This is a genomic window from Nocardioides sp. NPDC000445, assembly GCF_040300245.1.
GTDB lineage: Bacteria > Actinomycetota > Actinomycetes > Propionibacteriales > Nocardioidaceae > Nocardioides.
The window spans coordinates 1-57354 of sequence record NZ_JBEPDH010000017.1 but is presented as its reverse complement, the minus strand read 5'-3'; the positions used below and the strand labels follow the sequence as shown (position 1 = coordinate 57354).

General features: G+C 70.2%; 52 protein-coding genes (1 of these 52 only partly in view). 32 read left to right on the top strand and 20 right to left on the bottom strand.

Translation table 11 applies throughout. The annotated features are described in order from the left end of the window. On the top strand, positions 1–283 hold the 3' portion of the coding sequence (locus ABT304_RS21640; RefSeq protein WP_350718324.1) for an ATP-dependent DNA helicase. It extends 920 nt beyond the left edge of the window; the window shows 283 of its 1203 coding nt (coding positions 921–1203); its start codon lies off the left edge, out of view; the stop codon is at positions 281–283. A 29-nt stretch (positions 284–312) separates the two neighbouring features. Here ABT304_RS21640 and ABT304_RS21635 read toward each other — a convergent pair whose 3' ends face one another. The 3 genes from ABT304_RS21635 to ABT304_RS21625 all read right to left on the bottom strand — a co-directional run bounded on the left by ABT304_RS21635 (position 313) and on the right by ABT304_RS21625 (position 2039). Then, on the bottom strand, positions 313–900 hold the full coding sequence (locus ABT304_RS21635) for a PIN domain-containing protein (RefSeq protein ID WP_350718322.1): 588 nt from the start codon (positions 898–900) through the stop codon (positions 313–315). Positions 901–912: 12 nt separating this feature from the next. Next, positions 913–1452 (bottom strand): helix-turn-helix domain-containing protein, encoded by a 540-nt coding sequence (locus ABT304_RS21630; protein WP_350718320.1) that lies wholly within the window; start codon positions 1450–1452, stop codon positions 913–915. 62 nt (positions 1453–1514) lie between these two features. Beyond that, positions 1515–2039: a helix-turn-helix domain-containing protein gene (locus ABT304_RS21625; RefSeq protein WP_350718318.1), complete on the bottom strand. Its 525-nt coding sequence runs from the start codon at positions 2037–2039 to the stop codon at positions 1515–1517. Between the two features lie 167 nt (positions 2040–2206). Between ABT304_RS21625 and ABT304_RS21620 the strand changes: the two genes are divergently transcribed. Both ABT304_RS21620 and ABT304_RS21615 read left to right on the top strand, forming a co-directional pair. Beyond that, positions 2207–2458 carry a helix-turn-helix domain-containing protein gene (locus tag ABT304_RS21620; protein WP_350718317.1) on the top strand — a complete coding sequence of 84 codons (252 nt, stop codon included), beginning with the start codon at positions 2207–2209 and terminating at the stop codon, positions 2456–2458. Continuing rightward, positions 2455–3669, top strand: coding sequence for a tyrosine-type recombinase/integrase (locus tag ABT304_RS21615; RefSeq protein ID WP_350718315.1), 1215 nt, complete (start codon positions 2455–2457; stop codon positions 3667–3669). The genes ABT304_RS21620 and ABT304_RS21615 overlap by 4 nt, the downstream gene beginning before the upstream one ends. Before the next feature lie 112 nt (positions 3670–3781). On the opposite strand, the gene glnA is transcribed toward ABT304_RS21615, so the two are convergent. Then, on the bottom strand, positions 3782–5203 hold the full coding sequence (gene glnA, locus ABT304_RS21610; RefSeq protein ID WP_160022394.1) for a type I glutamate--ammonia ligase: 1422 nt from the start codon (positions 5201–5203) through the stop codon (positions 3782–3784). A 212-nt stretch (positions 5204–5415) separates the two neighbouring features. On the opposite strand from glnA, the gene ABT304_RS21605 reads away from it, so the two are divergent. The 3 genes from ABT304_RS21605 to ABT304_RS21595 all read left to right on the top strand — a co-directional run bounded on the left by ABT304_RS21605 (position 5416) and on the right by ABT304_RS21595 (position 7664). Beyond that, positions 5416–5889, top strand: coding sequence for an RDD family protein (locus ABT304_RS21605; RefSeq protein ID WP_350718313.1), 474 nt, complete (start codon positions 5416–5418; stop codon positions 5887–5889). 64 nt (positions 5890–5953) lie between these two features. Continuing rightward, positions 5954–6736 carry an SCO4651 family lipoprotein gene (locus ABT304_RS21600; protein WP_350718312.1) on the top strand — a complete coding sequence of 261 codons (783 nt, stop codon included), beginning with the start codon at positions 5954–5956 and terminating at the stop codon, positions 6734–6736. Between the two features lie 88 nt (positions 6737–6824). Beyond that, positions 6825–7664: a class I SAM-dependent methyltransferase gene (locus ABT304_RS21595; RefSeq protein WP_350718310.1), complete on the top strand. Its 840-nt coding sequence runs from the start codon at positions 6825–6827 to the stop codon at positions 7662–7664. 3 nt (positions 7665–7667) lie between these two features. Here the strand turns inward: ABT304_RS21595 and ABT304_RS21590 are convergent, their stop codons facing one another. The 5 genes from ABT304_RS21590 to ABT304_RS21570 all read right to left on the bottom strand — a co-directional run bounded on the left by ABT304_RS21590 (position 7668) and on the right by ABT304_RS21570 (position 13848). Further along, entirely contained in the window at positions 7668–8378 is a 711-nt protein-coding gene (locus ABT304_RS21590) for a DUF4191 domain-containing protein (RefSeq protein ID WP_350718309.1), read from the bottom strand. 30 nt (positions 8379–8408) lie between these two features. Continuing rightward, a complete protein-coding gene (gene lipA / locus ABT304_RS21585) occupies positions 8409–9356 on the bottom strand; it encodes a lipoyl synthase (protein WP_160022404.1) in 948 nt (315 codons plus the stop codon). A gap of 82 nt (positions 9357–9438) precedes the next feature. Continuing rightward, complete coding sequence (gene lipB / locus ABT304_RS21580; RefSeq protein WP_350718307.1) at positions 9439–10176, bottom strand: lipoyl(octanoyl) transferase LipB; 738 nt, start codon at positions 10174–10176, stop codon at positions 9439–9441. 111 nt (positions 10177–10287) lie between these two features. After that, a complete protein-coding gene (sucB, locus tag ABT304_RS21575; protein WP_350718305.1) occupies positions 10288–12078 on the bottom strand; it encodes a 2-oxoglutarate dehydrogenase, E2 component, dihydrolipoamide succinyltransferase in 1791 nt (596 codons plus the stop codon). 228 nt (positions 12079–12306) lie between these two features. Then, entirely contained in the window at positions 12307–13848 is a 1542-nt protein-coding gene (locus tag ABT304_RS21570; protein WP_350718303.1) for a leucyl aminopeptidase, read from the bottom strand. Positions 13849–13925: 77 nt separating this feature from the next. Here ABT304_RS21570 and gcvT point away from each other — a divergent pair, with 77 nt between their 5' ends. The 9 genes from gcvT (at position 13926) to ABT304_RS21525 (ending at position 21874) form a co-directional block, all read left to right on the top strand. Beyond that, on the top strand, positions 13926–15068 hold the full coding sequence (gene gcvT, locus ABT304_RS21565; protein ID WP_160022414.1) for a glycine cleavage system aminomethyltransferase GcvT: 1143 nt from the start codon (positions 13926–13928) through the stop codon (positions 15066–15068). A 5-nt stretch (positions 15069–15073) separates the two neighbouring features. Then, positions 15074–15331: a hypothetical protein gene (locus tag ABT304_RS21560; RefSeq protein WP_160022416.1), complete on the top strand. Its 258-nt coding sequence runs from the start codon at positions 15074–15076 to the stop codon at positions 15329–15331. 33 nt (positions 15332–15364) lie between these two features. Next, entirely contained in the window at positions 15365–16195 is an 831-nt protein-coding gene (locus ABT304_RS21555; protein ID WP_350718301.1) for a PhzF family phenazine biosynthesis protein, read from the top strand. A 14-nt stretch (positions 16196–16209) separates the two neighbouring features. After that, positions 16210–17004, top strand: coding sequence for a thymidylate synthase (locus ABT304_RS21550; protein WP_350718299.1), 795 nt, complete (start codon positions 16210–16212; stop codon positions 17002–17004). Beyond that, positions 16994–17506, top strand: coding sequence for a dihydrofolate reductase (locus tag ABT304_RS21545; RefSeq protein WP_350718297.1), 513 nt, complete (start codon positions 16994–16996; stop codon positions 17504–17506). The genes ABT304_RS21550 and ABT304_RS21545 overlap by 11 nt, the downstream gene beginning before the upstream one ends. A gap of 180 nt (positions 17507–17686) precedes the next feature. Next, positions 17687–18307 (top strand): hypothetical protein, encoded by a 621-nt coding sequence (locus tag ABT304_RS21540; RefSeq protein WP_350718295.1) that lies wholly within the window; start codon positions 17687–17689, stop codon positions 18305–18307. Between the two features lie 27 nt (positions 18308–18334). Then, a complete protein-coding gene (locus ABT304_RS21535; RefSeq protein WP_350718293.1) occupies positions 18335–19273 on the top strand; it encodes an LLM class F420-dependent oxidoreductase in 939 nt (312 codons plus the stop codon). A 16-nt stretch (positions 19274–19289) separates the two neighbouring features. Continuing rightward, the gene (gene dapA, locus ABT304_RS21530; protein WP_350718291.1) at positions 19290–20177 is read left to right on the top strand and encodes a 4-hydroxy-tetrahydrodipicolinate synthase; all 888 of its coding nucleotides are present in this window, start codon (positions 19290–19292) and stop codon (positions 20175–20177) included. A gap of 11 nt (positions 20178–20188) precedes the next feature. Continuing rightward, entirely contained in the window at positions 20189–21874 is a 1686-nt protein-coding gene (locus ABT304_RS21525) for a ribonuclease J (protein ID WP_350718289.1), read from the top strand. Here ABT304_RS21525 and ABT304_RS21520 read toward each other — a convergent pair. Further along, complete coding sequence (locus tag ABT304_RS21520) at positions 21871–22524, bottom strand: lysoplasmalogenase (RefSeq protein ID WP_350718287.1); 654 nt, start codon at positions 22522–22524, stop codon at positions 21871–21873. The genes ABT304_RS21525 and ABT304_RS21520 overlap by 4 nt on opposite strands. A 76-nt stretch (positions 22525–22600) precedes the next feature. On the opposite strand from ABT304_RS21520, the gene ABT304_RS21515 reads away from it, so the two are divergent. The 4 genes from ABT304_RS21515 (at position 22601) to ABT304_RS21500 (ending at position 29788) form a co-directional block, all read left to right on the top strand. After that, a complete protein-coding gene (locus ABT304_RS21515) occupies positions 22601–25264 on the top strand; it encodes an FtsK/SpoIIIE family DNA translocase (protein WP_201450991.1) in 2664 nt (887 codons plus the stop codon). After that, positions 25261–27174 carry a helix-turn-helix domain-containing protein gene (locus ABT304_RS21510; RefSeq protein WP_350718285.1) on the top strand — a complete coding sequence of 638 codons (1914 nt, stop codon included), beginning with the start codon at positions 25261–25263 and terminating at the stop codon, positions 27172–27174. Before ABT304_RS21515 ends, ABT304_RS21510 begins: the two co-directional genes overlap by 4 nt. Positions 27175–27376: 202 nt before the next feature. Beyond that, positions 27377–28747, top strand: coding sequence for a glycoside hydrolase family 16 protein (locus tag ABT304_RS21505; protein ID WP_350718283.1), 1371 nt, complete (start codon positions 27377–27379; stop codon positions 28745–28747). A gap of 24 nt (positions 28748–28771) precedes the next feature. Continuing rightward, complete coding sequence (locus ABT304_RS21500) at positions 28772–29788, top strand: LacI family DNA-binding transcriptional regulator (RefSeq protein ID WP_350718281.1); 1017 nt, start codon at positions 28772–28774, stop codon at positions 29786–29788. Between the two features lie 9 nt (positions 29789–29797). Here ABT304_RS21500 and ABT304_RS21495 read toward each other — a convergent pair whose 3' ends face one another. Both ABT304_RS21495 and ABT304_RS21490 read right to left on the bottom strand, forming a co-directional pair. Continuing rightward, positions 29798–30523, bottom strand: a complete 726-nt coding sequence (locus tag ABT304_RS21495; RefSeq protein WP_350718279.1) for a response regulator — start codon at positions 30521–30523, stop codon at positions 29798–29800. Beyond that, the gene (locus tag ABT304_RS21490; RefSeq protein ID WP_350718277.1) at positions 30520–32214 is read right to left on the bottom strand and encodes a sensor histidine kinase; all 1695 of its coding nucleotides are present in this window, start codon (positions 32212–32214) and stop codon (positions 30520–30522) included. The genes ABT304_RS21495 and ABT304_RS21490 overlap by 4 nt, the downstream gene beginning before the upstream one ends. Before the next feature lie 102 nt (positions 32215–32316). Between ABT304_RS21490 and ABT304_RS21485 the strand changes: the two genes are divergently transcribed. The 10 genes from ABT304_RS21485 to ABT304_RS21440 all read left to right on the top strand — a co-directional run bounded on the left by ABT304_RS21485 (position 32317) and on the right by ABT304_RS21440 (position 41395). Then, on the top strand, positions 32317–33366 hold the full coding sequence (locus tag ABT304_RS21485; RefSeq protein WP_350718275.1) for a Bug family tripartite tricarboxylate transporter substrate binding protein: 1050 nt from the start codon (positions 32317–32319) through the stop codon (positions 33364–33366). Further along, the gene (locus ABT304_RS21480; protein ID WP_350718273.1) at positions 33363–33893 is read left to right on the top strand and encodes a tripartite tricarboxylate transporter TctB family protein; all 531 of its coding nucleotides are present in this window, start codon (positions 33363–33365) and stop codon (positions 33891–33893) included. Before ABT304_RS21485 ends, ABT304_RS21480 begins: the two co-directional genes overlap by 4 nt. 10 nt (positions 33894–33903) lie before the next feature. Beyond that, on the top strand, positions 33904–35427 hold the full coding sequence (locus ABT304_RS21475; protein ID WP_350718271.1) for a tripartite tricarboxylate transporter permease: 1524 nt from the start codon (positions 33904–33906) through the stop codon (positions 35425–35427). Then, complete coding sequence (locus ABT304_RS21470) at positions 35427–35849, top strand: universal stress protein (protein ID WP_350718269.1); 423 nt, start codon at positions 35427–35429, stop codon at positions 35847–35849. Before ABT304_RS21475 ends, ABT304_RS21470 begins: the two co-directional genes overlap by 1 nt. 106 nt (positions 35850–35955) lie before the next feature. Next, on the top strand, positions 35956–37359 hold the full coding sequence (gene rimO / locus ABT304_RS21465) for a 30S ribosomal protein S12 methylthiotransferase RimO (RefSeq protein WP_350718491.1): 1404 nt from the start codon (positions 35956–35958) through the stop codon (positions 37357–37359). 10 nt (positions 37360–37369) lie between these two features. Then, on the top strand, positions 37370–38011 hold the full coding sequence (gene pgsA / locus ABT304_RS21460; protein ID WP_350718267.1) for a CDP-diacylglycerol--glycerol-3-phosphate 3-phosphatidyltransferase: 642 nt from the start codon (positions 37370–37372) through the stop codon (positions 38009–38011). A gap of 154 nt (positions 38012–38165) precedes the next feature. Further along, complete coding sequence (locus ABT304_RS21455) at positions 38166–40139, top strand: ExeM/NucH family extracellular endonuclease (RefSeq protein ID WP_350718265.1); 1974 nt, start codon at positions 38166–38168, stop codon at positions 40137–40139. Between the two features lie 66 nt (positions 40140–40205). Further along, entirely contained in the window at positions 40206–40691 is a 486-nt protein-coding gene (locus ABT304_RS21450; RefSeq protein ID WP_350718263.1) for a CinA family protein, read from the top strand. A 60-nt stretch (positions 40692–40751) separates the two neighbouring features. After that, positions 40752–41039: a helix-turn-helix domain-containing protein gene (locus ABT304_RS21445; RefSeq protein WP_160022457.1), complete on the top strand. Its 288-nt coding sequence runs from the start codon at positions 40752–40754 to the stop codon at positions 41037–41039. Positions 41040–41152: 113 nt separating this feature from the next. Next, positions 41153–41395: a hypothetical protein gene (locus ABT304_RS21440; RefSeq protein ID WP_160022459.1), complete on the top strand. Its 243-nt coding sequence runs from the start codon at positions 41153–41155 to the stop codon at positions 41393–41395. Here the strand turns inward: ABT304_RS21440 and ABT304_RS21435 are convergent. Next, positions 41392–42144 carry a DNA-formamidopyrimidine glycosylase family protein gene (locus ABT304_RS21435; RefSeq protein ID WP_350718261.1) on the bottom strand — a complete coding sequence of 251 codons (753 nt, stop codon included), beginning with the start codon at positions 42142–42144 and terminating at the stop codon, positions 41392–41394. The two genes, ABT304_RS21440 and ABT304_RS21435, sit on opposite strands and share 4 nt — an antisense overlap. Before the next feature lie 4 nt (positions 42145–42148). Next, the gene (locus ABT304_RS21430) at positions 42149–46852 is read right to left on the bottom strand and encodes an Lhr family helicase (RefSeq protein WP_350718260.1); all 4704 of its coding nucleotides are present in this window, start codon (positions 46850–46852) and stop codon (positions 42149–42151) included. A 49-nt stretch (positions 46853–46901) separates the two neighbouring features. On the opposite strand from ABT304_RS21430, the gene ABT304_RS21425 reads away from it, so the two are divergent. Together ABT304_RS21425 and pdxR are read left to right on the top strand one after the other, a co-directional pair. Beyond that, positions 46902–47474 (top strand): hypothetical protein, encoded by a 573-nt coding sequence (locus tag ABT304_RS21425; protein ID WP_350718258.1) that lies wholly within the window; start codon positions 46902–46904, stop codon positions 47472–47474. Positions 47475–47513: 39 nt separating this feature from the next. Further along, positions 47514–48905, top strand: coding sequence for a MocR-like pyridoxine biosynthesis transcription factor PdxR (pdxR, locus tag ABT304_RS21420; protein WP_350718256.1), 1392 nt, complete (start codon positions 47514–47516; stop codon positions 48903–48905). On the opposite strand, the gene ABT304_RS21415 is transcribed toward pdxR, so the two are convergent. The 5 genes from ABT304_RS21415 to ABT304_RS21395 form a co-directional block, all read right to left on the bottom strand. Next, on the bottom strand, positions 48828–50138 hold the full coding sequence (locus tag ABT304_RS21415; protein ID WP_350718254.1) for an APC family permease: 1311 nt from the start codon (positions 50136–50138) through the stop codon (positions 48828–48830). The two genes, pdxR and ABT304_RS21415, sit on opposite strands and share 78 nt — an antisense overlap. Positions 50139–50223: 85 nt before the next feature. After that, complete coding sequence (locus ABT304_RS21410; RefSeq protein ID WP_350718252.1) at positions 50224–51057, bottom strand: SDR family oxidoreductase; 834 nt, start codon at positions 51055–51057, stop codon at positions 50224–50226. Then, positions 51054–52601 carry a class I adenylate-forming enzyme family protein gene (locus tag ABT304_RS21405; protein WP_350718250.1) on the bottom strand — a complete coding sequence of 516 codons (1548 nt, stop codon included), beginning with the start codon at positions 52599–52601 and terminating at the stop codon, positions 51054–51056. The genes ABT304_RS21410 and ABT304_RS21405 overlap by 4 nt, the downstream gene beginning before the upstream one ends. Continuing rightward, entirely contained in the window at positions 52598–54187 is a 1590-nt protein-coding gene (locus ABT304_RS21400) for a succinic semialdehyde dehydrogenase (RefSeq protein WP_350718248.1), read from the bottom strand. Before ABT304_RS21400 ends, ABT304_RS21405 begins: the two co-directional genes overlap by 4 nt. Before the next feature lie 8 nt (positions 54188–54195). Continuing rightward, on the bottom strand, positions 54196–55536 hold the full coding sequence (locus ABT304_RS21395; RefSeq protein WP_350718247.1) for a cytochrome P450: 1341 nt from the start codon (positions 55534–55536) through the stop codon (positions 54196–54198). A 123-nt stretch (positions 55537–55659) separates the two neighbouring features. Between ABT304_RS21395 and ABT304_RS21390 the strand changes: the two genes are divergently transcribed. Next, a complete protein-coding gene (locus ABT304_RS21390; RefSeq protein ID WP_350718245.1) occupies positions 55660–56823 on the top strand; it encodes an NAD(P)-binding domain-containing protein in 1164 nt (387 codons plus the stop codon). On the opposite strand, the gene ABT304_RS21385 is transcribed toward ABT304_RS21390, so the two are convergent. Next, positions 56733–57152: a pyridoxamine 5'-phosphate oxidase family protein gene (locus tag ABT304_RS21385; RefSeq protein WP_350718243.1), complete on the bottom strand. Its 420-nt coding sequence runs from the start codon at positions 57150–57152 to the stop codon at positions 56733–56735. The genes ABT304_RS21390 and ABT304_RS21385 overlap by 91 nt on opposite strands. Positions 57153–57354 lie beyond the last annotated feature (202 nt).

Genomic DNA, 57354 nt, shown 5'->3' with positions numbered 1-57354 from the left:
CCGCGGACGCGACCACAACATCGCCCACCTCGTCGCCGAGAATCTCGAGGACGCCCGGAACCAGTGGGTCGCAGTCTTCGGGCGCGACCGCGCCGACCTCGGCCCGGCCCACGCTGCGCAACGGGCCGCCGACGATGTCGAGCGTTACGGACCCAACGGGGCTCCGCGCTACGTCGGACGGGCACGTCGGCGGCTCACAAACGACCAGCGAGCCGTCGCGAGACAAGAGCCTCAGTCGCGAACGACGCCGACGCCGGCCAGGGATCCAGGCATCGGGCTCTGACTCGGGGCGCGATCAGATCGACGGCCGGGTCAGCCCGTTGCGCCGGTCAGATGTGGGCGGACCAGTTCGTCGACCTGCTTCATCCCGTACCGGGTAGCCAGGGTGTCGAGGAGATCCAGGCTCGTACGTGATGGGTTGCGGTACCGAGCAGAGATCGCGCGAAGCGCGGCGGCAGCACCGGAGGGATCGTCATCAGCGAGCGTGGCCGCGAACTCCTTCGCCGACAGGGCCGCGATCCCGTCCGGAAGCAGTCGCTCCGGGAAGTGCTTCAGGTTGTCAGTCACGATCACGCTCGCCCCTCCGGCGACGGCAGCGGCGAGCACATGCTCGTCGTCGCGGTCAGGTAGGCCGAAGGTGTCGTCCAGCGGCTCCCAGCCGGTCACCAGGGCGTCGTCGAAGGCTCTGCGCATGGTCGTGACGAGCTGACTGGCAGCCGCCGAGGCAGAGTCAGGTTCGGTGCCGCGCTTCGTCAGCTTGAGCGCCTCGTGATACTCGAGCTCCTCCAGGATCGCCTCGCTCCACAGCGGTCGGTACATCTCGAAGGCGACCATGGAGAGCAGGAAGTCGCGCTGGAGGTTCGGCCACAGCACACTCGTGTCCAGGACAGCTACTCGCACGCAGCGATCCTGTCAGCCCTCGGCGCGAGCTCGGCGTCGGGCACCGACCTCGGCACGTGCGAGGCGCAGTTGCTCAGCGATCGACTCGGGGTCGTCGTCGAGGCTGGGGTCCCCTGCGGAGGTCTCGAAGATCGCCTGCAGTTGTGCCTCGCGACGGCGTGCACGGTAGGCAATGAGGTCGTCGAGCCGGATCATCCGCCGCTTCGTGCCGGGAGTCGATGCCGGCAGGCTGCCGTCATCGATTAGCTTGACCACTGTGGGGCGGCTGACGCCGAGCAGGTCGGCCGCCTGCTGGGTAGTGAGCAACTGATTCTGCGGCGCAACGGTCACGGCCTTGCCAGCGGCCAATGCCTCCACGATCTGAGCGAGCGCACGGTAGACGGGCTCGGGCAGCTCGATGTGGCTCTCGTCGTCGGATCCGAGGGAAAGATGCTGGTCCCCGGCGCCGGTCGAGCGGCGGGACTCGTATGCGTGGATGAAGTCGAGGACATCGGCGAGCCTGTCGGTCGGCGTGGCCGTGTAGGTCTGCTGGTCCAGCGGTTCGGCGGTCATGATGCGCCTCCTTTCGAAGAAAGCGTAACTCGTTTTCGTTTCTTTCGAAAGATGTGTTCGGGTTAGTAGAAGTCCAGTTCGCCACGCGAGGCGGCATCAACCACGGGATCCCATGCTCGTCGGATCCGGGCACGTAGGTCGAGCTCGTCCCACAGGTCGACGAGGAGCGCGCCGTCGACCCAGCGGAAGATCTGGTCGGAGCGACCCCGGCTGAGCACGTTCTGGTAGAGCCCGCGGCGCTCTGCGCGTCGGAGTAGGTTCCACGCCTCCGCCTTGCCGCCATGTGCGTAGTCAGGAAAGCGCACGATGGCGAAGCACATGGGTACCTCGACTCGCCAGAGCCGATCCGGGACATAGAACCCGGATGTCCGGGTCTCCATGACGGCATCGAAACGCACCCGCGTGATCATCCCGAGGTCGTAGTCCGCGGCAAGCATCAGCCGCTCGGTCACCCTGAGCGAGGGCGACTTCAGACCACGTTCGTAAGCAGAAAGAGTCGACTGCGACGTACCCGCCCTACGGGCGAGCTCGGCCTGCGTCAGCCCGCGTGCGCGCCGCGCCTCCTCGATGATCGTCGGCCGATCCATTGGCATCAAATTACCCGATCGGAGATATTTCGGCGTCTTGCTGGCAAGCCTTGCACACCTACCTGCTGAACCAGCTCCCTCCGGCAACGATCAGCCACCATCCTTGATGGCCACTCACGACTGGTCGAACACCTTGGGGAACATTCGCACCACCTCTGGAGGTAGGCATGACCAGCATCAACGTCCCGTTCCCCGAGCGCGACGCCGAAGAGCTCCTCACCCTGACCGAGGCCGCCGAGATCCTCAGGGTCCCGGTCAACACGCTGCGCTGGTGGCGCCAGTTCGGCACCGGCCCGTGCTTCTTCAAGATGGGCCGCCGGCTCGTCACCACCGTCGGCGACATCCGCGGCTACATCCGCCAACAGCGCCTGGCCGACCGGCCCGACATCGTGCCCAACAACAGCGGGCGGCGCGCATGAGCACCCAATACCGCCGCCAGCGCGCAGCCGTGGAGGACCGCTGGCGCAAGCGCGTCAAGGACTCCGGCGGCAACACGATCGAGGTTCCCTCCGCCGTCGCCGGCAAGGTCACCCGCTGGCGAGCCCGGTACGTCGACGGCGCCGGCGAGGAGCACACCGCACACTTCGACCGCAAGGCCGAGGCGCAGACCTGGCTCGACCAGCAGGTCGCCTCCGTCGTACGCGGCGACCACATCGCCCCCAAGGACGCAAAGCTGACGGTGGGGGAGTGGGCCGACCGATGGTTGGCCGGCTACGGCACCCGTCGCAAGTCCACCGTCACCCAGGCCAGGACCCACCTGAAGCTCATCAAGGAGGAGTTCGCCGCGGTGCCGCTCAGCGCGCTCCGCCCCTCCGACGTCCGCGCCTGGACGTCAGTGCTCAAGGCCGAGGGCTACGCCGACTCCTACGTCTACGCGCTCCACTCCCGGCTCTCGCAACTGTTCACCGACGCCGTCCACGACGGCCTGGTCGCGCGCAACCCGTGCTCGCGGCGTACGTCACCAGGGATGGGCAAGCAACGGCCCTTCGTCGCCACCACCGGCCAGGTCTGGGCGCTCTACGGACACTTCCCGGACGGCGTGCGCCCGGCGGTCCTGCTCGGCGCACACGCCGGGCTGCGGCTGGCCGAGGCCGCTGCCCTTCGCCCGGCTGACGTCGACTTCAAGCAGGGCCTCATCAAGCCCGCGATCCAGTGGCCCGAGGATCCGCTGAAGTCGGACATGAGCCAGACGCCGATCCCGATCCCCACCCAGATGGTGCGCGAACTCGCCACCGGCGTGAAGCGGGCCAGAGGACGCAGCATCATGACCGACGAGTGGGGCAACCCGGCCAGCCCCTGGACCATCGAGCGAGCCATGCGCGCCGCACGAGATAACGTCAACGGCTTGCCGGAGGACTTCCGGTTCCACGACCTGCGCCACTACTTCGCCTCACTGCTCATCGCCTCCGGACTCGACGTCAAGATCGTCCAGGCGAGGCTCCGGCACGCCTCGGCGAAGACGACCCTCGACACGTACGGACATCTGTGGCCCGACCGTGACGACACCTCGCGTGCCGCGGTGGCGAAGGTCTACGGCCAGCGACCGGCGACTCGGAGCCGTGATCCGGGGATCCGGCGCGATCCACCGGGCAGGTCGGCAGGGCGTGAACCGCCCGGAATCGGCCGCTGAGGCCCGTCTCCTGCGGAATCCCTGCGGAATTTCACCCTCACAGCCCGAACGACAGTGGCCCCTGAACCTGCATAGATGCAGGTCAGGGGCCACTTACGACTTAGAACGAATTCTAGATGTCGTAGTAGAGCTCGAACTCGTGCGGGTGCGGGCGGAGCTGGATCGGGAGGATCTCGTCGTTGGTCTTGTAGTCGATCCAGGTCTCGATCAGGTCGGGGGTGAAGACGTCGCCCACGGTGAGGAAGTCGTGGTCGCTCTCCAGAGCCGACAGGACGGCACCGAGGGAGGTCGGCACCTGGTTGATCTCGGCCATCTCGTCCGGCGGCAGCTCGTAGATGTCCTTGTCGATCGGAGCGGGCGGCTCGATCTTGTTCTGGATACCGTCGATGCCGGCGAGGAGCAGGGCCGAGAAGGCGAGGTACGGGTTCGAGGACGGGTCCGGGAACCGGGTCTCGACGCGCTTGGCCTTCGGGTTGGTGCCGGTGATCGGGATGCGGACCGCGGCGGAGCGGTTGCGCGAGGAGTAGACCAGCGAGATCGGAGCCTCGAAGCCCGGGACCAGGCGGTGGAAGGAGTTCACGGTCGGGTTGGTGAACGCCAGCACCGACGGAGCGTGCTTCAGGATGCCGCCGATGTACCAGCGGGCCATGTCGGAGAGGCCGCCGTAGCCGGTCTCGTCGTAGAACAGCGGCTCGCCGGCGTTCCAGATCGACTGGTGGACGTGCATGCCCGAGCCGTTGTCACCGAAGACGGGCTTCGGCATGAAGGTGACGGTCTTGCCGGCCTCCCAGGCGGTGTTCTTGACGATGTACTTGAACTTCATGACATCGTCGGCAGCCTTGAGCAGGGTGTCGAACTTGTAGTTGATCTCGGCCTGGCCGGCGGTGCCGACCTCGTGGTGGGCGCGCTCGACGAGCAGGCCGGAGGCCTCGAGGTTCTTGACCATCGTGTCGCGCAGGTCGGCGAAGTGGTCGGTGGGGGAGACCGGGAAGTAGCCGCCCTTGTAGCGGGTCTTGTAGCCCAGGTTGTCCGAGCCGTCGGGGTTCTTGTCGGCACCCGAGTTCCACCAGGCCTCGACGGAGTCGATCTTGTAGAACGACTCGCCCTCGGAGGTGTTGTAGGCGACCTTGTCGAAGATGAAGAACTCCGCCTCGGGGGCGAAGAACGCGGTGTCACCGATGCCGGTCGAGGCGAGGTACGCCAGGGCCTTGCGCGCGATATTGCGCGGGTCGCGAGAGTAGGCCTCCCCGGTGATCGGGTCGTGCACGAAGTACATCAGCGCGAGGGTCTTCGCGGCGCGGAACGGGTCGATGTACGCAGTCGTGACGTCCGGGTAGAGCGCCATGTCGGACTCGTTGATCGTCTGGAAACCACGGATCGACGAACCGTCGAAGGCCATCGGCTCCAGGTTGAACGACGACACCGGCACCGTGAAGTGCTGCTGGACGCCAGGCAGGTCGACGAAACGGATGTCGACGAACTCGACCCCCTCGTCAGAGATGAACTTCAAGAGCTCGTCGTCAGTGCTGAACATCAATCCTCCTTGGCTCACCCGGGCGGGAAGAGCCAGATAGGTCTCTCGCGATCGAGGCCGGACCCTCATGGATCCGACCGTGCCACGCAAATTACGAAGGGACGGTTGCGCAGGAGTGTCGCAAATGTTTCAGGCGTGTAACAGGTTGTGTGATTTGATCGGCAACCATCCCGGATCTCACCCCTCAAGACGTTGCCGCCTACGCTTACGACGTGACCAGTTCCGCCACTCCTGCGACGCCCACTCTGCCTTATGACACCGCGAGCTGGGGCAGGCGCGTCCTCGCACTCTTCATCGACTGGCTCGCGTCGTCGCTGGTGGCGTCGGTCTTCCTCGGCGTACGGGCGCTGCCGTTCGGGTCGCTGCTCGCCGGTGTCGACCCGCGGCCGACCGACAACCTGTGGATCCTGGTCGTCTTCATCGTGCAGACGGCGGTCTTCACCACGCTCGGCGGCGGCTCCTTCGGCAAGCTCGTCACCCGGCTGCGTACGGTGCGGGTGACGGCGGGTGAGCCGGACGCACGCCCGCTCGATCCGCTGCGGAGCATCGCCCGTCAGATCCTGGTCGTCCTCGTCGTACCGCCGCTGGTCTTCCGTCCCGACCGGCGCGGGCTCCACGATCTGGCGGCGGGTACGGCGACCGTCACGCTTCAGACCTATCGACACGTGTTTCGCCGGCTTGGTTGAGCAGCTTCCGAGGGTAAGTTTGACAGGTCAGCCGCAAGCAGCGGCAAACACGAAGGGAAGCTCAATGACGCTCAACCGTACTCTCGGGCCACGTGGCCTCTGGCGCCGCGCCGCTGTGGCAGGCGTGCTGGCCGTATCGCTCTCGGGCCTGGTGGCCTGCGGTGGCGGTGGTGGGGCCGGCGGTGCCAGCGAGGGTGACTCGGTCTCGGCCGAGGAGATGACCGAGGTGATGAAGAAGGCGACCGACATCGACACCGCCCACTTCACCACGAAGATGGACGCGAAGGCGTCGGGTCAGACGGTCTCGATGACCGGCGAGGGCGACATCCAGAAGGAGCCGCCGGCACAGCACTCCACCATGAAGATGAGTGGTGGCTCGATGAACATGGATCTGGAGACGATCCTTGTCGACGAGAAGATCTACATCAAGGGCATGATGGGCGACTCGTGGATGACCGCGAGCGCCGACGACCTCGCCAAGATGGGCGGGGCCAGCCTGGAGTCGATGAGCAACCCGCTCGCGTTCTTCGAGGGCATGGAGGAGTCGATCAAGTCCTCCAAGTTCGAGGGCGAGGAGAAACTGGACGGCACCGACACCAAGCACTACAGCTTCACCGTCGACTCCGCCGGGCTCGCCGAGAGCCTCGGTTCCAACAGCACCAGCGGTATGCCCAAGACGATCGACCAGGACATCTGGGTCGACGGCGACGGTCTGCTCCGCAAGGCAGAGGTCGGCATGGGCGAGATGGGCACCGTCGAGATGGTGCTGTCCAAGCACGGCGAGGACGTGACCATCGAGGCACCGCCGGCCGACCAGGTCACCGACATGCCGAGCATGGCCGGCTGACAGCCGGTTCGTAGGCAGCAGGGCCGGTCCCGAACGGGGCCGGCCCTTTGTCGTTTTCGGCGCACGGCATTCGTGGGACCGTGCTCGCATGACTCTCGACCCCGAAATCACCCGGCAGATCGAGGCCAACCGGGCCAACTGGGACGCGCGTACGCCGATCCACCTCGCCAGCGCCTTCTACGGCATCGACGGGTCGCGGCCCGCCGAGTCGTGGTTCGCCGACTACGAGTGGAGCGACCTCGGTGAGCTGTCCGGCCGTGAGGTCGTGCATCTGCAGTGTCATCTCGGCACCGAGACGGTGGCGTTCGCGCAGCGGGGTGCGGTGACGTACGGGCTGGACATCTCGGCCGAGGCGGTGGCCGCGGCGCGCCGGATCGCCGCCGAGCGTGGCTTGGCCGTCGACTACCACGAGGCCGACGTCCACGACGCCGTCGAGGTCCTGGGCGCCGGCCGGTTCGACGTCGTCTACACCGGCAAGGGCGCGGTCTGCTACCTGCCCGACATCGACCTGTGGGCCCGGGTCGTCCACGATCTGCTCAAGCCCGGCGGGTTCCTCTACCTGGCCGAGTTCCACCCGCTCCTCGACGCCCTCGGTGAGGTGCCGGAGCCCGGTCGGGAGGACTCCCTCGAGCTGCGCCACGACTACCTCTCGGGCCGCGGCGCGATCGCCAAGGACTCGACCCACACCTACACCGACGGCCCGGCGCTGAGCACCGCCACGACGGCGTACGAGTGGCGTCACGGGGTCGGCGAGGTCGTCACCGCCCTCGCCGGAGCGGGCCTGCGGATCGAGGTCGTCCGCGAGGACGAGCGGCTGCCGTGGCCTCGCTTCCCGTCCATGGTGGCGGGGGAGGACGGCTGGTTCAGGCTGCCCGAGCAGGCGCCCCGGATCCCGCTCCTCTACGCGATCCGGGCACGCCGGCTGTGACGATCAGCGGCCGCGGAGGTTGCCGCGCATGCCCTTCATCGAGGTCGGGACGGGGCCCTTCGGGATCGGCATGGTGCCGCGGGTGGCGTCGACGGCCTTGAGGCGGTTGAGGATGTCGGTGATCTCGGGGCCGGAGACGTTGCGACCGATCTTGGTGACGTGCTTGGTCAGCTGCGGCAGCGGCACCTCGTCCTCACCGTTTCCGGCGACGACGGTCGTGATCGGCACCTCGGACAGTACGCGGGCGTGGGTGCGCTTGGTGCTGGCCAGCAGCGAGCGGACCTTGCTCGGGCTGTTGCCCTCGCCGACGAGGACGACTCCCGGAGGACCGACCACGCGGTGGACCAGCGTCTGGCTGCGCGGCTCGACGCCGACCGCCTGGGTGACGGTCCAGCCGCGGCGGAGCATGGTCAGGGCGGCGTAGCCGCCACCGACCTGGCCCTCGAGCCGGGCGTACATCACCTTCTGCGCGCGCCGCGAGAAGACCACCATCGCGGCGAGAAGGCCGGCCAGCAGGGCGCCGACGATCGTGAAGATCCAGGAGAAGATGCCCTCGCCGGGCAGGAACCAGAAGATCACGCCGGCGACCGCGGCGACGACCACGAAGATCGAGCCGAGGATGAGGCCGATCTTGGGGTCTGACTGCTTGGTGAGCTTGTAGGTCTCCACCATCTGCTGGCGGCGACTCATGGTGCTCGGGTCGGTCTGGGACATCTTCCTCTTTCAGTTCTCGTACGCAGGGACTCAGGAAGCCACGGAGGAGGCGTCGCGCGCCTCGATCGCCTGACGGTACAGCCGACCGGCGCGGTAGGACGAACGAACGAGCGGACCGGACATGACGCCGGAGAAACCGATCTCCTCGGCCTCGGCCTGGAGCTCGATGAACTCCTCAGGCTTGACCCAACGCTCGACGGGGTGGTGACGCACGCTCGGGCGCAGGTACTGCGTGATCGTGATCAGCTCGCAGCCGGCCGCGTGCAGGTCGCGCAGCGCCTCGGAGACCTCTTCGCGGGTCTCGCCCATGCCGAGGATCAGGTTGGACTTGGTGACCAGGCCGAAGTCGCGGGCCTGGGTGATCACGTCGAGGCTGCGCTCGTAGCGGAACGCGGGACGGATCCGCTTGAAGATCCGCGGGACGGTCTCGACGTTGTGCGCGAGCACCTCGGGACGGGACTCGAAGACCTCCTGGAGGAGCTCCGGGATGCCGTTGAAGTCGGGGATGAGGTTCTCGACGCCGGTCTCGGGGTTGAGCTCGTGGATCTGCTTGACGGTCTCGGCGTAGAGCCAGGCACCGCCGTCGGCGAGGTCGTCACGGGCGACACCGGTGATGGTGGCGTACTTCAGGCCCATGGTCTGTACGGACTCGGCCACGCGGCGGGGCTCGTCGCGGTCGAGGTCGGTCGGCTTGCCGGTGTCGATCTGGCAGAAGTCGCAGCGCCGGGTGCACTGGTCGCCACCGATGAGGAAGGTGGCCTCGCGGTCCTCCCAGCACTCGAAGATGTTGGGGCAGCCGGCCTCCTGGCACACCGTGTGCAGGCCCTCGGACTTCACCAGCGCGGTGAGCTCCTTGTATTCGGGCCCCATCTTCGCTTTGGTCTTGATCCACTCCGGTTTGCGTTCGATCGGAGTCTGCGCGTTGCGGACCTCGAGACGGAGGAGCTTGCGACCTTCTGGGGCAGGAGCTTGAGTCACCCCACAAGGGTACGCCGCGTGGTGGTGGAACCTCGAAGGCAGGCGGCTACTGGTCGGTCACACCGATCGTCGCCGCCGCCGCTCAGCCCAGGCTGGGGGAGAGCAGCGGAACCCGCGGAGTCTTCGCGGGGTCGGGCTTCGCCTCGAGGCTCGGGCCCTGCTCGTAGTCGCGCCAGGAGAGCATCTCCGCGATCTGCGCGTGGAGCACCGGCATCGCCTCGGCGTTGCCGATCTGCCGCCCGGCCTCGATCGAGAGGGTGGTGACCCCGGCGTCGGAGATACCGCACGGCACGAACCGCTCGTACCAGCCCAGGTCGACGTCGCAGTTGAGCGCGATGCCGTGCATGGTCACGTGCTGGCTGACCCGCAGCCCGATCGCTCCGACCTTGCGCTCCAGGCGGCGTACGCCGTCGGGGGTCTCGCCCGCGGGCAGCCACACCCCGCTGCGGCCCGGGACGCGGTAGGCGGTGACGCCGAACTCGGCGCAGGTGCGGATCATCGCCTGCTCCAGGCGGCGTACGAAGTCGACGACCTTGACCTTCTCCGGCAGCCGCACGATCGGGTAGGCGACGATCTGGCCGGGGCCGTGGAAGGTCACCTCGCCGCCGCGGTCGACGTCGATCACCGGGGCTCCGCCGGGATCAGCGGGCCGGTCCTCCGGCTTCGTACGCTTCCCCGCGGTGTAGGTCGGCGGGTGCTCGAGCAGCAGCACCGTGTCGGGCTCTTCGCGGTCGACCACGCGCTGATGGATCTGCTTCTGTAGCTCCCAGGCGTCCAGGTAGTCGATCGTCCCGACCTCAACGAAGCGCAGCTCAGTCACACCGAGATCGTACGCCCCGGGCGGAGCCGGACGGGCAGTGCCACCTCCGCCGGAGGTCATCCGAAATGGCAGACGCCCCGGAGCCAGCGACTCCGGGGCGTCTTCTCATTCTCAGAGCTCGAACTGAGCAGCCTCGAGGCGCTTCTTGACGTCCTGGAGGAAGCGGCCGGCGTCGGCGCCGTCGACCAGGCGGTGGTCGTAGGTCAGCGCGACGTTGACCATGTAGCGCACCGCGATCGTCTCGCCGAGGTCCGGGTCGTCGATGACGACCGGACGCTTCACGACAGCACCCGGGCCGAGGATGGCGACCTGCGGCTGGTTGATGATCGGGGTGTCGAAGAGCGCACCGAACGAACCCAGGTTGGTGATCGTGAAGGTGCCGCCGGAGAGCTCGTCCGGGGTGATCTTGTTGTTGCGGGTGCGGTCGGCGACGTCCGCGATCTTCTTCGCGATGCCGGCGATCGAGAGGTCGCCCGCGTCCTTGACGACGGGGGTCAGCAGACCCTTCTCGGTGTCGACGGCGAAGGCGATGTTCTCGCGGTCGTAGTAGGTGACCGTGCCGGCCTCGATGTCGATCCCGGCGTTGAGCTTCGGGTGCACCTTGAGCGCGTCGATCGCGGCCTTGGCGAAGAACGGCAGGTAGGTCAGCTTGACGCCCTCGCGCTGCAGGAACCCGGCCTTGTTGGCCTCACGGAGGCGGGCGATGTTGGTGACATCGACCTCCATGACCTGGGTCAGCTGCGCAGCGGTGTGCAGCGACTCGGTCATCCGCTCGGCGATCACCTTGCGCAGACGCGAGATCTTCTCGGTGGTGCCACGCAGCGGCGACGGGGCCGCGGGGGCGGCGGAGGCGGCCGGAGCAGCCGAGGCCGCCGGAGCGGCGGCTGCCGGGGCAGCGGCCGGAGCCGACTTCGCGGCAGCCGCCTGGAGGATGTCCTCCTTGCGGATGCGGCCACCGACGCCCGAACCCTGGACGGTGTCGAGGTCGACGTTGTGCTGGGCGGCGAGCTTGCGTACGAGCGGGGTCACGTAGCCGCCGGGCTGGATGGCCGGGGAACCGTCGGTGGACGGCGCGGCGTGAGCCGGGGCCGCAGGAGCGGGAGCGGGCGCGGCCGGGGCGGGCGCGGCAGGAGCCGGAGCGGCCGGAGCCGGCGCGGGTGCGGCGGCGGCCGGAGCGGGCTCGGGCTCCGGGGCAGGAGCAGGCTCGGGGGTGGGCTCCGGGGCCGGGGCGGCGGGCGCGGGCTCAGCGGCCGGAGCGGCGCCGGCGTCACCGACGAGCGCCAGGACGGCGCCGACCTCGACGGTCTCGTCCTCGGCGACCTTGATCTCGAGCAGGGTGCCGGCGACCGGCGAGGGGATCTCGGTGTCGACCTTGTCGGTGGAGACCTCGAGCAGCGCGTCGTCGACGGCGACCGTGTCGCCGACCTGCTTGAGCCAGCGGGTGACGGTGCCCTCGGTGACCGACTCGCCCAGCGCGGGGAGAGCGACCTCGGTGGCGTTGCCGCCGGCGGCGGGCGCCGGAGCGGCAGGCGCGGCGGGCTCGGCGGGAGCCTCGGGCTCGGCCGGAGCGGCCGGAGCCTCGGGCTCGGCGGCGGGGGCGGCAGCCTCGGGCTCGGCCGCGGGCGCGGCGGGCTCCGCGGGAGCGTCATCCGCGCCGGCCTCGTCGGCAGCGCCGATGATGGCGAGCAGGCCACCGACCTCGACGGTGTCGTCCTCGGACGCCTTGATCTCGAGCACGGTGCCGGCGACCGGCGAGGGGATCTCGGTGTCGACCTTGTCGGTGGAGACCTCCAGCAGGGCCTCGTCGACCGCAACCGTGTCGCCGACCTGCTTGAGCCAGCGGGTGACGGTGCCCTCGGTGACGGACTCGCCGAGTGCCGGGAGAGTTACTTCGGTGGCCATGGGTTCCTTCGTTCTACGTCTGTTCGTTGCTCTACTTGTATGTCCGGACACGCGCGTCGCCACGACCGAGCCCGAGGGCTCGGCGAGGAGACTCCGTGAGAGAAAGGCGCATCGGTCTGGGTCGACACCTGCCCGACGCACTCATGATGCCGCCGGACGGGCGGCCAAGGGCGTCGATCACGGAGCCCATCTTGTCACTACCCCCGCAGCGCTGTGTCAACCGGACCACTACTGATCGGTAGCCATCTCGCGTACGTAGTCCACCAGTGTTGCCACCGCCACACCCGTGCCTCCGGGAGTGAGATGGCCCGAGGCGCCACCACTGTTGAAAGAGGGTCCGGCGATGTCGAGATGGGCCCAGGGGAGACCGCCGGTGAACTCGCGCAGGAAGGCGGCGGCGTACAGCCCACCGCCCCAGCGGATCCAGTCGTGCTGGTTGAGGTCGGCCACCTTGGAAGAACGGATTCGCTCGTCCATCCATTCCGGGATGGGCATCGGCCACATCTGCTCGCCGGCGACGTCGGCGGCGGCGAGAACACGGTCGACGACGTCCTCGGAGCCGAGTACGCCGCTGACCCGGTCACCCAGCGCCATCACCATGTGACCGGTGAGGGTGGCGACGTCGATGATCAGGTCCGGCGAGACCTCGGTGGCCCGCACGAGGGCGTCGGCGAGGATCATCCGGCCTTCGGCGTCCATGTTGGAGACCTCGACGGTCGTGCCGCCGTAGTGGGTGACCACGTCACCGGGGCGGTACGACGAGCCGGAGACCATGTTCTCCGCCATCGGCACGAACGCGGAGACCTTCACCGGCAACCCGAGGCGGGCGATCGCGAAGGTCGCCTGGGCCACCGCGGCAGCACCGGCCATGTCCGACTTCATCGTGGACATCGAGCTGCCCGGTTTGATGGTGAGGCCGCCGGAGTCGAAGGTGATCCCCTTGCCGACCAGCGCGATGTGGCCGCGCGCGTCGTCGGGGGAGTAGGTGAGCTCGACCAGACGCGGCTTGGCCGCCGATCCCATGCCCACCGCGAGGATTCCGCCGCAGCCGAGCTCGGCGAGCTGCTTCTCGTCGTACACGGTCGTCTCGACGCCCTCGACCAGCTCGGCCACGTGCGCGATGGCGTCGGCGAACGCCGGGGGAGTCAGGTCGGCCGGTGGGATGTTGACCCACTCGCGGGTGCCGGCGACCGCCTGGGCGAGGACCTGCGCCTCCTCGAAGGCGGTGACCGCATCCGTACGCCGCGCGATCGCGCTCAGGATCGCGACATCGCTCGGCCCGTTGCTGTCCCCGCCCGACTTGCCGCCGTTCGACTTGGCTGCGCTCGACTTGTACGTCGTGTAGGTGTAGCCGCCGAGGACATAGCCCTCGGTGACGGCACGCACCAGCTCGGGCGTGTCGGCGGGAAGGGAAACGGCGACGGAGGTCGCGTTGGGGACCGAGCGAGCGGCGGCGCCGGCGGCGCGGCGCACGGCATCGGCCGAGTAGGTCCCGTCCGCACCGGCCTTGCCGAGCCCGACCAGCACGAGGAGCTGGGCGCCGATCTCGCTCCCGGCCGGGAGGCGAGTGACCTCGCCGGCCTTGCCACTGACACCGAGGGTGGCGAGCATCCCGCGCCACCGGCGACCGTAGGCGGCCTTGACGTCCTCCGCGCCGGCGGTCACCTCGACAGCCTTCGCGCCCTGGCCGATGCCGACGACGACCGCCTCGGCACGGGTCTTGGCAGGAGAGGCGGTACGCAGCGTGTAGGTGATGTCAGGCAGGGTCACGCCGTGCAGTCTAGGTGTGGCGCGCCCAGACGGGGCGCCGACCGGGCAGTGTCGGCCTGGTGCGATAAGTTCGCGGTATGGCTGAAGAGACCTCCACGGGGGGCGGGTCGGAGCTGCTCCAGTCCCCTCTGCACGAAAACCACGTCGGGCTCGGCGCGAAGTTCGGTGAGTTCGGCGGCTGGTCGATGCCGCTGGAGTATTCCGGCGTCATCAAGGAGCACACGGCGGTCCGTGAAGCCGTCGGGGTCTTCGACGTCAGCCACCTGGGCAAGGTCATGATCAGCGGGCCGGGTGCGGCCGACTTCGTCAACGCGTCCTTCACCAACGACCTCAACCGGATCAAGCCGGGCAAGGCCCAGTACACGCTGTGCTGCGACGAGGAGACCGGCGGCATCGTCGACGACCTGATCGCCTACTACCGCGACGACGAGCACGTCCTGATCGTTCCCAACGCCGCCAACACCCCGGAGGTCGTGCGTCGGCTCCAGGAGGCGGCCCCCGAGGGGATCAACCTCGCCGACCACCACCGCGACTACGCGGTGCTCGCCGTCCAGGGGCCCAAGTCCGACGAGCTGCTCGAGGCGGTCGGGCTGCCGGCCGGTCACGAGTACATGTCCTTCGTGGAGGCGGCCGCTCCCGACGTACTCGGTGACGAGATCGGCGTGGTCGTGTGCCGCTCCGGCTACTCGGGTGAGCGCGGCTACGAGCTGATCGTCGCCAACGAAGCCGCCGCCGCGCTCTGGGACGCGCTGCTGTCCCGGGGCGAGGAGCTCGGCGCGGTGCCGTGCGGCCTCGGCGCCCGCGACACCCTGCGTACGGAGATGGGCTACCCGCTCCACGGCCAGGACATCGCCCTGGACGTCACTCCCAACGAGGCCGGCCTCGGCTGGGCCGTCGGCTGGAAGAAGGACGCCTTCTGGGGCCGCGACAAGCTGGTCGCCGAGAAGGAGGCCGGCCCGAAGCGCGTCCTGCGCGGCATCGTCGCCGTCGGACGAGGTATCCCACGCCCACACATGACCGCGTCGCTGACCGCCGACGTGCCGGTCGGCGAGGTCACCTCCGGCACCTTCTCGCCCACGCTGAAGAAGGGCGTCGGCCTGGTGCTCGTCTCGACCACGGTCAACCCGGAGGCCGAGATCGGCATCGACGTACGCGGCCGCCGCGAGATCTTCCAGCTCACCAAGCCGCCCTTCGTCCCCTCGCACGTGCGGGAGGGGTGAGCAACGTGAGCATTCCCGACGTCCCCTCCGTCTTCAAGCAGCCGTCGGCGGCCGACCGGCCGTGGTGGTGGCAGCTCGTCGACGCCTCGGGCGCCGAGGTGCCGGTCGACGGCGACCTCGCCGGCCAGCGCTTCGCCAACCAGAGCGACGCCGAGTCGTGGGTGGGCGAGGTCTGGCAGGACCTCTTGGACGCGGGCGTGGCCGCGGTGGTGCTCTTCGAGCACGACCGGCAGGTCTACGGCCCGATGAAGCTGACCGCCTGAGGCTTCTCTCCGGTCGTGGCTAGGCTCTCGCGCGTGACTGCCTACGAGTTCCGCCAGGTCGACGTCTTCACCAACGAGCCGCTGCTGGGCAACCCGGTCGCCGTCGTACACGGCGCCGACGGTCTCACCGACGAGCAGATGGCTGCCTTCGCGCGGTGGACCAACCTGTCCGAGACCACGTTCCTGCTGACGCCGACGGACCCGGCTGCCGACTACCGGCTGCGGATCTTCACGGTCAGCGGCGAGCTGCCGTTCGCGGGCCACCCGACGGTCGGGTCGGCGCACGCGTGGCTGGAGGCGGGCGGGAAGCCGAAGGGCGCCAGCCTGGTGCAGGAGTGCGGCGTCGGTCTGGTCGAGCTGCGCCGTGAGGAGCGGATCGCCTTCGCTGCGCCTGAGCTGATCCGGGGCGGCGAGGTCGACGAGGAGACGCTGGGAGCCATCGCGAAGGGGCTGCAGATCTCCCGCGACGACATCCAGGGCGCGCGGTGGTGCGACAACGGGCCGGGCTGGGTCGGGGTGATGCTCGCCGATGCGGAGGCCGTACTGGCCGTGACGCCCGACCACGCCGCTCTGGGGAGTCACAAGGTCGGCCTCGTCGGGCGCTACCCCGAGGGCAGCGAGTGCGCGGTCGAGGTCCGGGCGTACTTCCCGGCCGACGGCGTCGCCTTCGAGGACCCGGTCACCGGGTCGCTCAACGCCGCGCTGGGGCAGTGGCTGGCCGGGTCGGAGCTACCGGAGGCGTACGTCGCTTCTCAGGGCACCATCCTGAAGCGGAGGGGACGCGTGCACGTCGAGCGGGTCGAGGACCAGGTGTGGGTGGGCGGAGACACACTGACCACCATCCATGGGACGGTGGAGCTCTGACCTAGGCTGGGGCCGTGCAGTCCTACCTCGATCTGTTGACCCGCATCCTCGACGAGGGCGTGGAGAAGTCCGACCGCACCGGGACGGGCACGATCAGCGTCTTCGGTCACCAGACCCGCTACGACCTCAGCGAGGGTTTCCCGCTGCTGACGACGAAGAAGGTCCACACCCGCTCGGTCTTCGGCGAGCTGCTCTGGTTCCTGCGCGGCGACACCAACGTGCGCTGGCTCCAGGAGCGCGGCATCACGATCTGGGACGAGTGGGCCGACGAGAACGGCGACCTGGGCCCCGTCTACGGCTACCAGTGGCGCTCCTGGCCAACTCCCGACGGGCGCCACGTCGACCAGATCTCCAAGATCATCGACCAGATCCGCACCGACCCCGACAGCCGCCGCCACGTCATCACCGCCTGGAACCCGGCCGACATCGACGACATGGCGCTGCCGCCGTGCCACACGCTGTGCCAGTTCTACGTCGCCGACGGCAAGCTGAGCCTGCAGCTCTACCAGCGTTCCGCTGACGTGTTCCTGGGGGTGCCGTTCAACATCGCCTCCTACGCCCTGCTGACCCACATGGTCGCTCACGTGACCGGGCTCGAGGTCGGTGACTTCGTGCACACGCTCGGCGACGCCCATCTCTACAGCAACCACCTCGAGCAGGCCCGTCTCCAGCTCACCCGCGAGCCCAGGCCGCTGCCGACGCTGCGGCTCAACCCGGACGTCAAGGACATCGACGCGTTCGAGCTCGAGGACATCACGCTGGAGGGCTACGACCCTGCCCCCGCCATCAAGGCTCCCGTTGCCGTCTGAGGCCGGTTCGGGGCGCGTCGTGATGGTCGCGGCCGTCGCCGACAACGGCGTCATCGGCAACGGCCCCGACATCCCCTGGAAGATCCCCGGCGAGCAGGCCGAGTTCAAGGCGATCACGATGGGCCACACGCTCGTCATGGGCCGCACCACCTTCGAGTCCATCGGCCGCCCCCTCCGGGGCCGCACGACGGTCGTCCTGACCACCGACGAGAACTGGGCGTACGACGGTGTCCTGGTCGCCCACGACATCGAATCCGCCCTCGCCCTGGCCGCGAAGGAGCAGGGCGACATCGTCATCGCCGGGGGAGCGCAGGTCTATGCGGCCGCCCTCCCGTACGCCACCGAGCAGGTCATCACCCGGGTCCACCTGACCCCGGAGGGCGACGTCCTCTACCCGGACTTCGACGAGACGGAATGGGTCGAGACGAAGCGTGAGCCCCACGAGGCGTACGACCGCGTCTTTCTCAGTCGTGTCGAGCTCCGGGCATCGACGACGTCTTGATGCGCAAGCGCCTCGGCTAGCGGCAGGGCAGGGCGATCTCGTCCGCTATGACTGAGGATCCGAGCTTGTGAAGCATTCACAAGCTCGGATCCTCAGCCATAGCCGCCCGATCGCGGGTTGCTGCGACCCGGCCGATCCGGTCTGATCATCGATGTCGGTGCTCACACGTACGTTCGGCACATGTGGATCACTACGACCGAGGCCGTGCTCCGACTGGCCGACGTGCACCTGTTGGGCGAGGCCCAGGCGAAGCGGGTGCTGCGCGCGGGGCTGGCCGGGCCGCGGCACCGGGTCGGGTCGGCGTACTTCTACGAGAACGAACGGTTCGAGGAGCTGCTCGCGCGGCCGAGGTGCAGCGACGAGGTGCTCGACCGGTGGCGACCGTTCATCGCGCGGATCGGGCGCCAGCGAACTCTCGACCTGAAGGCGACATGGGTGGAGCAGGCCGCCGTGGTGGCAGGAGACTGGCACCTGCCCCTACTGACGGCCTTCCAGATCGCCGCCCGCAAGCCGCTTCCGCTCGTGGCGACGCTCGGGGCCTGGGCGGTCTTCACCGCCGACCTCGTCGGCCTCAAACGATCAGACTTGCGGCTCGAACCGCCAGGGGACTGGGCGGCAGACTTCACCAACACCTGGCTCCCGATCGAGAACGGGCCGGCCTGGACGATGTGGGGAGCGCCCGTGACGACAGCGCCGCGAGCCGATCCGCTGAGTGCCCACTACCAGGCGCAGGTCATGGCCGAACGAGAGCGCCGTGAGCTGAGCTCCACAGCCCGCCTTCGCTCCCTGACGCGCGAGTAGGTGTCTCGCCCCTCTAAGGTAAACGGCATGGAGCTGCGCATCTTCACCGAGCCCCAGCAGGGGGCGTCCTACGCCGACATCCTCGCTGTCGCCAAGAAGGCCGAGGAGCTGGGATTCGGGGCGTTCTTCCGCTCCGACCACTACCTGAAGATGGGCTCGGTCGACGGACTGCCCGGACCGAGCGACGCGTGGACGACGCTCGCCGGCCTGGCCCGCGACACGAGCACGATCCGGCTCGGCACCCTGGTCACCTCGGCGACCTTCCGCCTCCCGGGTGTGCTGGCCATCCAGGCTGCCAACGTCGACGACATGTCCGAGGGCCGGGTCGAGCTCGGCCTGGGAGCGGGCTGGTTCGAGGAAGAGCACGAGGCGTACGGGATCCCGTTCCCGGCCCTGGGGGAGCGGTTCGACCGGCTGGAGGAGCAGCTCGAGATCATCACCGGTCTGTGGGCGACCGAGCCGGGGGAGACCTTCGACTTCAACGGGAAGCACTACACGATCAAGGAGAGCCCGGGCCTGCCGAAGCCGGTCCAGACCCGTGGCCACGCCGGCTCGATCCCGGTGATCGTGGGCGGTGGCGGCAAGAAGCGTACGCCGACGCTGGCCGCGACCTTCGCCGACGAGTTCAACGCAGCGTTCGTCTCCGTCGAGGAGTCCCAGGCGCTGTTCGAGAACGTCGGGCGCTTCGTCGAGGCAGCCGGCCGGGACGACTCGATCATCTACTCCGCCGCCCAGGTGCTCTGCGTCGGCCGCGACGAGGACGAGATCGCCCGCCGGGCGCAGGCGATCGGCCGCGAGCCCGCCGAGCTGCGTGAGAACGGTCTGGCGGGCACCCCAGACGAGGTGGTCGCCAAGATCAAGCGGTTCGAGGACGCCGGCGCGACCCGCATCTACCTCCAGGTGCTCGACCTGAGCGATCTCGACCATCTCGCACTCGTAGCCGACGAGGTCATGCAGCGCGTCTGACGATAGTCTGTACGCCATGACTGATGCTCCCTTCGGCACCGTGCTCTCCGCACTCGTCACGATGTTCAACGACGATGGCTCGGTCGACCTGGAGCAGACCCAGAAAGTCGCCAAGCACCTGGTCGATCACGGCCACGACGGCATCGTCGTCTCCGGCACCACCGGCGAGTCGCCGACCACCACTCCTGCCGAGGACGGCGAGATCCTGGCCGCGGTCAAGGACGCCGTCGGCGACCGCGCCAAGATCGTGGCCGGCATCGGCACCAACGACACCCGCACCACCGTCGAGCTCGCCAAGCAGGCGGCGTCGATCGGCGCCGACGGCCTGCTGCTGGTGACGCCCTACTACAACAAGCCGGGCGAGCGCGGCATCCGCGAGCACTTCCGCACCGTGGTCTCCGCGACCGACACCCCGGTCATCCTCTACGACGTCCCCGGCCGCACCGGCTCCCCGATCACCCTCGACACCTACCGCGAGGCGATCACCTGGGACACCGTCGTCGCGGTCAAGGAGGCCGCCGGCGACTTCCCGCGCGGCACCAGGCTGCTCGACCTCGGCTACTCGATCTACTCCGGTGACGACGCGCTCACCCTCGCCTGGCTGGCGCACGGCGCCGTCGGCGTGATCAGCGTCGCCGCCCACGTGCTCGGCGACCAGACGCGGACGATGATCGACGCCTTCGCGGCGAGCGACATCGAGACCGCCCGCAAGACTTATGCGCGGATGCTCCCCGCGATCGACGCCATCATGGGCGTCCCGAACTACGGAGCCACCACTGCCAAGGCCGCACTCGAGCTGACCGGCGTGATCGACAACCGCAACGTACGAGGGCCGCTGGTGGCTCTCGACAGCGACGAGGTCGAGGCGCTGCGAGCCGGGCTGGAGGCCTCTGGCCTTCTCTAGAAGGAACGCCTTTGTCTCACCCACACCCGGAGCTGACCGAACCCGGCAAGCTCCCCAAGGGCGGCCTGCGGGTCACCCCTCTCGGCGGCCTCGGCGAGGTCGGCCGCAACATGACCGTTTTCGAATACGACGGCCGGCTGCTGATCGTCGACTGCGGTGTGCTCTTCCCCGAGGAGCAGCAGCCCGGCGTCGACCTGATCCTGCCCGACTTCGGCCCGATCCGTGACCGCCTCGGTGACATCGAGGCGCTGGTCCTGACCCACGGTCACGAGGACCACATCGGCGCGACGCCCTACCTGCTCCGCGAGCGTCAGAACATCCCGCTGGTCGGCTCCGAGCTGACCCTGGCCCTGCTCGGCTCCAAGCTGCGCGAGCACCGCCTGCGCGAGACCGTCCAGCACAAGGTACGCGAGGGCGACACGATCTCCTTCGGGCCGTTCGAGCTCGAGTTCGTGGCGGTCAACCACTCCATCCCGGACGCGCTCGCGGTCGCGATCCGCACCGGCGCCGGTCTCGTGCTGCACACCGGCGACTTCAAGATGGACCAGCTGCCGCTGGACGGCCGGATCACCGACCTGCGCGCGTTCGCCCGGCTCGGCGAGGAGGGTGTGGACCTGTTCCTCACCGACTCCACCAACGCCGAGGTCCCCGGTTTCACGACCGCCGAGAAGAAGATCGCCCCGGCGATCGAGCAGGTCTTCCGCGAGTCCGACCAGCGCATCATCGTGGCCTGCTTCGCCTCGCACGTGCACCGCGTCCAGCAGGTGCTCGACAGCGCGGTCGCGCACGGCCGCAAGGTGGCGTACGTCGGTCGCTCGATGGTCCGCAACATGCAGATCGCCTCCGACCTGGGCTACCTGCACGTGCCCGAGGACGTCATCGTCGACGCCAAGGAGCTCGCCGAGCTGCCGCCGGAGCGGGTCGTCATGGTCTCGACCGGCTCGCAGGGCGAGCCGATGTCGGCGCTGTCGCGGATCGCGAACGGCACCCACAACTTCGTCCACATCGAGCCGGGCGACACCGTCCTGCTCGCCTCGAGCCTGATCCCCGGCAACGAGAACTCGGTCTACCGGGTGATCAACGGCCTCGCCCGCCTCGGCGCCAACGTGGTCCACAAGGGCAACGCCCTGGTGCACGTCTCCGGCCACGCCAGCGCCGGCGAGCTGCTCTACTGCTACAACATCGTCCGCCCGCGCAACGTGATGCCCGTCCACGGCGAGGTGCGCCACCTGCTCGCCAACGGCGACCTGGCCCGCCAGACCGGCGTCGAGAGCGTCGTCTACGCCGAGGACGGCGTGGTCGTCGACCTGATCGACGGCAAGGCCGAGATCGCGGGCAAGGTCGAGTGTGGCTACGTCTTCGTCGACGGCACCACCGTCGGCGACGTCACCGAGTCCGAGCTCAAGGACCGCCGCATCCTCTCCGAGGAGGGCTTCGTCTCGATCATCGTCGTGGTCGACTCGGTCAACGGCACCGTCGCCAGCGGCCCCGAGATCCACGCCCGCGGCCACGTGTGGCCGGACAATGCCTTCGAGCCGATCAAGCAGCCGATCGTCAAGGCGGTCAACCGGGCCATCTCGGAGGGTGCGACCGACACCTACCAGCTGCAGCAGGCCATCCGGCGTACGTTCGGGCGCTGGGTCTCCAGCACCCACCGTCGCCGCCCGATGATCGTCCCGGTCGTCATCGAGGCCTAGAGCGCCAGCAGCACGCCAGCCGTGATCAGCGCCTGGCCGACGTGATAGGTCACCATGATCTGCACGTTGGTCAGGCGCGGCGGCTCGTTGCCGTGCTCGGCGAGGTTGATCCCGATCAGGGTGTCGCTGACGACGAAGATCAGCGCGCCCACGGCGATCCACACGCTCCCGGTCATCCAGCCGAGCACGAGCATGGTGGCGATCACCAGCGAGTACGCCGCCAGGGCCGCAGCCGTCGGCACACCGCCCATCTGACGGGCGCCCCCGAGCACCCGGCCCATCGGGATCGCCAGCACGACCGCGACCACGATTCCGGCCCAGGACCACGCGGGGGTCTCCAGACCGAGGGCGAGGAAGGTCACGGCGTACGCCAGATGGCCGACGAAGAAGAACCCCACCCCGCCGAGGAAGCGCCGGGTGGAAGCTCCGATCATCGAGATGTCGCCGAGCATCCCGAAGAAGAGCGCGACGATCAGCCACCACGCTGCCGGCTCGCCGTCGCTGACGAGCCCCACCAACACCATCAGCCCCACCATCACCAGGGGCTTGGTGACGTAGTGGATCCGCCGCCAGCCGAACCACACGCAGGTCCAGTCCGCCACGGCGTCGGCGGCGGTGAAAAGGGCGATGAGGACTGCGAGGCTCTGCATGGCGGCAAACTACACCGATGCAACACACCCCCATGGGGTCCCGGAGCCAGGCCGCTCGGTCAAATACCCTGCTTGTATGGCGACCCGTACGTCTTCCCCGCCGGGTTCGCGGAGCTCGACCACCAACAAGAGCACCCGTCCCCGGAGTACGACCACGACAAAGCGAGCAACGGCCACGAGCCGGGCCCGCTCCAAGGCAACGCCGGCCAAACGCCGCCCTGCCGCGAAGAAGAAGACGACGAACCGTACGCCACCCCGTGCCGTGCGCAACGGGCCGAGCCCGATCGCGGTCCTCTTCGATGCCATCTTCTCGACCATCGCGAGCCTGTGGCTGGCGATCGCCGGGGGAGTGGCGGCCATCTTCCGCGTCGGCGGCCAGGCCGCCAGTGACCTCGAGCCGGAGCACCGGCGCGACGGCGCCGGCCTGTTCCTGATCGGCCTCTCCGTCCTCGTCGCCGCCGGCGTCTGGTTCCAGCTCGGCGGACAGTTCTTCGACGTCGTACGCATCGCCGTGGCCGGCGTCGTCGGCAAGGTCGGCTGGCTGGTGCCGGTCGGGCTCGTCGTCGCCGGTGCCCGGCTGATGCGCGACCCGGTCAACGCCGCTCCGGTCGGCCGGCTCGCGATCGGCTGGGCCGCGTTCCTGATGGCCACGCTCGGCATCATCCAGATCGCCAACGGCAACCCGCAGCCCACCTCGGGCGACAGCACCGAGCTGCAGTGGGCCGGCGGTGCGATCGGCTACGTCGTGGCCAGCCTGCTGCTCGACGTGCTGCGTTCGACGGCCGTGGTCGTCGTACTCCTGTCCCTTCTGGTCGTCTTCGGGATCCTGGTGATCACCGGGACCCCGCTCTACCAGGTGCCGAGTCGCCTGGTGGAGCTGCGCGATCGGGCGCTCGGCCTGACACCGCCCGAGGAGATGAGCGAGAGCGGCACCAACATCCGGCGGGTGCGCCGGGGCAACAAGCTCTTCGCCGACGACGACACCTTCGACCCGGAGGGCTTCGAGCCCTACGAGACGCCGCTCCTCGAGGAGGAGAAGCCGAAGAAGAAGCGCAAGAAGGACGGGCTCGACATCGCGCTCGCCCTCGACGAGGACCCGGACGCCGACACCCAGCCCGACGAGGCCGTGCCCAGCGATGCGGCAGGCCTCATGCCCGCGGTCTCCGACGGGGCACCGAGGCCCGGTCAGAAGCGCGGCCCCAAGGGCGACCTCGAGCCGCCGCCGCACGCCGAGCTGCCGCAGCGGGTCGAGCAGCTGATGCTCGCCGGCGACGTCGCCTACACGCTCCCGGGCAGCGACCTGCTCAAGCCCGGCTCGCCGCACAAGGCCCGCTCCAAGGCCTCCGACGACATCGTCAGCCGGCTCCAGGCGGTGCTCGAGGAGTTCAACATCGATGCCGCGGTCACCGGCTACACCCGTGGCCCGACGGTCACCCGCTACATCGTGGAGCTCGGCGCCGGCGTGAAGGTCGAGAAGATCACCGGCATCCAGAAGAACATCGCCTACGCGGTGGCCTCCGCCGACGTACGCATCCTCTCGCCGATCCCCGGCAAGTCGGCCGTCGGTGTGGAGATCCCGAACATCGACAAGGAGATCGTCACCCTCGGCGACGTACTCCGCTCCAACGCCGCGCGCGGCGACCACCACCCGATGATCACCGGTGTCGGCAAGGACGTCGAGGGCGGCTTCGTCGTCGCCAACCTCGCCAAGATGCCCCACCTGTTGGTCGCGGGTGCGACCGGTTCGGGTAAGTCGTCCTTCATCAACTCGATGATCACCTCGGTGCTGATGCGGGCCACACCCGACGAGGTGCGGATGATCATGGTCGACCCCAAGCGGGTCGAGCTCAACTCCTACGAGGGCGTGCCGCACCTGATCACGCCGATCATCACCAACCCGAAGAAGGCCGCCGAGGCGCTGGCCTGGGTCGTACGCGAGATGGACATGCGCTACGACGACCTGGCCAACTTCGGCTTCCGCCACGTCGACGACTTCAACAAGGCCGTCCGTGCCGGGAAGGTGCAGCTCCCGCCCGACTCCGAGCGGGTCCTGTCGCCCTACCCCTACCTGCTGGTCATCGTCGACGAGCTCGCCGACCTGATGATGGTCGCCCCGCGCGACGTCGAGGACGCGGTCGTACGCATCACCCAGCTCGCCCGTGCCGCCGGCATCCACCTGGTGCTGGCGACGCAGCGGCCCTCGGTCGACGTGGTCACGGGTCTGATCAAGGCCAACGTGCCCTCGCGACTCGCCTTCGCGACCTCGTCGCTGGCCGACTCGCGCGTCATCCTCGACCAGCCCGGTGCGGAGAAGCTGGTCGGCCAGGGTGACGGGCTGTTCCTGCCGATGGGCTCCTCCAAGCCGATCCGTGTGCAGGGCTCTTGGGTCTCCGAGTCGGAGGTCAACGCGGTCGTCAAGAGCGTCAAGGGCCAGCTGGAGCCGTCCTACCGCGACGACGTGACCGCCCCGGCGGAGTCGAAGCGCGTCCTGGACGACGACATCGGCGACGACATGGACCTGGTCATCCAGGCGATCGAGCTGATCGTCTCGACCCAGTTCGGATCGACCTCGATGCTGCAGCGCAAGCTCCGCGTCGGGTTCGCCAAGGCCGGCCGCCTGATGGATATCCTCGAGTCGCGCGGGGTTGTCGGTCCCTCCGAGGGCTCCAAGGCACGCGACGTACTCGTCAAGCCGGACGAGATCGACGGCGTCATCGCAACGATCCAGGGGGAGATGTGAGCGAGAATTCACCGGCGGTCGAGACCGTCGACCCTGCCGAGACCGTCGAGAGCCACGACGTCGACGTCGTCGAGGTACGCCGCAACGGCCGCCTCGCGCTGGTGGTGGCGCTCGCGTCGCTGCTCGTCGGCATCGCCTTCGTGCTGCGCGGCGGCATCGAGGGCTATCTGGTCGGCCTGATCCTGCTCGTCGTCGCGGCGGTGCAGGGCTGGACGGCCTGGGACTCCCGGATGCCGCTGCTGCTCGTCGATGAGCAGGGCGTACGCCTCCGCTTCGGCCAGACCTGGCAGGGCATCCCGTGGTCGAAGATCGAGTCCGTCGAGCACACCCCGCGTCCGGACGGGATCGAGCGGTTTTGGAAGGACGGCCGCATCGGCGTGCTGCTGCACGACGAGGACGAGGTGCTCGAGGAGCTATCGCCGACCGCCCGGCGCCAGGCGATGCTGACCGAGCGCCTCTACGGCCTCCCGTTCTCGCTCCCGCTCGGCCTCTCCACCCGCGTCCTGGGCGCCGGTGACGACGTCACCGAGGCCATCGCGATCGTCGCCGCCGACGGCGTCGAGGTCGTCGAGATCGACCCCGCGCTCGACGTGGAGGAGCCGGAGACGGACACCGACGAGAGCGCCGAGGACCACCCTGCCGATGCCGCCTCGGACGACGGTGACACCGCGGTCCGTCCGCCCCTCTCCGAGCGGGTCGGAGACACCAACCCCCGGATGCTCCGGGTCTTGGACGAGCCTGATATCAATGCCGCAGACGTGGTGGACGAGGCGGAGCAGGACCAGGTGGACCGGGACACTGAGACGACCGCGCACAGCGCGGAACAGGACGAGGCGACGCCGAAGACCGACCCCGAGCCTGAGCCCGAAGTGAATCTCGTGGCAGAGGCGAAGGCGGAGCCGGTCGCGCCGCTGCGCGAGCCCTCGACGGCGGTCCGGGTGGACGTACGCTACGTGCCCGAGGAGCCCCAGGAGACCATCGCCATCCACGGCGCGAACGCGCTCCAGCTGGACCTGGCCGAGGCGGCGTTCGCCGACGTGGACGTCCAGGACTCGGATGTCGACGAGGACCTCGACGAGGACCTCGAGGACTCCGAGCCCGAGGGCGTACGTGCGATCGCGGTGCCCGACGAAGGCGTCAAGGCGCTGGCTATCGACGGCGTCGACGACGAGCCCACCGAGGTGGTGCCGGCCAAGGTCCCCGAGATCGGTGCCGAGATCGCCGCGGCCCGCCGCCGGCTCGCCCTGGACATGGACGGCCTGGCCGAGTGGACCCGGATCCGTCCGCACGTCATCGAGGCGATCGAGGTCGACGACTTCGGCCCCTGCGGCGGCGACTTCTACGCCCGTGGCCACCTGCGTACGCTGGCGCGCGTCCTCGGCATCGAGGTCGCGCCGCTGCTGCGCACCTATGACGAGAAGTACGCCTCCGGCCCGGTCAGCCCGCGCGCCGTCTTCGAGGCCGAGCTCGCCCACAGCGCCGCGATCCGTCCGGTCCGGCGTATGCGTGGCGGTCCGTCCTGGTCGGTCCTGGTCGCCGCGGTGATGGCGGTCATCCTGGTCTGGTCGGTCGCGCGCCTGGTCATCGACGGCACCCAGCACGAGCCCGAGGCCGGAGCGATCCAGCTCGACGGCTCCGCCGGCACCGACAGCCCCTACGGCAAGTCCTCGCCCGTACCGGTGACCATCTCCGCCGCCGGTGGCGGTGCCCACGTGGTCGTCCGCGACCCGCGCGGCAAGGTGGTCTTCAGCGGTGACCTCGCCTTCGGCGAGTCCAAGGAGCTCCAGGTCACCCCGCCCCTGCGCGTACAGACCTCCGACGGTTCCCTCAAGGTCGCTGTCGGCGACGGCAAGGCCAAGGCCCTCGGCAAGACCGGCGAGGCCGCTCAGCGCACCTACACCGCCAACTAACACACACCGTCCCCGCCGAGTCGGCTCGTCATGACGAGCCGACTCGGCGCTGTTTTCGGTCAGAACGCGCCGACTCGGCGGGGTTGTTAAAGAGATCGGGATTTGGTGACGCGGGTCACATCGGGTTTGGGACCATGACATTCGAGAGAGCGCTCTCACGAGTCGCCAGACTCATCGCTCATTCATCGGGAAGCGAGTCATCATGAGAAGTCTCAAGGCATTAGGGGCCGCTGTGATCGCGGCCGGCGTGGTCGCCGTGGCGATCCCACTGACATCCTTCGGACAGGCGTCGGAGGCGTCGGAGCCGGGCACCCCGGCCGGCTGGACGAAGGTGTGGAGCGACGACTTCACCGGCGCGGCCGGGTCGCGGATCAACACCAACAACTGGATGTACGACATCGGCCACAGCTACCCCGGCGGCGCGGCCAACTGGGGCACGGGGGAGATCGCCTACCACAGCGACAGCACCCAGAACGTCTACCAGGACGGCAACGGCAACCTGGTCATCAAGCCGATCCGCGACGGCGCCGGCAACTGGACCTCCGGGCGCATCGAGACCACCCGTACCGACTTCCAGCCGCCCTCCGGCGGAGTGCTCCGCGTCGAGGGACGCATCCAGATGCCGAACGTCACCGGCGCCGCGGCGCAGGGCATCTGGCCGGCGTTCTGGATGCTCGGCGAGCCCTTCCGCGGCAACTACTGGAACTGGCCGGGCATCGGCGAGATCGACATCATGGAGAACGTCAACGGCGCCAACCAGGTCTGGGGCACGCTGCACTGCGGCACCTCGCCCGGCGGTCCGTGCAACGAGACCACCGGCCTCGGCGGGACGCTCCAGGGCTGCCCGGGCTCGACCTGCCAGTCGTCGTTCCACACCTACGCGATGGAGTGGGACCGCAGCACCAGTCCGCAGCAGATCCGGTTCTACGTCGACAACACGCTCTACCACACGGTCCGCTCGGACCAGGTCGACGCGACGACCTGGAACAACGCGACTAACCACGGCTTCTTCATCATCCTCAACGTCGCGATCGGCGGCGGCTGGCCCGGCAACCCGACCTCGGCGACCGCCTCCGGGGTGCCCATGCTGGTCGACTACGTCGCGGTCTACTCCAAGGGCGGCGGCACCACCGAGCCGACCGACCCGCCGGCCCCTGGCAGCCGGGACGCCTACTCCACCATCCAGGCCGAGTCCTACAACGCCCAGAGCGGCACCCAGATGGAGGCGACGACCGACACCGGCGGCGGTCAGAACGTCGGCTATCTCAGCAACGGCGACTGGCTCCGCTACGACGGTGTGAACTTCGGTTCCAGCGCCGCGCACACGTTCTCCGCGCGCGTCGCCTCCGGTGCGCCGGCGGGGGTGAGCGGCCTGGTCGAGGTACGCCTCGACAACGTGAACAACGCGCCGATCGGCAGCTTCTCGGTGGCCAACACCGGAGGCTGGCAGAGCTGGCGTACGGTCCCGGGCAGCATCAGCGGGGTGACCGGAACGCACACGGTGTTCCTGCGGTTCGCCAGCGGCCAGCCGGCCGACTTCGTCAACCTCAACTGGTTCACGTTCTCAAGGTGAGCGGTAGGCGATAGGTTTCGATACATGAACGAGACCCCGGCCGGCCGGCCGACGCTGGAGACGGTGGCCCGGGCGGCCGGGGCCTCGCGAGCGACGGTCTCGCGCGTCGTCAACGGCTCCACGACCGTACGTCCCGACGTCGCCGAGAGCATCCGCCAAGCGATCGCCGACCTCGGCTACGTGCCGAACCCGGCGGCGCGGAGCCTGGTGACGCAGCGTACGGACTCCATCGCCCTGATCCTGCCGGAGTCCGCGACCCGGGTCTTCTCCGACGACGCCTTCTTCCCCGGCGTGATCCGCGGTGTCGGCGAGGCGCTGGAGAAGGCGGACAAGCAGCTGGTTCTGCTGCTCGCCTCGACGCAGTCGAGCCACGACCGGATCCTGCGCTACGTGCACGGCCGCACCGTCGACGGCGTCGTGCTGGCCTCGATGCACGGGGCCGACACCCTGCCCGAGGAGCTGCGGGTGGCGGGCGTCCCGGTCGTCACCAGCGGACGGCCGCTGGGTGAGGCGACCGTGCCGTACATCGACGTCGAGCACGCCAGCGGCGTGGAGGCGGCGATGAACCACCTCATCGGTCTCGGCCGGCGCCGGATCGCGACCATCTGCGGGCCGCAGGACATGGTCGCCGGGCGCGAGCGCCTGGCGGGCTACCTCACCGGTCTGCAGGCCTTGCCGGGGGCGGTGCCGCTGGTCGAGGAGGGCGACTTCATGCGCCAGTCGGGCATCGACGCGATGGAGCGGCTGCTGGAGCGCGATCCTGGCATCGACGCCGTCTTCGCGGCCTCCGACCTGATGGCCGACGGCGCCCTGCGTACGCTGCGCCGGCTCGGCCGCCGGGTGCCCGACGACGTGGCGGTGATCGGGTTCGACGACGTCGAGGCGGCCCGGTTCACCGACCCGCCGCTGACGACGGTGCACCAGCCGATCCACGAGATCGGCACCCGCCTCGCCGAGCAGATCCTCCGTCTGGTCGCGGGGGAGGACGTCGAGCCCTCCGTCGTGCTCCCGACGAGGCTGGTGATCCGCGAGTCCGCCTGAGCCGACGGCTCAGGAGTCGCCCGCCCGGTAGCGCCGCTCGGGGCGTCCGGCGGTGCCGTAGTTGAGACGTACGCCGATCCGGCCCGTGCTCGCGAAGTGCTCGAGATAGCGGCGCGCGCTCACCCGGGAGACTCCGATCTCCTCGGCGCACTCGGTGGCGCTGAGCTCGCCGGCGGCCTGCAGTGCGGCCAGTACGGCCCGGGCGGTCTCCGCGCTGAGCCCCTTCGGCAGCCGCTCACGAGTCTCGCGTGCGCCCTGGTGGCTGAAGACCTCGTCGATGCCGGCCTGGACCTCGTCGCGGTGCTCGGCCCCCTCGGCTCCCTCGGCGCGCTGCCCGATCCGGGCGAGCGCCTCGCGGGAGCGGCGTACGTCGTCGAGCCGGGCGGCCAGGTCCTCGAACGGGAACGGCTTGACCACGTAGTGGGCGGCGCCGCCGGCCGCGGCGGCCCGCACCGTGTCGGCCTCGCGGGCGGCGGTGATGACGATGACGTCGGCGTCGTCGCCTCGTCCGCGCAGCCGGCGCAGCAGCTCGATGCCGCTGAAGTCGGGAAGGTGCACGTCGAGCAGCAGCACGTCGGGGGAGAGGCGGGCGGTCTCCTCGAGCGCCTGGGAGCCTGTCGCGGCCACCCCGACGACGCGGAACCCGTCGACGCGCTCGACGAAGCGGGTGTGGATCGAGGCCACCATGAAGTCGTCCTCGACCACGAGCACGGTGAGCTCCGGTGCGGACGTCATCGGGCCTCCTCGGGGGCAGTATCGCCGGGTGGGGCGGCGGGTGGGGTGGTGGGTGGGGCGAGCGGCGCGGCGCCCGGCAGGGTAGCGATGAAGACCGCGCCCGGGCGCTCCGCCGACCCGCTATTCTCCACCTCGACCTCGCCGCCGCGTGCACGGCACACCAGCTGCACCAGCGCGAGCCCGACGCCGCGGCCGCTGGCGTCGCGCGGCTTGGTGCTGAATCCGCGCCGGAAGATCTCGGGCAGACGCTCGGCCGGCACTCCGCCGCCGGTGTCGGAGACGCGGACGGTCACGGTCTGGCCCGCGGCCGTCAGGCGTACGCCGACCCGACCGTCGAGCGGGCCGACCAGCGCGGCCGCGTCGACGGCGTTGTCGACCAGGTTGCCGAGGACGGTGACCACGTCGGCGGAGCCGTCGGGGGTGAGCCGGGGGAGCGAGCTGGTGGCGTCCAGGTCGATGCTCACCCGGCGCTCGGCGGCCAGGCTCGCCTTGGCGATGAGCAGGGCGGCCACCGCAGGGTCGTCGATCCGCGAGGTGATGTGGTCGCTCAGTGCCGCCCGGCGCGCGGTCAGCCCGGTGACGAACTGGCCCACCTCGGCATACTCCTCCAGCTCGAGGAGCCCGGTGATGGTGTGCAGCTGGTTGCTGAACTCATGGGTCTGCGCCCGCAGCGTCTCGGTGACGCTCTCGCGGGCGTTGAGCTCGCTCTGCAGCGCTACCAGCTCGGTGCGGTCGCGCAGCGTGGTGACGGTGCCGGCGGGGCGGCCGTCGTGGTGGACCCGGTTGCGGTTGAGCACGAGCACCCGCTCACCGGCGACCAGCGGTGCGTCGTGCACCTCCTCGGCTCCGCTGAGCAGGGCGAGGGTCTCGGCGGGCAGGTCGAGCTCGTCGAGCCGGTGCCCGGTCGGGTCCGAGGTCAGCCCGAGCAGCTCGCGGGCGCTGTCGCTCATCAGGCTGACCCGCCCGTCGGCGCCGACCGCCAGCACCCCCTCGCGGATCGAGCGGAGCAGGCCCTCGCGGTGGTCGGCGAGGGCGGCGATGTCGCGCGGCTCCAGCCCACGCGTACGTCGCTTGATCAGCCGCGCCAGCAGCCACGACCCGAGCACGCCGAGCGCGAGACCGGCCAGCAGCACGGTGAGGGCGTCGGCCCAGGTGCGGGCGAGGCGCTCGGTCAGCGGCGGATAGTCCTCGGTCACGACGACCACGCCGACCGGACGCGGCGCCTCGGCGTCCGCGCCGGTCGAGCCACCGCCGTAGACCGGGACCTGGGCGGCGATCGCCCGGCGGCCGGCGTCGTCGATGTCGCCGGACCAGGCCCGGCTCGTCTCTCGCCTGCCCAGATCGAGGGTCTCGCCGACCCGGGTGGGGTCGGTGGCGACGAGGACCGTGCCGTCGAGCGCGGTGAGGTAGGCGGTGTCGGCGCCCGCGTCGGCGGCCCGGGTCTGCAGGTAGAAGCCCAGGGCCTGCCGGTCGGGGGCGCTGCTGGTCAGCCCGTCCTGGATGGCCGCGATGCCGGCCAGGCTCTCCGCGGCGGCGCGCAGCCGGTCCTCGCGGGAGTCACGGAAGTCGGCGTCGCTCTGCCGCAGGGAGACGATGCTGGTCGCCACGACGACGAGCAGCAGCACCGAGAGCTGCAGCAGCAGCACCTGTCCGGCCAGCGACAGGTGGCGCCGCGGTCGCTGTGGCCACAAGTTACACAACCTCCTTTGGTTGCTGAATGGTGACGGCGGTCACCCCGGACTGTGACCATCGCCACTGACCGTTTCATTCCCCCTGAGTCTGGAGGCCAGCCGTTGTCGACGCCGACATCGCAGTCCCCGCCCCGACCGCCGCTGCCGACGCAGCGGGGCCGGGCAGCGAGCATACGCCGTACCCGCGCCCTCGCCGTCGTGCTCGTGACCTGCCTGCTCGCCGCGGCATCGGCCTGCGGCGTGACCCGTGGCGAGCAGTCCCGTGACCTCGACATGTGGATCCCGAACAGCCCCGGTGGCGGCTACGACCAGACCGGCCGGGCGGCCGTGGGAGTCCTCGACCGCGACAACATGACCGGCGGCGACATCCAGGTGACCAACATCCTGGGCGCCGGTGGCTCCGTCGCGATGTCCCGCCTGATGAGCGAGGAGGGCAACGGCAACCTGCTCATGACCATCGGTCTGGGCGTCGTCGGCTCCACCTACTCCTTCGGCGTGGACGCCCGCCCCCAGGACGCGACCCCGATCGCCCAGCTCATCGAGGAGCAGGAGGGTGTGCTGGTCCCGGCCGACTCGCCCTTCAAGACCATCGACGACCTGGTGAAGGCCTGGGCCGAGGACCCCGAGTCCATCGTGGTCGGCGGCGGCTCCTCACCCGGTGGCCCCGACCACCTCTTCCCGATGCAGCTGGCCGAGGCCGCCGGCATCGACCCGAAGGAGGTCAAGTACGTCCCCTACGACGGTGGTGGTCCGCTCACCAGCGCGCTGCTGGGGAACAAGATCGACGTCGGGTTCTCCGGTCTCGCCGAGTTCGAGGGCCAGGTGGAGGCCGGTGAGCTGCGGGTCCTGGCCGTCTCGGGCGACGAGCGTGGCACCGGAGTCTTCGCCGACGCGCCCACGCTCACCGAGAGCGGCATCGACCTGGTGTTCCTCAACTGGCGCGGCGTACTCGCCCCGCCGGGCATCAGCGACGAGCGCCGGCAGGAGCTGATCGACCTGCTCACCCGGATGCACGACTCGAAGCAGTGGCAGCAGGCGCTGAAGGACAACGGCTGGACCGACGCCTTCGTCACCGGCGACGACTTCGACGACCTGCTGGTCGAGCAGGACCAGCGCGTCGCCTCGACCCTGAAGGAGCTTGATCTGCTGTGAGCGTCCACGAAACCGAAACCCAACCCCCCGAGCCCACGAGTCCCGCGCGCCGGGTCGACGTCGGCCAGTACGGCCTGGCCCTGTTCCTGGTCGTCATCGGGATCTACACCGTCGTCGACGCCACCGGCCTGGACGTCGGCTTCGCCGACCCGGTCGGCCCCCGCGTCTTCCCGTACGTCATCGGCGCCGGCCTCGTCGTCGTCGGTGTGCTGCTGGCGGTCGCCACCGCCCGTGGCTCCCAGCCGGAGCCCGAGGAGGGGGAGGACGTCGACCTGAGCTCGTCGGCCGACTGGCTGACGGTCCTCAAGCTGGTCGCGGTCCTGCTGTTCACGGTCGCGACCGTGAACCTGCTCGGCTGGGCGATCTCGGGCGCGGCGCTGTTCGCCGGCGCCGCCTGGTGCCTCGGCAGCCGAACGCTCGTGCGGGACGTGATCGTCGGGCTCGTCCTCTCGGTCGCCAGCTGGTACGCCTTCTACGTCGGTCTGGGCATCCCGCTCACCCCTGGCGTACTCGACGGGATCCTGTGAGGACTGACTGATGGAGAACTTCGAACTTCTCATGGGTGGGCTCGAGTCCGCCCTGACCCCGATGAACCTGCTCTACGCCGCCATCGGCGTGCTGCTGGGCACCTTCGTCGGCGTGCTGCCCGGCATCGGGCCGGCGATGGCCATCGCGCTGCTGCTGCCGGTGACGTACCGGCTCGAGCCGACCAGCGCGTTCATCATGTTCGCCGGCCTCTACTACGGCGGCATGTACGGCGGCTCCACCACCTCGATCCTGCTGAACACACCGGGGGAGTCCGCCTCGGTGATGACGGCGCTGGAAGGCAACCGGATGGCCAGAGCGGGGCGTGGCGCGCAGGCGCTGGCCACCGCCGCGGTCGGCTCGTTCGTCGCCGGCACCATCGGCACCATCCTGGTGGCCTTCTTCTCACCGGCCCTGGCCGACGTCGCCGTCGAGCTGGGTGCGCCCTCGTACTTCGCGCTGATGGTCCTGGCCCTGGTCATGACCACGACGGTGCTCGGCACCTCGGCCCTGCGTGGCTTCGCCGCGCTGTTCCTCGGCCTGACGATCGGTCTGGTCGGTCTCGACCTCAACACCGGCCAGCCGCGGCTCACCTTCGGTGTGACGCAGCTCGTCGACCGGCTCGACATCGTGGTCGTCGCGGTCGGCATCTTCGCCCTCGGCGAGGCCCTGTGGGTGGCCGCCCACCTGCGCCGACGCCCGGCGCACGTGGTCCCGGTCGGCCGGCCCTGGATGGGACGCGACGACTGGGGTCGCTCCTGGAAGCCGTGGCTGCGCGGCACCGCCTTCGGGTTCCCGTTCGGCGCGCTTCCTGCCGGTGGCGCGGAGATCCCGACGTTCCTCTCGTACCTGACCGAGCGGAAGCTCTCCAAGCGCGGCGACTTCGGCCGTGGCGCGATCGAGGGCGTCGCCGGGCCGGAGGCGGCCAACAACGCCTCCGCCGCCGGGATGTTCGTGCCGATGCTGGCTCTCGGCCTGCCGGTGACGGCCACGGCCGCGGTGATGCTCTCCGCGCTCCAGGGCTACGGCATCACCCCCGGTCCGCAGCTGATGACCGACCACGCCGACCTGGTGTGGACGCTGCTGGCCAGCCTCCTGATCGGCAACACCCTGCTGCTGGTGCTCAACCTGCCGCTGGCGCCGCTGTGGGCCCGGCTGCTGCGGATCCCGAGGCCGCAGCTCTACGCGGGCATCCTGTTCTTCGCCTGCCTGGGTGCGTACGCCACCAACCTGGACCCGTTCGACATCGCGCTGCTGGTCGCCTTTGGCCTGCTCGGGCTGATGATGCGCCGATTCGGACTGCCGGTGCTCCCATTGATCCTGGGTGTCATCCTGGGGCCGTTGATGGAGACCAAGCTGCGGGAGGCGCTGACGATCTCGGGCGGTGACTACACGGCGCTGCTGAGCGAGCCGCTCGCGGTGGTCATCTACGTCCTGATCGCGCTGTTCATCCTGGGCCGGCCGTTCATCGCCCGGGTCCGGGCACGGGCCGAGCAGTCGGCCGAGGTCGAGGACGAGAAGGAGAAGGTGTTGTGATGAGTGAGACCCCCGCAGGTGGCTGGGTGGTCGTGGCGTGGGCGCCCGACGTCTACGGCTCGGTCGCGCTGGACTGGGCGCTGGCCGACGCCGAGCGCCGCGACCGTGGCGTCGTGGTCGTCAACGCCTCCCGGGGCGATGCCCTGGTCGACGACCGCTACGCCCTCGAGGAGCAGGTCGGCGAGCTCGAACGCCGGCTCACCGAGTCGGGCCGGCCGCACGAGATCCGGCAGTCGATCGACCCGGACGTCGCCGGGGCCGTCCTCGATGCCGCCGAGCAGCTCGACGCCAAGCTGGTCGTGGTCGGTCTGCGGCGGCGTACACCGGTCGGCAAGCTGCTGATGGGCAGCGTCGCGCAGCGGATCCTGCTCGGCGCGTCCTGCCCGGTCCTGTCCGTGAAGCCGGGCTCCGTGCCCGACTGATCGCCCCGTCCCGGCGCGAGGGTTCGGTCTCAGGCGGGTGTGCCCGTCATACTTCACGGTGATGAGCACTGCGACCGAACCCTCCGCCGAGACCGACCAGCCCCTCGTGTCCGTCGCCATGGTGACCCTCGGGTGCACCCGCAACGAGGTGGACTCCGAGGAGCTCGCCGGCCGGCTGACGGCGGGAGGCTTCCGGCTGGTCGCCGACCCGGACGAGGCCGACACCGTGGTCGTCAACACTTGCGGCTTCGTCGAGCAGGCGAAGAAGGACTCGGTCGACACGCTGCTCGAGGCCGCCGACCTCAAGGAGACCGGCCGCGCTCAGGCCGTCGTCGCGGTCGGCTGCATGGCCGAGCGCTACGGCAAGGACCTGGCCGCCGAGCTCCCCGAGGCCGACGCGGTGCTCGGCTTCGACGACTACCCCGACATCGCCGCGAAGCTGCGCTCCATCCTCAGCGGCGAGGCCCACCACCCGCACACACCTCAGGACCGGCGCCTGCTGCTCCCGATCTCCCCGGTCGAGCGCGACGCCTCCGCCATCTCGGTCCCCGGCATGGCCGCCGTCGACCAGGTGCCCGGCTTCGCGGGACGTACGCGGCTCGACGACGCACCGTGGGCGCCCCTGAAGCTCGCGTCGGGCTGCGACCGGCGCTGCACCTTCTGCGCGATCCCGCAGTTCCGCGGCTCGTTCGTCTCGCGGCGTCCCTCCGACGTGCTCCACGAGGGCCAGTGGCTGGCCCAGCAGGGCGTCAAGGAGCTCTTCCTGGTCTCGGAGAACTCCACCTCCTACGGCAAGGACCTCGGCGACATCCGGCTGCTCGAGACGCTCCTGCCGGAGCTGGCCGCCATCGACGGCATCGAGCGCGTACGCGTCTCCTACCTGCAGCCCGCCGAGACCCGGCCCGACCTGCTGAAGGTCATCGCCACCACGCCGGGTGTGACGCCCTACTTCGATCTGAGCTTCCAGCACGCCTCCAACGCCGTCCTGCGGCGGATGAAGCGGTTCGGCGACCCGGAGAGCTTCCTGGGCCTGCTCGAGCAGATCCGCGGCTACGCGCCCGAGGCCGGGGTGCGGTCCAACGTCATCGTCGGCTTTCCCGGTGAGACCGAGGAGGACCTCGAGATCCTGACCGACTTCCTGGTCGCCGCGCGCATGGACGTCACCGGCGTCTTCGGCTACTCCGACGAGGAGGGCACCGAGGCTGCCGGTTTCGACGACTCGCTCAAGCTGGACGCCGACGAGATCCGCGCCCGCGTCGAGCACGTCAACGAGCTCGTCGAGGAGCTCACCGCCCAGCGCGCCGAGGAGCGGATCGGGGAGCAGGTCGTCGTGCTCGTCGAGGAGGTCGAAGACGGGGAGATCCTCGGCCGGGCCGCCCACCAGGGCCCCGAGGTCGACGGGATGACCTCCCTCGAAGGAGACGTCGAGGGCGTACGTCCCGGTGATCTCGTGAGCGCGACCGTCATCGCCTCCGAAGGCGTTGACCTGGTCGCCGAAGTGAACGGATAGGGTTCGCCGCGTGAACGACGAGAGCACTGCCCCCGAGGCATCGGTGCAGAAGACGAGCAACTGGAACGTACCCAACGCGCTGACCACGCTGCGGATCCTCGCCGTGCCGTTCTTCGCGTGGGCGCTGCTCGCCGACGGCGGCGACAACCCGACGCTGCGCTGGGTCTCCTTCGCGATCTTCGCGCTGGCGATGATCACCGACAAGATCGACGGTGACCTGGCCCGCAAGCACAACCTGATCACCGACTTCGGCAAGATCGCCGACCCGATCGCCGACAAGGCGGTCACCGGGATGGCCTTCATCGGCCTCTCGATCGTCGGCGACATCTGGTGGTGGGTGACCATCATCGTGCTGCTGCGCGAGTGGAGCGTGACCCTGCTGCGGCTCTCGGTGCTCAAGAAGATCGTGATCGCCGCCGACCAGCTCGGCAAGATCAAGACCACGGTGCAGGCGGTCGCGCTCGGTGGCCTGCTGATGCCGCTGCCGCACGGTTCGGCCCACGGTGGCGCGTTTGGTGACGCCCTCGTCTGGGAGCTGCTCTTCTACGCCTTCCAGATCTGCCTCGCGGTGGCGGTCGCGCTGACGATGTGGTCGGGCGCGCAGTTCTTCCACGGCGTCTGGAAGCAGCGCGCCGCGCTCCGCTCCTCGTAGATCTCCAATTTCGGGTAGTTGTAACTCCGTTACCGGACGTTCACCCAAGATCCCCGCCGCGAGGGCGTACGCCGCGTTATGGTCGCGTGGTTTCGGTCGGTGCTGAATCGGGCAGACCGCCCATCGCCTTCTACTTCCACGCGGGGAGTCATCCATGTTCTCAGCACGTCAGGTGCTCGGTTCGGTGGTCGGCCTGACGGCCGCCGTCGCCGGCATCGGCGCGGTCGCCATCCCGACCGCGCGCGCCGCCACGACGGCCGAGGCCGTCACCATCGCCGACATCCAGGGCACCGGCACCGCCAGCCCGCTCGTCGGTGAGACCGTCACGACCAGTGGCATCGTCACCGCCGCCTACCCCTCGGGCGGCTTCTTCGGCTTCTACCTCCAGACCCCGGGCACTGGCGGGTCGCTCGACCTCGGGTCCCACGACGCCTCCGACGCGGTCTTCGTCTACCAGCCCCGCTCGGCAGGTGCCGTCACGGTCAAGCCGGGCGACGCGGTGACCGTGACCGGTGCGGTGGTCGAGTACGCCGGGCTGACCGAGATCTCGGTGCCCACGGCCGCCGACATCGTCACCGACGGCACCGGGTCGATCGACCCGGTCGTGTCGCAGTGGCCGGCGACCGCCGCGCAGAAGGAGTCGCTGGAGGGGATGCTCTTCGCGCCCCAGGGCGAGGTCACCGTGAGCAACACCTACGGTGTGGAGAACTTCGGCGAGCTCGGCCTGGCCCAGGGCGACCGCCCGCTGCTCCAGCCGACCGAGGTGGCCCGTCCCGGGTCGGCCGAGGCCGAGGCCGTCGAGGCCGACAACGCCGCTCGCGGGATCGTGCTCGACGACGGCTCCTCGACCACGCTGCGCCCGCCGACGAGCCGGACGATCCCCTACGTCTCCAACACCGCGCCCGTCGTGGTCGGAGCCTCCGTCGACTTCCGCGGCCCGGTGATCCTCTCCGAGGGCGGCTCGCCCTCGGCGCCGACCTACCGCTTCCAGCCGACCCAGGTCGCCACCGCCGACCCGGCGTCGTGGCCGGCCGACTTCGGTGACGTACGCACCGACGCCCCCGACGAGCGCAAGATCGGCCGCCACGCCGACGTGAAGATCGCCTCCTTCAACGTGCTCAACTACTTCACCACGCTCGGCGACGCCAACGACGACAACGTCGGTGACGGCGGCTGCACCGCCTACAAGGACCGCGCCGGCGACGGCAACAACGTCAGCGGCGGCTGCGACCAGCGCGGCGCCTGGGACCCGGCCGACTTCGGTCGCCAGCAGTCGAAGATCGTCTCGGCGATCAACGCGCTCGACGCCGACGTCGTCGGCCTGATGGAGATCGAGAACTCCGCCCGCCTGGGCGAGACCCCGGACGAGGCGACCAACTCGCTGGTCGCCGCGCTCAACGCGGCCGCCGGCCGCAAGGTCTGGACGGCCAACCCGTCCTCGGCCGAGCTGCCCGACGCGTCCGGCGCCGACGTGATCACCAACGCGATCATCTACAAGCGCTCGGCCGTACGCCGCATCGGTGAGGCCCGTGCGCTGGGCGACCAGAGCGGCGACGACCAGGCCTTCGGCAACGCCCGCGAGCCCATCGGCCAGATCTTCAAGCCCGCCGACGGTGGCGCTCCGTTCTTCTTCGTGGTCAACCACTTCAAGTCGAAGGGCTCGCCCGGCCCGTGGCCGGGGGACGGCGACACCGGCGACGGCCAGGGTGCCTCCAACGAGTCGCGGGTCCGCCAGGCCACCGCGCTGGTCTCCTGGGTCTCCTCGATCCGTTCCCAGACCGGGGTCACCGACGTCGCGCTCGCCGGCGACTTCAACTCCTACACCCAGGAGGACCCGATGCAGGTCCTCTACCAGGCCGGCTACGCCGACTCCGAGACGCTCAGCGGCAACGACGAGTACAGCTACTCCTTCTCGGGTCTCGCCGGATCGCTCGACCACGTGCTGCTCAACAGGCACGCACAGCGCCGCTTCACCGGCTCGGACATCTGGTCGATCAACTCGGGTGAGTCCCTGCTGATGGAGTACAGCCGCTACAACTACACCGGTGTCGACTTGCACACCGACTCGCCCTACCGCTCCTCCGACCACGATCCCGTGATCGTCGGGCTGGAGCGCAACGCGGGCTAGCGACTCGCGAACCGCACGACGCGGCCCGGTCACCGAAATGGTGACCGGGCCGCTACCTTTTTCTCCATGGCAGCAGTCGATGATCTCCATGCCGCTCTGCGGGAAGCCGGCGCCACCGTGGCGACCGCCGAGTCGCTGACCGCCGGCCGCCTGGCCGCGCTGCTCACCGATCCGCCGGGGGCGTCGAAGACGTTCCGCGGAGGCTTCGTGACGTACGCGACGGAGCTGAAGCACACCCTGCTGGGTGTTCCCATCTCGGTGATCGAGACCGTCGGGGTGATCTCCGCGGAGTGCGCGGCGGCGATGGCCGCGGGGGCGCGGGAGCGGTCGGGGGCGACGTACGGAATCTCGACCACGGGTGTGGCCGGGCCCGAGGAGCAGGAGGGAAAGCCCGTCGGGACGGTCTATGTGGGCCTTTCCGGTCCGCACGGTGAAACAACGACGCTTCTCGGACTGTCGGGCTCGCGCATGGAGATCCAGCGTGATACGTGTTTGTTCGCTGTTGATGAACTACTCGGACTACTTCGGCGGGAACATCGAGGGGTCAGGTAGCGTTGGAGCAAGACGTCACCCAGATGTCGGTGACTTGTGAACTGTAGGAGGCTGACCGCAATGGTGCTCTTCCGTCGACTTCTCGGCGAGGTGCTTCGTGCCCAGCGGCTGGAGCGTGGGATGACCCTGCGCGAGGTCTCCGCGCAGGCGCGAGTCAGCCTCGGCTACATCTCCGAGGTCGAGCGTGGCCAGAAGGAAGCCTCCTCCGAGCTCCTCGCCTCGCTCTGCAGCGCCCTCGACGTCGCGCTCTCCGACGTCCTTCGCGACGTTTCCCACGCGGTGGCCGTCGAAGAGGCCACCATCCTTCGGATGCCGGTCCGCGCCGCGGCCGACGCCGCCGCTGCTTGATTCTCTCCCCAATCTGGGGGAGTTTTCCGTACCCGTGTCTCAACGGGGTCCGTTCCGTCTCCTTGCTGATGTGAGCCCACCACGGGCTCGCGCATTCATGGGGAGATGGTGCGATGACCATGGCAGTCGAGAACGAGCGTCCAGACCTGACGGTGCCGTCACCGTGTCTCGAGGGCGACGTGCATTCCCCCGACCTGCTCGAGGCCGAGCTCTTCGGGCTGGAGGAGACCCTGAACATCCTTCGCGACGAGTTCACCTCGGTCGCTCCCGGCGAGCGGACGCATGTTGCCCGCCACATGCGTGACACTCGCGTCCGGATCGCCCAGATCCGGTTGCGTCTGCTGCACGGACGCTAGGGCTGGCAGCTCGCGCAGTAGTAGGCCGGGCGCTCCTTGCCCGGAGGGCCGACGCGGGCGACGGTCACGGTGCCGCCGCAGCGTCGGCACGCCCGGCGGCCATAGACCCACATCCGGCGGGACATCGACCATTCGGCCTGCATCAGGTCGCGGGTGCGCTGGAGCATGCGGGGGAGCCGGTCGCCGGCATCCGCGACCGTACGCAGCGGGCTGATCCCAGCGATGAAGCAGGTCTCGGCGGCGTAGATCGTGCCGATCCCGGCCAGGTTGGTCTGGTCGCGCAGCGCGTCGAAGAGTGGCCGGTCGGGTTCCCGGGCGAGGCGTTCGATGGCTGCGTCGGGGTCCCAGTCGTCGGCGAGGATGTCTGGGCCCAGGTGGCCGACCAGTCGCTCCTCCTGGTCGCGGGGGACGAGCTCGACGATGCCGAGGAGGAAGCCGACCGCCTCGGTCTTCTCGGTGCGGAGCGCCACGCGCGCCTGGAAGCCGGGCTTCGGCCATCGCCGGCCCGCCTCGAAGACCCGCCAGGATCCCTCCATCTTCAGGTGGGTGTGCAGCGTCCATTCGCCGGTCCGGTGGTCGATCCGGGTCAGCAGGTGCTTGCCGCGGGTCAGCGTCCCGCGCACGGTGCCGCCGGACAGGTCCGCGGTGGCCAGCTGCGGCACCCGGAAGTCCGTTCGCGTGAGCACCTGCCCCGCCAGTCCCTTGTCGAGCCTGCGGGCGGTCCGGAGCACCGCGTCACCCTCGGGCACGACCTCACCTGCTCGTCGAGGTCAGGCGCAGGCCGCGCGGGGTGGCGACGAAGCCGGCGTACTGGAGCGCCTGGCGCAGCGGGGTGTCTCCCGAGCCGAGCAGCGGGGCGCCGTCCGCCTTCTCGACCGTGAGCCGTCCCAGCGCCCCTCGCCGGACGGCCTCGGCGAGCGCCTCGGCGCCGGGCTCGAGAAGGTTGGGATCTTCTGACCAGGTCAGCAGGGTGCGGCCGCCGCGTTCGACGTACATCGCCAGCTCGCCGTCGACCAGCACCACGATCGCGCCCGCCTTGCGGCCGGGCCGATGGCCCTCCTCCGACACCGGCCACGGGAGGGCCGCGCCGTAGGGATTGGCGGGGTCGGTCGCGGCCAGCGCGAGGGCGACCGGCTTGTCGACCGGCTCGACCCGGGAGAACGTACGCAGCCGGTCGACCGAGCCCGCGGTGCCGAACTGGGCCGCGCCCAGGCCCTCCACGAAGTAGCCCCGGCGGGCCCGGCCGGAGTCCTCGAACGCGCTGAGCACCTTGTAGACGGCAGCGAACCCTCCGGGGGTGCGCTCGGACTGGACCGCTCCGCGGGTGACCACACCGTGGCGGTCCAGAAGCCGCTCGGCGGCCGCGTGGGCGCGCTTGGTCGGGTCGGGATCGGGCTCGGGCAGGATCGTCCAGCGCCCGGCCGTCTCCGGTAGACCGGCCCGGGCCGGCATCCGCGCACCGCCGGTGTAGCGCCCGCCGCGGGCGCGCGGTGGTGGCCGGCGGGAGCGGTGCGACGGCGTGCCGGAACGGGTCAGCGCCCGCAACGGCAGCAGGGTGTCGTTGCTGACCCGCCCCGACCAGACCAGCTCCCACAGCGCCGCGCTCAGATCCGCGTCGCTCGGAGTCTTCTCGTCGTCGGCCGCCATGGTCCGGGCGAGCTGGTGGAAGAACCAGGCGCCGCCGGGCGCCAGGGCTTCCAGGAGCCGTTCGGCGAGCGGCCCTGGTGGCATCTCGGCGGGCGACGGCAGCGTCAGCTCGGCGGTGTCGGCGGGGTGCAGCGAGACCCAACCGTCGGTGCCGGGCAGGGTGCCGTGGCCGGCCCAGAGCACCTCGCCGCCGGAGGTCAGCTCGTCCAGGAACGCGGGCTCGTAGTCCACCACCCGGGCCGGCAGGATCAGGCTCTCCAGCGCGCTGGCCGGGACCGGGCAGCCGGCGAGCTGGTCGACCACGCTCAGCACCCCGTCGACCCCACGCAGCGCGCCCTTGCGTACGGATGTCTTCTGCCACGCCGGCAGGAACCTGCCCAGCGCCGCCGGCTCGACGGGCTCGACCTCCTTGCGCAGCCGGGCCAGCGAGCGTCGCCGCAGCATCCGGAGCACGTCGGCGTCACACCACTCCAGCCCGCTCCCGCCGGGCCGGAACTCCCCGTCGAGCACCCGCCCGCGCGCCGAGAGCCGCGCCAGGGCGTGCCGGACGACCGCCTCGCCGAGCCCCAGCCGCGAGGCCACGTCGGCGGTCGTGAACGGTCCGTGCGAGCGCGCATACCGCGAGACCAGGTCGCCGACGGGGTCCTCGACCGGCTCGGTGAAGGCCGACGGTACGCCCGGAGGGACCGCCACCCCCAGCCCGTCCCGGAGCCTGGCCACATCCTCGACCACCGCCCACCGAGCCTCCCCGGCAACCCGTACCTCGACCACCCGTCGAGCCGTGGCGAGGTCCTCCAGCATCGCCGAGACGTCACCCCGGTCGGCCGAGGCGTCGCCCGCGCTGGCCGAGGCGTCGCGGGCGTCGGTCGAAGCGTCACTTGCGTCGGCCGAGGTGGCAGTCGGTGACGTCTCGCCCGACGTACGTGACGTCTCGCCCGACGTAGCTGACGCCTCGGCCGACGTAGCTGACGCCTCGGCGGGGGTGGTGCGGGCGGTGATCTCGTCGAGGGTGAGGGGGCCGATGGTGCGGATCAGGTCGGTGATGCCTTCGGCGCCGCGGGCCTTCCGGCCGGGGGCGAGGCGCTGGAGCTCGGACTCGACCTCGGCCAGGACTTCTGGGTCGAGGAGCTCGCGGAGCTCGGCCCGGCCGAGCAGCTCGGCGAGGAGGCCCTGGTCGAGGGTGAGGGCGGCGGCGCGGCGCTCGGCGAGGGGTGAGTCGCCCTCGTAGAGGAACTGGGCGACGTAGCCGAAGAGGAGCGACTGGGCGTAGGGGGAGGGGGTCGGGGTGGCGACGTCGACGATCGAGATCTCGCGGCGCTCGATGCGGCGGAGGAGGCCGACGAGGGAGGGGAGGTCGTAGACGTCGCGGAGGCACTCGCGTACGGCCTCGAGGATGATCGGGAAGCTCGGGTACTGCGAGGCGACCTCGAGCAGGGCGGCGGAGCGCTGGCGCTGCTGCCACAGCGGCGAGCGACGGCCGGGGTCACGGCGGGGCAGGAGCAGGGCCCGCGCCGCGCACTCGCGGAAGCGGCTGGCGAACAGCGCCGAGCCGCCGACCTCGGTGGTCACCAGGTCTTCGATCTCGTCGGGCTCGAAGACGATGATCTCGCCGGTCGGTGCTTCGGCATCGGTGTCGGGGAGGCGGATCACGATGCCGTCGTCGCTGTCAATGGCCTGCCCGTCGACGCCGTAGCGCTCCCGGATCCGGGCGTTGATCGCCAGCGCCCACGGTGCGTGGACCGGGCGGCCGTAGGGGGAGTGGACCACCAGTCGCCAGTCGCCCAGCTCGTCGCGGAAGCGCTCGACGACGATGTTGCTGTCGGAGGGGAGGACGTTGGTGGCCTCGGCCTGTTCGTGCAGGTAGGTGACCAGGTTGGCGGCGGCGTAGGCGTCCAGGCCGTCCTCCTGCGCTCGCGCCTCGGCCTTCTTCGCGGGCAGCGCGGCGAGCTCGCGGGTGTAGGCGCCGACGGCCTCGCCGAGCTCCGCGGGCCGGCCGAGCGAGTCGCCCTTCCAGAACGGCAGGCGTCCGGGGATGCCGGGAGCCGGGGTCACCAGCACCCGGTCGTGGGTGATGTCCTCGATCCGCCAGCTCGTCGCGCCGAGGGCGAAGACATCGCCGACCCGGGACTCGTAGACCATCTCCTCGTCGAGCTCGCCGACGCGCCGTCCGGTGCCCTCGCCGACCAGGTAGACCCCGAAGAGCCCGCGGTCGGGGATGGTGCCTCCGCTGGTGACGGCCAGCCGCTGCGCTCCCGGACGCCCGGTCACGGTCCCGGCGACCCGGTCCCACACGATCCGCGGACGCAGCTCGGCGAACTCCTCGCTCGGATAGCGCCCGGCGAGCAGGTCGAGGGTGGCGTCGTAGGCGGAGCGGGGGAGGGTTGCGTACGAAGCCGTCCTTCTGACCAGCGCGAACAGGTCGTCGACGTCCCAGGTGTCCAGTGCGGTGGCGGCGACGATCTGCTGAGCGAGTACGTCGAGGGGGTTGGCCGGGAGGCTCATCGACTCGATCAGGCCCTGCCGCATCCGCTGCACGCTGACCGCGGTCTGAGCCAGGTCACCGCGATGCTTCGGGAAGAGCACGCCGCGGGAGATCTCGCCGACCTGGTGGCCGGCCCGCCCGACGCGCTGGAGAGCGGAGGCGACGCTCGGTGGCGACTCGATCTGGACGACGAGGTCGACCGCCCCCATGTCGATGCCGAGCTCGAGGCTGGAGGTCGCGACCACGGCCGGCAGCCGGCCGGACTTGAGATCGTCCTCGATCAGCGCACGCTGCTCCTTGGACACGCTCCCGTGGTGGGCCTTGGCGATCACCTGGGCCGCGCCGTGGGACTGCCCCGACTGGGCCATCACCTGCGCGGGCGGCGGACCGGTCTCGAAGACCCGGTCGGAGGCGATCTCGTTGAGTCGGGCGGTCAGCCGCTCCGCGATCCGGCGGGAGTTGGCGAAGACGATCGTGGAGCGATGGGCGGTGACCAGGTCGGCGACGTGCTCCTCGACGTGCGGCCAGATCGAGGAGGCCCGCTGTGGGTCGTCGTCCTCCTCCTCGCCGTAGGCGCTCGGCGCGGTCATGTCCTCGACCGGGACGACCACGCTCAAGTCCCAGCGCTTCTCGGCCGGCGGCGCGACGATCTCGACGGGCTGGGCACCACCGAGATAGCGAGCCACCTCCTCCAGGGGCCGGACGGTCGCGGAGAGCCCGATCCGCTGGGCAGGCTTGTCCAGGAGCGCGTCGAGGCGTTCCAGGGTCAGCGCCAGGTGAGAGCCGCGCTTGGTCGCCGCGACCGCGTGGACCTCGTCCACGATCACTGTCTCGACGCTGCGCAGCGTCTCGCGGGCCTGGCTGGTGAGCATCAGGAAGAGCGACTCGGGCGTGGTGATCAGGATGTCAGGGGGAGCGGTGGTCAGCTTGCGCCGGTCGGCCGCGGTCGTGTCGCCCGACCGCACGCCGACGCGCACCTCGGGCGCCTCCACGCCGAGCCGCTCGGCGGTCTGCCTGATCCCGACCAGCGGGCTGCGCAGGTTGCGCTCCACGTCGACGCCGAGTGCCTTGAGCGGGGAGATGTAGAGCACCCGGCAGCGCTGCTTCTTCTCGGGCACCGGCTCGCTGAGCAGCTTGTCGATCGACCATAGGAACGCGCTCAGCGTCTTGCCCGACCCGGTGGGCGCCACCACCAGTGCGTTGCGACCCGCCCCGATCGCCTCCCAGGCACCGGCCTGCGCCGCGGTCGGCGCTGCGAAGGCAGCCGCGAACCACGTACGTGTCGGGTCGCTGAACCGAGCCAACGCCGAGTCCGTGCTGCCGCTCATGGGACAAACCTAGTCGCGACCACCGACACTCAGCCGCCACACTGACCTCATGCACCTCGTCGTCCTCTTCGGCCCGCAGGCGGTCGGCAAGATGAGCGTCGGCCGGGAGATCGCGTCCCGGACGACCTACCGCCTCCTTCACAACCACGCCACGATCGAGCCGCTGCTGGAGGTCTTCGACTGGGGAACCGAGCCGTTCAACACGCTGAAGAGGGAGTTCCGCAGGCGGGTGATCGAGGAGGCGGTGGCGTACGACCTCCCGGGGCTGATCCTGACCTTCGCCTGGGCGCTGGACGTCCCCGCGGATACGGAGGAGGTCGAGTGGATGATCGCGCCCGCGGTCGAGGCGGGAGCGCGGATCGACTTCGTGGAGCTGTACGCCGACGTGACGGTCCGGCTCGCCCGTGAGGGCACGCCCGAGCGGCTGGCCGCGAAGCCGTCCAAACGCGACACCGAATGGGCACGCGGAGACGTCATCGGGTCGAACGAGCGCTGGGAGCTCTCGACGGGCCCTGAGGTGCCGTTCCCGCTCGACCTCCCGCACTTCGTCATCGACAACACCGATCTGTCGGCAGCCGAGGTGGCCGAGAAGGTCATCGCGCGTCTGGGGCTGCCGAGCTGAAAGCCCCCGCCGCCGGCAGGGATGTGGTCCAATCCCGCTGTGGACCTCGCGCTTGATCTGACCGACCGCGCCGTACGATCCGCGTCGCTCTACCAGGCGCTGCGCGACGCGCTCGGCGACGGCAGGCTGAAGGCGGGCGATCGGCTGCCCCCGAGCCGGGCGCTGGCCACGGACCTCGGCATCTCCCGGAACACGGTCGCCACGGTCTATGAGCGGCTGGTCGCGGAGGGGTTCCTGGAGTCGCGCGTGGGCGCGGGGACGTACGTCGCCGAGACCACGCGGCGACGACGAGATCATGCCCCCGGGTCGCTGACCCCGCGGCCTGGCTGGCGCTGGGCGCCCCGGCCGACGAGCGCAGAGGCGGCGGTGCCGGCGTACGACCTGCGGGTGGGGATCCCCGATGCCGAGCTCTTCCCGTTCGACACCTGGCGACGGATCCTCGCGGCGGAGTCGCGGCTACGCGGCCACAGCCCCGGCACCTACGCCTCGCCCGCCGGCCTGCTGAGGCTGCGCGAGGCGCTGGCGCACACGGTCGCCTACCACCGCGGGGTGCGGGCCGACCCGGGGCAGATCGTGGTCACCAGCGGCACCCAGCAGGCGCTCGACCTCGTCGCCCGGGTGCTGCTGGAGCCGGGCGACGTCGTCGCCGTCGAGGATCCCGGATACCCGTCCGCGATCGACCTCTTCGCCTCCCACGGCGCCCGGGTCGTACCGGTGCCGGTCGACGAGGAAGGGCTGGTCGTCGAGGAGATCCCGGAGCAGGCACGGCTCGTCTACACGACCCCGAGCCACCAGTTCCCGCTCGGCGTACGCCTCTCCCTCCCACGCCGCCGAGCCCTCCTCGACTTCGCGAACGCGCACGACGCGGGGATCGTGGAGGACGACTACGACAGCGAGTTCCGCTTCACGGAGCGGCCCCTGGAACCGCTGCACGCCATGGACGATCAGGGCCGGGTGATCTATGTCGGCACCTTCTCCAAGTCGCTGCTGCCGAGCCTGCGCACCGGCTACCTGGTCGCCCCGGGCTCGCTCGTCGACAGCGTCCTGGCCGCCAAGCAGCTCGGCGACGGCTTCGGCCCCGTCCAGCCCCAGGCCGCGCTGGCCTGCTTCCTGGAGGAGGGCCTCCTCGCCCGTCACGTGCGCAAGGCGTCCAAGACGTACGCCGAGCGCCGCTCGGTCCTCCTCGAGACCCTCTCCACGTGGCCGGTCGAGGTGCTCCCGTCGGCGGCCGGACTGCACCTGTCCGCCTACGCGGAGCTCCCCGCCGACCTGGCCGAGCGTGCCGCTGCCCAGGGGCTGGCGCTGGACACGATCGCCGCTCATCGCCAGCTGCCTGGACGCGACGGGCTCTTCCTAGGCTACGGAGCCGTCCGGACAGACAGCCTGCCCGACGGGCTCGAGCTGCTGGCCGACCTCGCGGGCTGGGCGTGACCGCTCACGACGGGCGCGGACCAGCGACCACACGAGACCGGCACCGCCGCAGAGCACCGGACCGAGCAGGTGGGCGCCGGTGAGGCCCAGCAGCACCAGTGCCGCGACCATCGAGCAGACCGCCGCCCACCAGGACCCGGTGCCACGAGGAAGCAGTCGCAGCGCAGCCGCCGCCCCCACCACGTACAGCAGGGAGAAGGTCCCCGAAGCCATCAGGAGGAGGGCATCGGTCGAGGACCCGGCGACCCAGATGAACGCGAGAGAGCCGAGCGCCACGGCACTGATGGCGAGCAGCGAGCGGCGCGGGATGCTGGACGCAGGGTCGGCCAGAGCCCGTGGCAGCGCACCCTCGCGCGCCAACGACGCTCCCAGGCGTGAGCCTCCGGCGAAGTAGGCGTTGATCGCCCCGACGGTCAGCAGCACGGCGACGACGGCCGTCACGGGTCGCGCCGGCTCCCCGAAGCCCAGGACGAGCAGGTCCGCCAGCGGCGCCGCACCGGAGGTGGAACCGAGCGAGGCGACCGTCGCGAACGCGATCCCGAGGTAGAGCACCGTCACGACTCCGAGCGCCAGGAACGTCGCCCGGCGGATGTCGCGTGCCGGGTCGCGATAGTCGGCCGAGAGCGAGGAGAGGATCTCCCACCCCGCGAACGCCCACACCAGCATCGCCGCCGCGGTGCCGACCGAACCCCACCCGTGCGGGGCGAACGGCGTCAGCCGCTCCAGCTCGGCATGCGGCAGCGCGACCACGACCGCCACCGCGAGCAGCACCGCGATCGCCCCGGCGATCCCCAGCTGTACGCCCCCGGACACCCTGATCCCGAACCAGTTCATCGCGGTGACCAGCACGATGATCGCCGCCGTCGCCGCCAGCGACGTACCCCGCCCGCCGCCGACGGCGTCGGCGACGTACGCCCCACCGAACCCCGCCGCGACCGGCGCCCCCACGCCGATCGTCAGGTAGAACGCCCAGCCGACCATCGTCGCGACGTGCTGGTTGAAGGCGAGCCGAGCGTACGTCGCCACCCCGCCGCCGTCAGGATGCCGGGCTCCCAGCGCGGCGAAGGTCGCCGCCAGCGGCACCGAGAGCACGATCAGCGCCAGCCAGGCCACGAGCGAGGCCGGTCCGGCCTCGCTCGCCGCCAGCGCGGGCAGGGAGATGACACCGGTGCCGAGCACTGCACCGAGGGTGAGAGCCGCGCCCTGGGGCACGGAGAGTCCGTCGTTCTTCACGAACCTGACGCTAGTGAGCGCGGCCCCCTCCGCGCCCGGCCAATCGGCCCCTCGTCTCCTGGGCCAATCCTGGGCCGATCCGGCGTTAACGTACGTTGCGCCGCACCCGCTCCTCATACGCCGCCCGAGCCGCGGGGTCGACGCCCGCGAGCAGCTGCGAGGCGTTGGTCGTCCGGTCGACGAAGTCCTGGAACCGGCGCGGCATCGCCTGGGTGATCTTGGTCAGGGCCTGGGCCCAGTTGGGCACCCAGACCTCGGGCCGCGGCTCGCGGACGACGTCCTCGATCGCGGCCGCGACGTCCTCGGGAGTGACCGGCTTCATCCCCTTCGCCTGGGGCACGCCGTCGGAGAGCTCGGTCTGCACCATCGCCGGCAGGATGAGGGAGACGTCGACCCCGGAGGGCGCCAGCTCCATCCGCAGCGCCTCCGAGAAGCCGACCACGGCGAACTTCGAGGCCGAGTAGGTCGCCGCGTCCGGCACCGGCACCCGGCCGACCGCCGAGGAGACGTTGACGATGTGGCCCTGGCCGCGCTCGACCATCGCCGGCGCGACCGCCTTGATCCCGTTGATCGGGCCGTGCACGTTGACCTCGAAGATCGCCCGGGTGAGCGCGTCCTCCTCCTTCAGGACCGACCCGAGCGGCATGATCCCGGCGTTGTTGACCAGCACGTCCCACGGCCCCAGATCGGCGACCGCGGTGAGGAACTCGCGCCAGGAGGCTGGGTCGGTGACGTCGAGAGGCGCGGCCACCACGCGCGCCGACCCGAACTCGGTCACGACATCGGCGAGCAGGTCCGGGTCCAGGTCACCGACGGCCACCCGAGCTCCGGCGCGGGCCAGCCGCTCGACCGTGGCGCGGCCGATGCCACGGGCGCCTCCGGTGACGATGACGGCGGTTCCCTCGATCTGGCGTGTCATGACTCTCCTTCGGTGGTGCGGACCAGGCTGCGTACGGCTTTTCTGTCGGTCTTGCCCACGCTGGTGACGGGGACGGCATCGAGGATGAGCACCTCGCGGGGGTACTTGTGCGGCGCGAGCCGCGTCTTGACGAAGGCGATCAGGTCCTCGGGAGTGGCGCGTGCGCCGGGATGGAGGGCGACGGCCGCGACCACCTCCTCGCCCTTGTGAGCGTCCGGGCGCCCGACCACCGCGGCGGCGGTGACCGCCTCGTGCGCGAGGAGTGCGTCTTCGACGTCGCGGGGGAAGACGTTGAACCCGCCCCGGATGATCAGGTCCTTGATCCGGTCGTCGACGTAGAGGTAGCCGTCGGCGTCGAAGTGGCCGATGTCGCCGGTGTGCAGCCAGCCGTCGACGACGGTCGCGGCGGTCTGTGCCGGGTCGTTCCAGTAGCCCTGCATCACCCCCGGGCCACGCACCCAGATCTCGCCCTCCTCGCCGGTCGGGACCGGCGAGCCGTCGGGTCCGGCGATGATCACCTCGGCGTGGGAGAGCGGCTTGCCGACGCTGCCGGGCCGCGACTCCTCGATGGTCGAGGCGGCGATGACCGCGCTCGACTCGGTGCAGCCGTAGCCCTCCAGGATGGTCACGCCGAAGGCCTCCTCGGCCTTCTCCCGCAGCGCCGGCAGCAGCGGCGCGCCACCGCTGCCGAAGGAGCGCAGCGAGCTCAGGTCGTAGTCCTGGTAGGGCTGGTCGAGCAGCATCTGCAGCATCGACGGGACCACCGTGCTCGACTCGACCCGGTGCTCCTGGGCGAGCTCGAGCCATCCCTTGGCGTCGAACCAGCGCTGCAGCACCGAGCTCTGCGGGCGCGAGGAGTGCATCCCGCTGATGACCACGATCAGGCCGTACGCATGGGAGAGCGGCAGCGGCAGCAGCCACCGTGTCGTGCCCTGGCTCTCTCCGACCCGGTGGAGGGCGTGCCCGGACTCCCACAGCCCGCGGTGGCTGAGCATGACGCCCTTGGCCCGCCCGGTGGTGCCGCCGGTGTAGAGCAGCGCCGCGAGGTCGTCGTCGCCGCGCAGGGCGATGTCGATCGGTTCGGCGCTCTCCAGGCTCTCGTACGCCACCGCATCCGTTCCCTCCGGAACATCCCCGGCCACGACGACGGTGAGGTCGAGACCATCCCCGGCAGCCTGCACCAGCGGCAGCAGCTCGGGCGTCACGATGGCCGCCCTGGCTCCGGAGTCCTCCAGGATGTGCCGCAGCTCGGGCGGGGTCTGCAGGAAGATCACCGGCGTCACCACCGCGCCGAGTCGCCACAGGGCGCGATAGCTGACGAAGACCTCCGGGGTGTTCATGGTGAGCACCACGACCCGGTCGCCGGGCTCGATCCCGAGCTCGCGCAGGCCGCCGGCGACCCGCGCGGACCGCTCGGCGATCTCCTTGGACGAGTGCCAGGTGCCTTCGAAGAAGACCATCGGGTGGTCGCCGTGGCGGGCATAGGACTTCTCGGCCAGCACCGCCAGGTTGTGCTCACCCGGCTTGCTCGCGGTCCCGCTCATCGGGCGCCCAGCTTCCGCAGCGCCTTGAGCTGCCCGTTGCCGAGTGCGACGAACTTCTCGACCGTCTGCCCCTTGAACGGCCCGATCGGACCCATCCGGGAGGCCGCGAGGGTCTGGGCGTCGGTGAACTTCCGGATCCCGTCCGCGCCGTGGCGGCGCCCGAGCCCGCTCGACCCCATGCCACCCATCCCGGCCTCGATGCTTCCGGCTGCCAGGGCGGCGCCGTCGTTGATGTTCACCGCGCCCGCGCGGATGCGCCGAGCGATCATGTCGGCCTCGCGTACGTTCTTGCTGAACACGCTCGCCGAGAGCCCGGCCTCGCCCTGGTTGGCGATCCGGACCGCCTCCTCGTCGCTGTCGGCGCGATAGAGCGCGAGGACCGGGCCGAAGGTCTCACCGAGACACAGATCCATCTCGGAGGTCACGCCCTCCAGGACCGTCGGCGCGAAGGCGTACGGACCGACCTCGGCGAGCGGTTCGCCGCCTGCGAGCACGGTCGCGCCTTTCGAGACCGCGTCGGCGACGTGGGCGGTGACCTTGTCGAGCTGCGCCTGCGAGGCGAGCGACCCGACGTCGGCCGAGTAGTCGAAGGTCTGGCCGACGACCTGGTTCTCCGTCTCGGCGACCAGGGCCTGGCGGAAGGCGTCGTAGACGTCCTCGTGCACCACCACGCGTTCGATGTGGACGCACATCTGGCCGGTGTTGGCGAAGGCCGCCATCACGGTGCCTCGGGCGGCCTGGGCGAGGTCGGCGTCGCGGCGGACGATGAGGGGGTTCTTCCCGCCGAGCTCGAGCGAGGCGCCGATCAGCCGGCCCGCTGCGCGCTGGGCCACGATCCGCCCGGTCGCCGTCGAACCGGTGAAGGCGATGTAGTCGACGTTGTCGATGACCGCCTCACCGGTGGCCGCGCCCGGCCCGGTGACGACCTGCCAGACGTGCTCGGGGAGACCCGCCTCGGCCATCAGCGCCCTCGCCCACAGCAGCGTCAGCGGCGCCTGCGGGTCGGCCTTGCTGATCACGGCCGCGCCCGCGAGCAGGGCCGGGATGGCGTCGCCGACCCCGAGATAGAGCGGATAGTTCCACGGCGAGATGATCCCGACGACCTTCTTCGGCACCCGCACCTCCTTCACGGAGGTGATGCCGGGGATGGCCCCACGGACCCGCTTGTCGGCCAGGTACGCCGGGCCGCGCCGGGCGTAGTGGCGAGCGATCGTGCCGACCTGGAGGATCTCCTGCCAGGCGTGGAAGCGGGCCTTGCCCATCTCCCACTGGATCAGGTCGAGCACCTCGTCCTGACGCTCGACCAGCAGGTCGTGGAAGCGGAGGATGACCTCGGCGCGGTCGGAGAAGTCCAGCGTGGCCCAGTCGGGCTGGGCCGCCCGCGCCGCCGCCGCGGCCTCGGCGACGTCCGCGGCCGTCACCGACGGCACCGGGGCGGTCGGCTGGGCGTCGTAGGGTGCGACCGCTGTCAGCGTGCTGTCGCCCCCGGAGACCGGAGCCGAGACCCATCGCGTCCAGGAGGCGAGCCGGGCGTCGTCGATCCAGCCGGGACGTACGCTCGCGGCCTCCGTTGTCTTCGTGGTCATCGATCTCCTCAGATCCGGGTCAGATGGATGGGGTTGCCGTCCTTCGGGAACGGCAGCGAGCTGTTGTCCAGGGGCGCGCGGTAGCCGGGGGAGACGCTCCACCGGTAGCTGCGCAGGAGCCGGTGCAGGATCGACTTGACCTCCAGGCCGGCGAAGTAGAGGCCGATGCACTTGTGCACCCCGCCGCCGAATGGCTCCCACGCCATCCGGTGGCTCTTGTCCTCGCGCCGGTGCGGCGCGAAGCGCTCGGGGTCGAAGACGCTCGGGTTGGTCCAGTAGTCCTCCATCATGTGGCTGAACTGGACCCCGACCATCACGCCCGTGTCGGCCGGGATACGGACCCCGAGGAGGCTGGTCTCCTTGACCGTACGCCGGATCAGCGCCGGCACCGGGGCGCGCAGCCGCAGCGCCTCCCGCATCACCAGATCCAGGCTGGTGAGGCTCTCGATCTCCTGCATCGTCGGTGCCTCGCTGAGCGCGAGGGCCTCCTCGCGGCAGCGCTGCTGCCACTGCGGATGCTGGCCGAGGTACTGGAGGATCGTCGAGGAGGTGATGGTCGAGGTGTCGTGCGCGGCCATCATCAGGAAGATCATGTGGTTGACGACGTCCTCGTCGCTGAACCGCTCGCCGTCGTCGGTCTCGATGTGGCACAGCACCGAGAAGATGTCGTCGGTCGCGGTGGCCCGTTTGGCCGGCAGGTAGTGGCGCAGGAAGCCTTCCAGCACCTTCCGGCCGCGGAACGCGCGGCCCCAGCGGGTCAACGGCACATCGCCGCGTACGACACCGGCAGCCGCCTGCACGCAGGCGATGAACGCCTTGTTGACCCGGTCCATCTCGGCCCGGCTGGTCTCGGCCGCACCACCCATGAAGATGTCGGCGGCGATGTCGAGGGTGAGCTGCTTGAGCCGCGGATAGGCCTGGAAGGCCGGAGCGTTGGCCCAACCGCGCATGCCGTGCGCGATCGCCGGATGCATCGCGGTGGTGTAGGTGGCGAGCCGGTCCCGGGTGAAGGCCTCCTGCATGATGCGGCGATGGGCGTGGTGCTCCTCGAAGTCGAGCAGCATCAGGCCGCGGTCGAAGAAGGGGCCGACGATCTGTCCCCAGGCCGGCCCGTTGGCGAAGGCCTTGTCCTTGTTGCGCAGCACCGCCTCGCACGCGTCCGGTCCGAGCGCGACCACCCCGGCCTCGCCGGCCCGGAAGAACGGCGAGACCGGACCGTACGTCTCCCACTGGTGCCGGTAGAAGCCGACCGGGTCGCGGGAGTAGTCCAGCAGCCGGCCGATCCAGGGGAGCCCGCGGTCGCCGGGCACGAGTCGTGGGATCTCGCGGAGTGCCTCGGTCGCTGTCATGGTGCCTGATCCATCGTGTCCGACCTCCCGGTCCCGAGTGACTCTGCTGAGGTTAGTCAAGTAGAACGTGTTCCCGCAGCATTCTGCGGGTATGGAATTCGGCGGAGCGTTGTTGAGGTGTGCGTGGAGAGCTACGAATCAGTGGTGATCGGTGCCGGTCAGGCCGGTCTGTCGGCGTCCTACCACCTCAGCCGGCTGGGCGTACGCCACGCCGTGCTCGACGCCGAGCGTCGCCCGGGCGGCGCCTGGCAGCACCGCTGGGACTCGCTCACCATGCACGACGTCCACGGCGTCGCGGATCTGCCGGACGGGCGGGCGCCGGGTGAGTCGGGGGAGCGGGCCAACGTCGCCGTGCCGGGATGGTTCGGGACGTATGAGTCCATGCACGGCCTGCCGGTGGAGCGCCCGGTGAAGGTCACCTCGGTGACCTCGGTCGGCGACCTGCTCGCGGTGCACTCGGCCGACGGACGGACCTGGTTCACCCGCACGCTGGTCAACGCGACCGGGACCTGGACGCGACCGTTCGTCCCGCACTACCCGGGGGCATCGACCTTCCTCGGGGAGCAGGTGCACACCCACGACTACCCGGGCGCCGCACACTTCCGGGGCAAGCGAGTCGCGGTGGTCGGTGGAGGAGCCTCGGCGGTGCAATTCCTCGGCGAGCTCGCGCCGGTGACCTCGGTGCTCTGGATCACGCGGCGGGAGCCGGTCTGGCGCTCGGACTTCGATGCCGAGCGTGGGCGCGAGGCGGTCACGCTTGTGGCCGAGAGGGTCGAGGCCGGGCTGCCGCCGGCGAGCGTCGTCAGCGTCACCGGTCTCTCGCTGCGGCCGCAGGAGCAGGAGGCCGCGCGGCTCGGGGTCTACGAGCGCCGGCTGCCGATGTTCTCCCGCATCGAGCCGGACGGTCTGCGATGGGAATCAGGGGCGTTCGAGCCGGTCGACGCGATCCTGTGGGCCACCGGCTTCCGTCCCGCCGTCACCCACCTCGCTCCGCTTCATCTGCGCAGCTCTCACGGGGGGATCCCGCTGCTGCGCGACTCCGCCGACGTCCAGACCGCCGTCACCGCTGCGTACGACCCGCGCGTCCAGCTCGTCGGCTACGGTCCCTCCGCGAGCACGATCGGGGCCAGTCGTGCCGGTCGCGCTGCGGCGCTTGCGGTCCGGCGCCAGCTGGCCGAGCCTCAGGCGGCTGCGCCTCAGAAGGCGCCGAGGTCGGCGGAGAGCCAGTTCTCCGGCGACAGCCGTACGGTCGCCTCGGGCGGGAAGTTCGCCGCCTCCGCCAGGTAGGCCTCGGCTGCGTCCGGAGGCAGATACCGTCGCGCCATCGCCTCCGACTCGCCCTCGGCGGCATCGGCGATCCGCACCGGCCCCTCGACCGACACGTAGCGCACCGTCGGATCCACCCGCTCCACCATCAGGGTGCACCGTCCCGCGGCTGCGAGCAGCCGAGCCTTGAGCGAGTCCTTCCCTGTCACGAACCACACCTCGCCGCCGGGGGTGTAGTCGTACCAGATCGGGACTGTCAGGGGCGCCCTTCCGTTTTCTCTGCTCACCGAGAGTGCGGCGATCAGGGGCTGGGTCAGGAGTTCTTGGCGGTCTTCGAGTGGGATACCCATGCTCTTTACCGTACGTCGTGGGCCAGGGGTGTTTTCGTGGTTGGCCTGGGCCGCCGACCCGTTCTTGAAGGGTGTTCTCGACGAACCCCGGAGTCAAGGACGGCCTGCGGCCGCCGGCTTCGCCGGCCGCTTCGCGGTCCTTGACACCGGCGCCCGTCGAGAAAAAACTTGGCTGGCTGTCGGGGCGGCGGCCCGGGTGTGG

What these genes read in the sequence shown, in the direction of transcription:
- ABT304_RS21630 (WP_350718320.1), bottom strand. Translation starts at nt 1,452, where the DNA reads ATGACCGCCGAACCGCTGGACCAGCAGACCTACACGGCCACGCCGACC.
- ABT304_RS21625 (WP_350718318.1), bottom strand. Translation starts at nt 2,039, where the DNA reads ATGGATCGGCCGACGATCATCGAGGAGGCGCGGCGCGCACGCGGGCTG.
- ABT304_RS21620 (WP_350718317.1), top strand. Translation starts at nt 2,207, where the DNA reads ATGACCAGCATCAACGTCCCGTTCCCCGAGCGCGACGCCGAAGAGCTC.
- ABT304_RS21615 (WP_350718315.1), top strand. Translation starts at nt 2,455, where the DNA reads ATGAGCACCCAATACCGCCGCCAGCGCGCAGCCGTGGAGGACCGCTGG.
- glnA (WP_160022394.1), bottom strand. Translation starts at nt 5,203, where the DNA reads ATGTTCAGCACTGACGACGAGCTCTTGAAGTTCATCTCTGACGAGGGG.
- ABT304_RS21600 (WP_350718312.1), top strand. Translation starts at nt 5,954, where the DNA reads ATGACGCTCAACCGTACTCTCGGGCCACGTGGCCTCTGGCGCCGCGCC.
- ABT304_RS21595 (WP_350718310.1), top strand. Translation starts at nt 6,825, where the DNA reads ATGACTCTCGACCCCGAAATCACCCGGCAGATCGAGGCCAACCGGGCC.
- ABT304_RS21590 (WP_350718309.1), bottom strand. Translation starts at nt 8,378, where the DNA reads ATGTCCCAGACCGACCCGAGCACCATGAGTCGCCGCCAGCAGATGGTG.
- sucB (WP_350718305.1), bottom strand. Translation starts at nt 12,078, where the DNA reads ATGGCCACCGAAGTAACTCTCCCGGCACTCGGCGAGTCCGTCACCGAG.
- gcvT (WP_160022414.1), top strand. Translation starts at nt 13,926, where the DNA reads ATGGCTGAAGAGACCTCCACGGGGGGCGGGTCGGAGCTGCTCCAGTCC.
- ABT304_RS21540 (WP_350718295.1), top strand. Translation starts at nt 17,687, where the DNA reads ATGTGGATCACTACGACCGAGGCCGTGCTCCGACTGGCCGACGTGCAC.
- ABT304_RS21535 (WP_350718293.1), top strand. Translation starts at nt 18,335, where the DNA reads ATGGAGCTGCGCATCTTCACCGAGCCCCAGCAGGGGGCGTCCTACGCC.
- dapA (WP_350718291.1), top strand. Translation starts at nt 19,290, where the DNA reads ATGACTGATGCTCCCTTCGGCACCGTGCTCTCCGCACTCGTCACGATG.
- ABT304_RS21520 (WP_350718287.1), bottom strand. Translation starts at nt 22,524, where the DNA reads ATGCAGAGCCTCGCAGTCCTCATCGCCCTTTTCACCGCCGCCGACGCC.
- ABT304_RS21515 (WP_201450991.1), top strand. Translation starts at nt 22,601, where the DNA reads ATGGCGACCCGTACGTCTTCCCCGCCGGGTTCGCGGAGCTCGACCACC.
- ABT304_RS21505 (WP_350718283.1), top strand. Translation starts at nt 27,377, where the DNA reads ATGAGAAGTCTCAAGGCATTAGGGGCCGCTGTGATCGCGGCCGGCGTG.
- ABT304_RS21500 (WP_350718281.1), top strand. Translation starts at nt 28,772, where the DNA reads ATGAACGAGACCCCGGCCGGCCGGCCGACGCTGGAGACGGTGGCCCGG.
- ABT304_RS21495 (WP_350718279.1), bottom strand. Translation starts at nt 30,523, where the DNA reads ATGACGTCCGCACCGGAGCTCACCGTGCTCGTGGTCGAGGACGACTTC.
- ABT304_RS21475 (WP_350718271.1), top strand. Translation starts at nt 33,904, where the DNA reads ATGGAGAACTTCGAACTTCTCATGGGTGGGCTCGAGTCCGCCCTGACC.
- ABT304_RS21470 (WP_350718269.1), top strand. Translation starts at nt 35,427, where the DNA reads ATGAGTGAGACCCCCGCAGGTGGCTGGGTGGTCGTGGCGTGGGCGCCC.
- ABT304_RS21455 (WP_350718265.1), top strand. Translation starts at nt 38,166, where the DNA reads ATGTTCTCAGCACGTCAGGTGCTCGGTTCGGTGGTCGGCCTGACGGCC.
- ABT304_RS21450 (WP_350718263.1), top strand. Translation starts at nt 40,206, where the DNA reads ATGGCAGCAGTCGATGATCTCCATGCCGCTCTGCGGGAAGCCGGCGCC.
- ABT304_RS21445 (WP_160022457.1), top strand. Translation starts at nt 40,752, where the DNA reads ATGGTGCTCTTCCGTCGACTTCTCGGCGAGGTGCTTCGTGCCCAGCGG.
- ABT304_RS21440 (WP_160022459.1), top strand. Translation starts at nt 41,153, where the DNA reads ATGACCATGGCAGTCGAGAACGAGCGTCCAGACCTGACGGTGCCGTCA.
- ABT304_RS21430 (WP_350718260.1), bottom strand. Translation starts at nt 46,852, where the DNA reads ATGAGCGGCAGCACGGACTCGGCGTTGGCTCGGTTCAGCGACCCGACA.
- ABT304_RS21425 (WP_350718258.1), top strand. Translation starts at nt 46,902, where the DNA reads ATGCACCTCGTCGTCCTCTTCGGCCCGCAGGCGGTCGGCAAGATGAGC.
- ABT304_RS21410 (WP_350718252.1), bottom strand. Translation starts at nt 51,057, where the DNA reads ATGACACGCCAGATCGAGGGAACCGCCGTCATCGTCACCGGAGGCGCC.
- ABT304_RS21405 (WP_350718250.1), bottom strand. Translation starts at nt 52,601, where the DNA reads ATGAGCGGGACCGCGAGCAAGCCGGGTGAGCACAACCTGGCGGTGCTG.
- ABT304_RS21400 (WP_350718248.1), bottom strand. Translation starts at nt 54,187, where the DNA reads ATGACCACGAAGACAACGGAGGCCGCGAGCGTACGTCCCGGCTGGATC.
- ABT304_RS21395 (WP_350718247.1), bottom strand. Translation starts at nt 55,536, where the DNA reads ATGACAGCGACCGAGGCACTCCGCGAGATCCCACGACTCGTGCCCGGC.
- ABT304_RS21385 (WP_350718243.1), bottom strand. Translation starts at nt 57,152, where the DNA reads ATGGGTATCCCACTCGAAGACCGCCAAGAACTCCTGACCCAGCCCCTG.